At 39.8% G+C, this 57671-nt stretch carries 44 protein-coding genes and 1 tRNA gene (1 of these 45 only partly in view); 23 read left to right on the top strand and 22 right to left on the bottom strand.

Translation table 11 applies throughout. The features are described from left to right. Positions 1-1390 carry the 3' portion of an amidohydrolase gene (locus R8G66_06610; GenBank protein MDW3192014.1) on the top strand. Its footprint begins 35 nt before the window's first position, so the window shows 1390 of its 1425 coding nt (coding positions 36-1425); its start codon lies off the left edge, out of view; its stop codon occupies positions 1388-1390. 145 nt (positions 1391-1535) lie between these two features. Here the strand turns inward: R8G66_06610 and R8G66_06605 are convergent, their stop codons facing one another. After that, positions 1536-1910, bottom strand: coding sequence for a PKD domain-containing protein (locus tag R8G66_06605; GenBank protein ID MDW3192013.1), 375 nt, complete (start codon positions 1908-1910; stop codon positions 1536-1538). Between the two features lie 258 nt (positions 1911-2168). Here R8G66_06605 and R8G66_06600 point away from each other — a divergent pair, with 258 nt between their 5' ends. After that, positions 2169-2696, top strand: coding sequence for a hypothetical protein (locus R8G66_06600; GenBank protein MDW3192012.1), 528 nt, complete (start codon positions 2169-2171; stop codon positions 2694-2696). Positions 2697-2758: 62 nt separating this feature from the next. Here the strand turns inward: R8G66_06600 and R8G66_06595 are convergent, their stop codons facing one another. The 5 genes from R8G66_06595 to nagB all read right to left on the bottom strand — a co-directional run bounded on the left by R8G66_06595 (position 2759) and on the right by nagB (position 9029). After that, on the bottom strand, positions 2759-3538 hold the full coding sequence (locus R8G66_06595) for an MBL fold metallo-hydrolase (GenBank protein ID MDW3192011.1): 780 nt from the start codon (positions 3536-3538) through the stop codon (positions 2759-2761). A 44-nt stretch (positions 3539-3582) separates the two neighbouring features. Continuing rightward, positions 3583-4152 carry a Crp/Fnr family transcriptional regulator gene (locus R8G66_06590; GenBank protein ID MDW3192010.1) on the bottom strand — a complete coding sequence of 190 codons (570 nt, stop codon included), beginning with the start codon at positions 4150-4152 and terminating at the stop codon, positions 3583-3585. A gap of 124 nt (positions 4153-4276) precedes the next feature. Beyond that, on the bottom strand, positions 4277-6079 hold the full coding sequence (locus tag R8G66_06585; GenBank protein ID MDW3192009.1) for a sodium:solute symporter family protein: 1803 nt from the start codon (positions 6077-6079) through the stop codon (positions 4277-4279). Positions 6080-6122: 43 nt separating this feature from the next. Further along, complete coding sequence (locus R8G66_06580; GenBank protein MDW3192008.1) at positions 6123-7094, bottom strand: ROK family protein; 972 nt, start codon at positions 7092-7094, stop codon at positions 6123-6125. Between the two features lie 9 nt (positions 7095-7103). Beyond that, positions 7104-9029 carry a glucosamine-6-phosphate deaminase gene (gene nagB / locus R8G66_06575; protein MDW3192007.1) on the bottom strand — a complete coding sequence of 642 codons (1926 nt, stop codon included), beginning with the start codon at positions 9027-9029 and terminating at the stop codon, positions 7104-7106. 152 nt (positions 9030-9181) lie between these two features. Here nagB and R8G66_06570 point away from each other — a divergent pair, with 152 nt between their 5' ends. Next, positions 9182-10252: a LacI family DNA-binding transcriptional regulator gene (locus R8G66_06570; GenBank protein MDW3192006.1), complete on the top strand. Its 1071-nt coding sequence runs from the start codon at positions 9182-9184 to the stop codon at positions 10250-10252. Between the two features lie 57 nt (positions 10253-10309). After that, a tRNA-Met gene (locus tag R8G66_06565) sits at positions 10310-10382 on the top strand. A gap of 12 nt (positions 10383-10394) precedes the next feature. On the opposite strand, the gene R8G66_06560 is transcribed toward R8G66_06565, so the two are convergent. The 3 genes from R8G66_06560 to R8G66_06550 all read right to left on the bottom strand — a co-directional run bounded on the left by R8G66_06560 (position 10395) and on the right by R8G66_06550 (position 13280). Then, entirely contained in the window at positions 10395-12128 is a 1734-nt protein-coding gene (locus R8G66_06560) for a recombinase family protein (protein ID MDW3192005.1), read from the bottom strand. After that, a complete protein-coding gene (locus R8G66_06555) occupies positions 12106-12282 on the bottom strand; it encodes a hypothetical protein (protein ID MDW3192004.1) in 177 nt (58 codons plus the stop codon). Before R8G66_06555 ends, R8G66_06560 begins: the two co-directional genes overlap by 23 nt. Before the next feature lie 284 nt (positions 12283-12566). Then, the gene (locus R8G66_06550) at positions 12567-13280 is read right to left on the bottom strand and encodes a helix-turn-helix transcriptional regulator (GenBank protein MDW3192003.1); all 714 of its coding nucleotides are present in this window, start codon (positions 13278-13280) and stop codon (positions 12567-12569) included. Positions 13281-13865: 585 nt separating this feature from the next. Between R8G66_06550 and R8G66_06545 the strand changes: the two genes are divergently transcribed. From R8G66_06545 to R8G66_06480, 14 genes are all read left to right on the top strand, one after another. Continuing rightward, complete coding sequence (locus R8G66_06545) at positions 13866-14156, top strand: hypothetical protein (protein MDW3192002.1); 291 nt, start codon at positions 13866-13868, stop codon at positions 14154-14156. Between the two features lie 5 nt (positions 14157-14161). After that, entirely contained in the window at positions 14162-14563 is a 402-nt protein-coding gene (locus tag R8G66_06540; protein MDW3192001.1) for a hypothetical protein, read from the top strand. 170 nt (positions 14564-14733) lie between these two features. Next, the gene (locus R8G66_06535; protein MDW3192000.1) at positions 14734-16110 is read left to right on the top strand and encodes a hypothetical protein; all 1377 of its coding nucleotides are present in this window, start codon (positions 14734-14736) and stop codon (positions 16108-16110) included. Positions 16111-16123: 13 nt separating this feature from the next. Next, positions 16124-16609 (top strand): hypothetical protein, encoded by a 486-nt coding sequence (locus R8G66_06530; protein MDW3191999.1) that lies wholly within the window; start codon positions 16124-16126, stop codon positions 16607-16609. A 14-nt stretch (positions 16610-16623) separates the two neighbouring features. Beyond that, the gene (locus R8G66_06525; GenBank protein ID MDW3191998.1) at positions 16624-16914 is read left to right on the top strand and encodes a hypothetical protein; all 291 of its coding nucleotides are present in this window, start codon (positions 16624-16626) and stop codon (positions 16912-16914) included. Then, positions 16886-18127 carry a glycosyltransferase gene (locus tag R8G66_06520; GenBank protein ID MDW3191997.1) on the top strand — a complete coding sequence of 414 codons (1242 nt, stop codon included), beginning with the start codon at positions 16886-16888 and terminating at the stop codon, positions 18125-18127. The genes R8G66_06525 and R8G66_06520 overlap by 29 nt, the downstream gene beginning before the upstream one ends. A 177-nt stretch (positions 18128-18304) precedes the next feature. Continuing rightward, positions 18305-19111, top strand: coding sequence for a hypothetical protein (locus R8G66_06515; GenBank protein MDW3191996.1), 807 nt, complete (start codon positions 18305-18307; stop codon positions 19109-19111). Further along, positions 19104-22253: a DEAD/DEAH box helicase gene (locus tag R8G66_06510; GenBank protein MDW3191995.1), complete on the top strand. Its 3150-nt coding sequence runs from the start codon at positions 19104-19106 to the stop codon at positions 22251-22253. Before R8G66_06515 ends, R8G66_06510 begins: the two co-directional genes overlap by 8 nt. 375 nt (positions 22254-22628) lie before the next feature. Further along, positions 22629-25241 (top strand): N-6 DNA methylase, encoded by a 2613-nt coding sequence (locus R8G66_06505; protein ID MDW3191994.1) that lies wholly within the window; start codon positions 22629-22631, stop codon positions 25239-25241. Positions 25242-25350: 109 nt separating this feature from the next. Then, the gene (locus R8G66_06500; GenBank protein ID MDW3191993.1) at positions 25351-26046 is read left to right on the top strand and encodes a hypothetical protein; all 696 of its coding nucleotides are present in this window, start codon (positions 25351-25353) and stop codon (positions 26044-26046) included. A gap of 108 nt (positions 26047-26154) precedes the next feature. After that, positions 26155-26808: a GIY-YIG nuclease family protein gene (locus R8G66_06495; protein ID MDW3191992.1), complete on the top strand. Its 654-nt coding sequence runs from the start codon at positions 26155-26157 to the stop codon at positions 26806-26808. Between the two features lie 239 nt (positions 26809-27047). Further along, on the top strand, positions 27048-30677 hold the full coding sequence (locus R8G66_06490) for a hypothetical protein (GenBank protein MDW3191991.1): 3630 nt from the start codon (positions 27048-27050) through the stop codon (positions 30675-30677). A gap of 6 nt (positions 30678-30683) precedes the next feature. Next, positions 30684-34214 (top strand): DUF6443 domain-containing protein, encoded by a 3531-nt coding sequence (locus tag R8G66_06485; GenBank protein MDW3191990.1) that lies wholly within the window; start codon positions 30684-30686, stop codon positions 34212-34214. Beyond that, on the top strand, positions 34159-34587 hold the full coding sequence (locus tag R8G66_06480; protein ID MDW3191989.1) for a hypothetical protein: 429 nt from the start codon (positions 34159-34161) through the stop codon (positions 34585-34587). The genes R8G66_06485 and R8G66_06480 overlap by 56 nt, the downstream gene beginning before the upstream one ends. 57 nt (positions 34588-34644) lie before the next feature. On the opposite strand, the gene R8G66_06475 is transcribed toward R8G66_06480, so the two are convergent. Continuing rightward, positions 34645-35076, bottom strand: a complete 432-nt coding sequence (locus R8G66_06475) for a hypothetical protein (protein ID MDW3191988.1) — start codon at positions 35074-35076, stop codon at positions 34645-34647. A gap of 1076 nt (positions 35077-36152) precedes the next feature. Continuing rightward, positions 36153-36452 carry a hypothetical protein gene (locus R8G66_06470; protein MDW3191987.1) on the bottom strand — a complete coding sequence of 100 codons (300 nt, stop codon included), beginning with the start codon at positions 36450-36452 and terminating at the stop codon, positions 36153-36155. Positions 36453-36620: 168 nt separating this feature from the next. Here R8G66_06470 and R8G66_06465 point away from each other — a divergent pair, with 168 nt between their 5' ends. Continuing rightward, positions 36621-37049: a helix-turn-helix transcriptional regulator gene (locus R8G66_06465; protein MDW3191986.1), complete on the top strand. Its 429-nt coding sequence runs from the start codon at positions 36621-36623 to the stop codon at positions 37047-37049. Positions 37050-37296: 247 nt separating this feature from the next. Here the strand turns inward: R8G66_06465 and R8G66_06460 are convergent, their stop codons facing one another. From R8G66_06460 to R8G66_06435, 6 genes are all read right to left on the bottom strand, one after another. Beyond that, positions 37297-37773, bottom strand: coding sequence for a hypothetical protein (locus R8G66_06460; protein ID MDW3191985.1), 477 nt, complete (start codon positions 37771-37773; stop codon positions 37297-37299). Next, complete coding sequence (locus R8G66_06455) at positions 37770-38258, bottom strand: hypothetical protein (GenBank protein ID MDW3191984.1); 489 nt, start codon at positions 38256-38258, stop codon at positions 37770-37772. The genes R8G66_06460 and R8G66_06455 overlap by 4 nt, the downstream gene beginning before the upstream one ends. Before the next feature lie 223 nt (positions 38259-38481). After that, a complete protein-coding gene (locus R8G66_06450) occupies positions 38482-38982 on the bottom strand; it encodes a hypothetical protein (GenBank protein ID MDW3191983.1) in 501 nt (166 codons plus the stop codon). After that, on the bottom strand, positions 38979-40730 hold the full coding sequence (locus R8G66_06445) for a hypothetical protein (protein MDW3191982.1): 1752 nt from the start codon (positions 40728-40730) through the stop codon (positions 38979-38981). The genes R8G66_06450 and R8G66_06445 overlap by 4 nt, the downstream gene beginning before the upstream one ends. Positions 40731-40785: 55 nt before the next feature. Continuing rightward, the gene (locus R8G66_06440) at positions 40786-41943 is read right to left on the bottom strand and encodes a tetratricopeptide repeat protein (protein ID MDW3191981.1); all 1158 of its coding nucleotides are present in this window, start codon (positions 41941-41943) and stop codon (positions 40786-40788) included. Between the two features lie 206 nt (positions 41944-42149). Further along, positions 42150-42323: a hypothetical protein gene (locus R8G66_06435; GenBank protein ID MDW3191980.1), complete on the bottom strand. Its 174-nt coding sequence runs from the start codon at positions 42321-42323 to the stop codon at positions 42150-42152. A 304-nt stretch (positions 42324-42627) separates the two neighbouring features. On the opposite strand from R8G66_06435, the gene R8G66_06430 reads away from it, so the two are divergent. Both R8G66_06430 and R8G66_06425 read left to right on the top strand, forming a co-directional pair. Beyond that, positions 42628-42774 carry a hypothetical protein gene (locus R8G66_06430; protein ID MDW3191979.1) on the top strand — a complete coding sequence of 49 codons (147 nt, stop codon included), beginning with the start codon at positions 42628-42630 and terminating at the stop codon, positions 42772-42774. 618 nt (positions 42775-43392) lie between these two features. Further along, on the top strand, positions 43393-44364 hold the full coding sequence (locus R8G66_06425) for a hypothetical protein (GenBank protein MDW3191978.1): 972 nt from the start codon (positions 43393-43395) through the stop codon (positions 44362-44364). 362 nt (positions 44365-44726) lie between these two features. Here the strand turns inward: R8G66_06425 and R8G66_06420 are convergent, their stop codons facing one another. Beyond that, positions 44727-45059 (bottom strand): hypothetical protein, encoded by a 333-nt coding sequence (locus R8G66_06420; GenBank protein MDW3191977.1) that lies wholly within the window; start codon positions 45057-45059, stop codon positions 44727-44729. Positions 45060-45525: 466 nt separating this feature from the next. Between R8G66_06420 and R8G66_06415 the strand changes: the two genes are divergently transcribed. Then, entirely contained in the window at positions 45526-47982 is a 2457-nt protein-coding gene (locus R8G66_06415) for an MG2 domain-containing protein (GenBank protein ID MDW3191976.1), read from the top strand. 115 nt (positions 47983-48097) lie between these two features. Here the strand turns inward: R8G66_06415 and R8G66_06410 are convergent, their stop codons facing one another. From R8G66_06410 to R8G66_06395, 4 genes are all read right to left on the bottom strand, one after another. Next, on the bottom strand, positions 48098-49315 hold the full coding sequence (locus R8G66_06410; protein MDW3191975.1) for an FtsX-like permease family protein: 1218 nt from the start codon (positions 49313-49315) through the stop codon (positions 48098-48100). 209 nt (positions 49316-49524) lie between these two features. Next, entirely contained in the window at positions 49525-52728 is a 3204-nt protein-coding gene (locus tag R8G66_06405) for an efflux RND transporter permease subunit (GenBank protein MDW3191974.1), read from the bottom strand. A gap of 110 nt (positions 52729-52838) precedes the next feature. Next, positions 52839-55877, bottom strand: coding sequence for an efflux RND transporter permease subunit (locus R8G66_06400; GenBank protein MDW3191973.1), 3039 nt, complete (start codon positions 55875-55877; stop codon positions 52839-52841). 42 nt (positions 55878-55919) lie between these two features. Beyond that, entirely contained in the window at positions 55920-56987 is a 1068-nt protein-coding gene (locus R8G66_06395) for an efflux RND transporter periplasmic adaptor subunit (protein MDW3191972.1), read from the bottom strand. Positions 56988-57336: 349 nt separating this feature from the next. Between R8G66_06395 and R8G66_06390 the strand changes: the two genes are divergently transcribed. Beyond that, positions 57337-57585: a hypothetical protein gene (locus R8G66_06390; GenBank protein MDW3191971.1), complete on the top strand. Its 249-nt coding sequence runs from the start codon at positions 57337-57339 to the stop codon at positions 57583-57585. The last annotated feature ends 86 nt before the right edge of the window (positions 57586-57671 follow it).

Genomic DNA, 57671 nt, shown 5'->3' with positions numbered 1-57671 from the left:
CATATCCCTATCGACCTATGCCCAAAAACTAAACAAGCAGTTATTTTCCGATCTGGAAAGCAAAAAACAATCCTATGAAGAAGCCTCTATGAAGATCTGGTACCTGGCAGAGGTAGGTTATCAGGAAGAGAAGAGCAGCAAAGTCCTGCAAGAATTGCTAAAAAACGAAGGTTTTAAGATTGAAGCAGGTGTATCAGAAATCCCTACTGCCTTTGTTGCTACTTATGGCAGCGGTGAACCTGTCATAGGGATCATGGGTGAATATGATGCTTTACCCGGCATATCACAAAAGGCAGTAAGCTATAAAGAGCCTTTGACCGAAGGGGGTGCGGGTCATGCCTGTGGACATCACTTGTTCGGTGTGGCTTCAGCCGCAGCGGCCATTGCTGCCAAAAACTGGTTGGCACAAAATGGCGGTTCAGGTACAATCAAATTCTATGGTACACCGGCAGAAGAAGGTGGTTCTGGTAAAGTTTATATGGCTCGTGCGGGACTTTTCGACGATTGTGATGCGGTCCTGCACTGGCATCCAGGTGATGGCAATGGCGCCAGTCCGTCTACTACCCTGGCCAATAAAACAGGCAAGTTCCGTTTTTACGGCGTATCGGCTCATGCTTCCGGAGCCCCGGAAAGAGGTCGCTCCGCCCTGGATGCCGTAGAGGCGATGAACTTTATGGTCAATATGATGCGTGAGCACACCACCGAAGACACCAGAATCCATTATGTGATCACTTCAGGAGGAAAAGCTCCCAATGTAGTACCTGACTTTGCTGAAGTATACTACTATGTACGTCACCCTGATCCTCAGGAAGTAAAATCGCTGTGGCAAAGACTAGAAAACGCGGCGAATGGCGCTGCATTGGGTACAGATACCGAGGTTGAAATTGAAGTAACGGGAGGCGTTTACAATGTCCTTCCCAATGAAACCTTGCAACGCATTGTACACGAAAACCTAACAGAAGTTGGTGGATTCGATTACACTGCAGATGAAGCCCAATTTGCCGAAGAGATCAGCAAATCCCTTGGAAAGAGCGCGAAACCCCTAAACACAACCAATGAAGTAGCCTCCTATCAGTATTATGTGGTCAAAGCATCTACGGATGTGGGTGACGTAAGCTGGACAGTACCTACAGCCGGCATGCGTGCTGCGACCTGGGTTCCCGGAACAGCCGCACACTCCTGGCAGGCCGTAGCGGCTGGTGGAACATCCATTGGTCAAAAAGGCATGATGGTCGCAGCTAAAACCCTGGCACTGACCATTGCAGAATTGATTGATAAACCGGCTGTTTTGGCAAAAGTCCAAGAAGAATTTGAGGCCAGTCGAGGTAGTGATTTTGTGTATGAAGCACTGGTTGGAGACCGTGGCCCTGCGCTGGATTATAGGAAATAAACACATGATTAACCCTGTTAGGGGCTCAAAGCCCTAGCATAAAATGAAGAAAAAATATTTAGTTCGCAGGCTCGTACACCTTCACCGTACCATCATCCTCTGATGAAACGATTACCAAACTCTTCTGAGTTGGACTATCCTTTGCCTAGATGAATACCAGACCTTCAGGTGCATCTCCCGCTTCCAATGCACTGATGAACTCAGGTGAGGTCACATTGATCGTTGCTGTAACAATGGCTTCTGCTTTGCCTTGTACGGTTAAGGTAACATCATACGAACCAAAGTCGCTGTAAGTAATTGATGGGTTTTCATCAGTTGAAGTTTGGCCATTCCCAAAATCCCAGGAAAATCCCGATGCTTCACTATCAGATTCGTTGGTAAAGGTTACCGTAAGAAAATCTTGAGACGTACTGAATCTGGCAAATGATCCTGCAGGAGTAGTTTCACTATCCTCCTGACAATTGAAGGATATGGTTGCTAATAAACTAGCCATTACAAGGCTGTTGATAATTCTTTTCATGATATGATTAAGTGGAATTGTGTTTTGCCACAACATTAGGAGCCCGGTGTTTCTTGATGATTAAGCTGCTTTTAAACTTGTAAAAAGAGAATTGCAATGAAAAGAAGTGCAGGTTAATGGCTGGTGATCAGATCAACCAAAAAAGGCAATTTATTCCTGCTTATCGCCGTTTTAATCCCGATTATCTATTCTTCAAACCTTACACATGAGGTTTTACGTACTTTTAAGATAGTAAAGCACTGGTAACACAGTTTCGCTATGGAATTAAAGAGAGTATTCAATTTTTTGGTGTTTTTGATGATTGTCGCAAGTTTAAATGCCCAATCTACCATAGAGGTGTTTGACGACCTGACTTATCAGTGGGACCTGGAAGCTGAAAAGCTATCTACTTATGAGGGACTATTGGAATTCTGTAACAATGATGATTATCGATATTCAACCATCGATATTTTAAAAAGTATCCATCATTACGACTCCCTACTATACAAAAGTTTACAACAAGCGCGTCGCAGGGATCGACACAACCACAATATCAATAAAACCATCAAAGAGATCGAAAACTTCGAGCGGAACTACACCACGAAAAACTTCATCCATTTTCTACACGGCGATTGTAATAAGAGTACTGACCTGGAAAGTCACAGTTCTGAATTGAGAAAAGATTCGGGAGAAGGATCTTATGATAATCAAGTTTATGTGCTGGAAGTGGAATTAGGCAGATATGTGCATCATGTCACCAAAAAGGTAGATCACATCAGAAGCCTGACACATCATCTTTATGATTGATTTGGGCAGAGGTTAAATCTCAATCTTTTCCCCCTGGAAGTGAGACACTTTTCTCATTCCATTCACCATTCTAGCGTTTCTCCATCTTCCGGAATGTAAACCTGACCGAATAGTCCTTCCCCTGTTAAAAGGGTTTTCAACTCCTCACGACTCATCGGGCAATGGTTGATTGATTCCATGTGGTTGGCAATGACTTTTCCTGAAGAGTTTCGCACAAACTGAATGATATCTTCCTCATTCATGATCAGCTTCTTAAACAAATCAAATTGCGCTGCACCACACGCCAAAACACTGATATCCGGAAGGTAAGTTTTTACAACCCGATCTACCGCGTCGGTGTATATGGTATCCGAACTCAAATAGATAGACTGCTGATCAGGTAGTGTCAGGTAAAACCCCATAACATTCCCCATCAATCTTGAGACAAAGCCATAGCCATGTTTGGCCGGTATGCCTTCAATCGTCCCGCCCAAGAAAGCTTGTTTCGCCCAGTATTTTACGGTTTGCACCACGTTTAATCCTCTCTTCTTAAATGCCTTTTCATCTTTGATGCTACAAGTGACAGGAATATTGCTTTCGGTCAGAAATTTTACCGCCTTCGTGTCAATGTGATCAGGATGTTGGTGTGTAATCAGACAGTGGGTCACCTTTTCCAGTTTAGAAAGGGTATTCATTGGAAGCGGAACGGTGGGATTCTTTCTTGCCTTGTACCGAAAAAAGGTGAAACTTGGCATTACGCCCTGATTTCCCAACATAGGATCAATTAGAATGACATCCTTTCCTGTTTCCAGAATCATTGTGGCATTCCTGACATGATGTATTTTTAGTGACTTAACGCTCATCTCACAAAAGTGCGATCATTAGGAATCAATCACATTGATCCAAATCAAGAAATGCGTTTCCGAATGCGACTCAATGTTTCAGGAGTGATGTTCAGATAAGATGCCAGGTGATATTGAGGAACGAATTGGAGCCATTCCGGTTTGAATTCAAATAGATCCTTGTAAAGTTCATCGGGTGTTTTGGTGATGCGATGATACTCACGGAGCTCTTTCTGTTTCAACAATTTTCTAAATGACGATTCAATAAAGGTCTTGCCGCATTCGTATTTCTCGAGCAAATCGAAGAACGACTGACGATCAATACTCAATACCTGTATGGAGGAAAGGCTTTCCTGATTTTTTGTGGTTGTCGCGTTCTGAAAGAAGGTCAATAAATCGGAGATAAATTGAGGTTTAGCATAAAAATTAATGTTGACCTCTTTTTCACCATTGAAAAAATATTCTCTTACCACTCCCTGGTTCAAAAAACGAAGTTTCCTTTCGGCAGTTCCTGATGTTAAAAGAATGGTTCCTTTCGGGTGATGTTCAACTTTAAATAAAGCAAACAGTTCCTCCAGACCATGCTTATTTAATGGAAATTCAGTATCGAAAAATTTAGAAATTTCAGCAAACACTTCGCTAAAGTAAATGTTTAGTGAAATTGCTTACGTCATCCTTCCTCGAATGTTGAGTTCGTCCTGTTGCTTATTACTGTTTTCCAGGCCAAATACCAACCATGCTGATTCTAGTATTTGACAGCTACTCAATATTCAGTTTGTTCCACAAACGCATCAACAAGAAGATACAAACACCGAACAGTGCGGCCATCATCAGACCATATCCAGTGTTGCCGTAAACAAAGTTTCCTATGGAGAACAAGGCGCTATAGATACCCAAACAGCCCAATACCACACTCAGCAAGCCATGTGGCACATCCCAACGGGCATCATCTGCTTCAATCGGATCACCATCCGCTTTAGCAGCTTCTACCACGCGTTTCCAACCTGGTCCACCCGGGTGTGTCAGTTTATAAAATGCTTTTAAATGCTCCATGGGCTCAGGACTTGTGACGTAAGTGGTGACAATCCACACCACCGTAGTAATCAAGACCGCCATCATCAGCTTCATGGTGAAACCATCCAATACCGAATTAGCCATGGCTTCATCCGGAATCACCAGGACAAATACAAAAGCAACTACAGTAGCCCCAATCATCGCAATGATTTCCGTCCAGGCATTGATTCTCCACCAAAACCATCGCAACAAGTAGATAGCCCCAGAACCAGCTCCGGATAATAGCAAGATATTGAATGCCTGGGTAGCATTTTCAAGAATGGTTAAGGCAAAAAATCCGGCCAACACCATGAGTGTTACAGTAGATAAACGACCCACCAATACTAATTCCTTTTCAGAGGCATCGGTCTTGACGAACCGACGATAGAAATCATTGACCACATAAGATGATCCCCAGTTCAAGTGCGTACCGATGGTAGACATGTAAGCAGCAATCAATGACGCAACGACCAGCCCTAACCATCCTGGTCCTAAACGCGTCAACATGGCCGGATAAGCGACATCATGACCTAAGTATTGATCGGTAATTCCTGGAAATTCTCTTTTGATGGCTTCCAAATCAGGGAAAATGACCAAAGAGGCCAATGCCACAATGATCCATGGCCAAGGTCGCAAAGCATAGTGTGCAAAATTGAAGAACAGGGTTGCGCCGATCGCATTCTTCTCATCTTTCGCAGAAAGCATTCGCTGAGCAATGTAGCCTCCGCCACCAGGCTCAGCTCCCGGATACCATACCGCCCACCATTGTACGGCGATTGGAATGATCAACAAAGGCACAAAAACAGATGCATCGGTAAAATCAGGAAGAATGGACAATTTATCTTGAATGGCAGGATTAGCGAATAGGTTTTTCAACCCACCTACCTCAGGTTGTCTCACAGCAACAATTGCCGCATAAACTGCACCAAACATCGCGATGCCATATTGGAAAAAGTCCGCCCAAATTACTCCTTTAATTCCTCCCAGGGAAGCATAGATCACGACACCAATACTCGCAAAGATCACTGTCGTTAATGGATCAACCCCGAACATGACTGCTGCAATTTTAATGGCAGCCAGTGTCACAGTTCCCATGATCAGGCAATTGAAGAAGATCCCTAAGTACAGGGAACGAAATCCGCGCAAAAAGGAAGCGGCTTTTCCGGTATACCTCAGTTCGTAAAACTCCAGATCAGTCATGACCTGTGACCGGCGCCAAAGCTTGGCATAGATAAAAACTGTGACCATTCCAGTGATCAGGAACGCCCACCAGGCCCAGTTCTTCACAACACCATCCGTCCTTACCATACCTGTCACGAGGTTGGGAGTATCTGCTGAGAACGTACAAGCCACCATCGAAACGCCAAGGAGCCACCATGGCATGGACCTGCCCCCTAGAAAAAATTCACTTGTGTCTTTGCCGGCAGTTCGGGAAGCCGCCCATCCTATACCCAGGACAATGAGGAAAAATACTGAGATAATGACCCAGTCGATTGAGGTTAAGAGCATGTCACTAAACTATAAAATAAAAAAGATATTAGGTGCTGAAGTTTCAAAGCTCCTCGACCAATTCCAGTTCAGGGCTTGATAATTTCTCTCGTGCGTAACTAGCCGCACCCAGGACTGCTTTGTTTTTGAATTTGGAATCTGAAGTCCAAAGGTCGATCGTGCCTTTCAACGATTGAAGCAATTGATCTTCAAAAGTTTCCTTCACTGGGTCGAGCAGCAGATCGCCGGCATTCGATAACCCTCCCGCAAGAATGATCGCTTCAGGATCAAATATCGCAGATAAATCTGCCAGGGCATTCCCAAGGTGTTTACCAGTCACTTTAAAAGTTTCCTGGGCCAACGGGTCGCCTGCAGTTGCAGCTAAAGAAATACTTTCAGCATTGTCATATTTGACATGGGCATCAGAAGCATATCCCGCTTCGATCAATTCATTGGCCGTTCGTACCAGTCCCGTTGCCGAGACATACGTCTCTAAACAGCCCTTTCTTCCACAATTGCAATCCCGACCATCAGGCACTACCGTAGTGTGACCCACTTCACCAGCCGCTCCACTTCTTCCGATCAATAAGGATCCATCGCTGTAAATCCCACAACCTAATCCAGTTCCTAAAGTCAACACCAGAAAATCCTGATAGGGCTTGGCAAGACCATAATACTTCTCTCCTACTGCCGCCGCATTACTATCATTCATCAGGAAAGTAGGCACTTTAAATTGCTGTTCAAATACCTCCACAAGTGGAACATCGAGGCTCCATACTTCTTCCAGATTTACTGCTCCTGTAATCCGTCCGGTAAGTGGGCTCCCCATCGGAGAACCCACACCAATTCCTTTCAAGTGACAGGAAAAACTACTTAGACGTTTATCAATTTCCTCGGCAAAAGCGATCGTGAAATCTGCAAAATTATCAGCTTCTCTAGTGGGAATACGCCCTTGAAATAGCAGGTCACCTTCATTATCGATGGCGCCGTATTTCGTATAGGTTCCTCCTATGTCTACCCCTAATATCAACTCCATGATGGCAAACTAATAATGGTATCTAACAAAAGCCTCGATGGCCTCGTATTCTGTCAGACCTAAACTATCATAAGTCTGGGCAGTCATTTTATTTCGATCCTCTGCTCGTTGCCAAAATTCACGAGAATCAGAACCAGGAAAAACAGGTGTGTCTTTTTGTGACTGGTGTTTGAAAATGGCTTTTCGTTTCTTCATCAGATCAGACGGACTGATTGGGATGGCCATTTCAATTTCATCAATCGGCCATTCTTGCCATGCACCCCGATACAACCACAAGTAACAATCTTCAACCCATGCTGCATTTGCGTCTCTTTCCTCGCGTAGGGCCTCCAAAATCACATCCAGGCAAACTTTGTGCGTACCATGTGGATCCCTTAGATCGCCAGCCGCAAATACCTGATGTGGCTTCACCTCGTCGAGTAGTTTTTTGACGATGGTCACGTCTTCCGATCCCACTCCTCTTTTCTCCACCTTGCCAGTTTCATAAAATGGGAGGTTCAGGAAGTGGATTTTATCTTCCTCTAATCCACAGAATCTTGCGCCCGCTGCCGCTTCTCCTTTACGGATCAAGCCTTTGATGGTACGCACGATCGGAATATCTGGATCGCCCTGTTTCTTATTGGCAAGACTTTCGTGTACGGCATTCTTTAATTTGAAATGATCTTCTTTCAGGGTCCCGGTTGCCTCCAACAGGTCCATGGCGAAATCTGCGTAGCGCATGGCATCATCATCAAATACTGCAATATTTCCAGAGGTCTGATAAGCCACATGCACTTCATGTCCTTGCTCAACCAGCCGCAGGAAGGTACCCCCCATGGAAATAACATCATCATCCGGGTGAGGGCTAAACAGAATCACTCGTTTCCGAGTGGGAGTCGCTCTCTCAGGACGATGCTTATCGTCAGCATTGGGTTTACCTCCGGGCCAGCCCGTAATAGTATGCTGTAGTGCGTTGAATACTTTGATGTTCAAATCGTGCCAATTGCCATAATAGACAATCAGATCACCAAGATCATTTAGCTTATAATCATCTTCAGTAAGTTTCAGGATCGGTTTATTCAATTTCTGACTCAACCAGATCACTGCTTTCTTCGCTTTCTGATCATCCCAATCGACCAGCGACACCACCCACGGTGTTTTGATCCGGGTCAATTCCAAAGACGCATTTTCGTCGATCAACACTTCCACATCTCCATGATTTTGAAGGAACGTGGCAGGAATGTCTTTCGTCACCGGGCCCTCTACTGCCTTTCGGACAATTTCAGCCTTCTTCTCTCCCCATGCCATCAAGTAGATCTTCTTGGCTTTGAAAATGCTTTTGATCCCCATAGTGATCGCTCTTCTAGGTACCAGGTCTTCCCGAAGGAATTCTCTTGTCGCATCTGCAATGGTCACCGGATCCAGCTTAACCAACCGTGTCAAGGTATCAGCATGTGAAGGTGGTTCATTGAAGCCCACGTGACCTGTTCTACCAATACCCAGCAACTGAATATCTATGCCTCCATATTGATCAATCTTATTCTCGTAATTTCTACAGAACTCTCCAATTTGCTCAAGTTCAATGGTTCCATCAGGAATGTGCACGTTTTCAGGCATAATATCTACATGATCAAACAAATGATGATGCATAAAGTAATTGTAACTCAACAATGACTCCTTGCTCATCGGATAGTACTCATCCAAATTGAAGGTCACCACATTTTTGAAGCTCAACCCCTCTTCGTGATGCATCCGTACCAATTCCTTATAGACATGAACAGGTGACATACCTGTAGCAAGGCCTAATACCGCCATATCGTTTCGGGATTGCTTATTGCGGATCAACGTAGCTATTTCATTGGCCACTTTCACACTGGCTACCTTCTCGCTAATATGGATGCTTACTGGTAGTCGCTCCAGGGTTTTCGAAGAATCATCAATTACAGAAGTCATCATGCTATTTCAAATTGAGTTTAGAGAATAAGATGATACAAATATAGTAAAATATTTTTAAGTGTGTTCGAACACACTAACAATTTGTTCGAACACACGAACTAAAATTGGAGGATTCAAAGAATTGTTGGTACCTTCGTCAGGTCCAAGTGCCTATGTCCGAAAAAAAGATCACGATCAAAGACATTGCGAAGCTGGCTCAGGTTTCAGCAGGTACCGTAGACCGGGTTTTGCACAAGCGCGGGAAAGTCTCCGAGTCCAATCGAAAGAAAGTGGAGGCTGTGCTGAAGGAGATCAATTACGAACCGAATCTGATCGCCAAGACGCTGAAGAACAATAGAATATTCCGACTGAATGCCATCATCCCCTCCTCAGCTCAAGATGAATATTGGCAAAAAGCCAGACGAGGATTAATGGCAGGTCTCAAAGAATTCAAGTCCTTTGGGATTGACATTCAAATCATTGAGTTTGACATTGATCGATCCGATTCATTCCAATCTGCTTGTCAGCAAACGATCAATCAAAAACCGGACGGTGTATTGGCAGTGCCCATCTTTCATGATGATGCCCCGCAGCAATTCAATGCATTTGATGAAGCTGGTCTGCCCTACATGACCTTCAACACGCACCTTCAAGCCTTGAACCCCACATGTTACATTGGTCTGCATCACTTGAACAGCGGACGACTAGCTGGACAATTGTCACTGGTGCATTGTAAAAAACCAGGCGCAATGGCCATGATCCATGTAAACGAGCATCCGGATAAGGCAGATCACGCGCGTGAAAAGGAAGATGGTTTCAAGTCCTACCTGGAGGAACAAGGATTCGACCTGAAGGACTTTCACAGTATCCGCCTGAACGAAGGCCCCTCCTTCCAAAAAGCATTATCATCTGCACTCGACAGTATACCAGACCTATCAGCTGTACATGTCAGCACCTCGAAAGCCTTTTTGGTTCAAAATACACTAAAAGACATTCACCCTGCTTGTACCCTCTCTGGTTATGACCTGGTAGCTTCAAACGTCGAACTTCTCAAGAAGCATCAGATCCAATTCCTGATCGATCAAAAGCCCGTTGAGCAAGCCTATCAAGGTGTTGTCAGGTTTACGGATCTACTGATTTTCAAGAAGCCAGTCGAAAGCGAATACCTCCTCCCCCTCAACGTGGCATTTGCCGAAAACATCGATTCGATGTTATCCACGGTGCACGCCGAAAAAATCCCTTAACATTTAATTAAAATTATTTGGTAGTTCCCAATTTGGTGTTACTTTTGCCGTCCACATCGCGGGATGGAGCAGTTGGTAGCTCGTCGGGCTCATAACCCGAAGGTCGGAGGTTCGAGTCCTCCTCCCGCTACTAAGACAAAGGCTAACTTGAAAAGTTGGCCTTTTTTTGTTGTTTAAGTCTGTATTCGCAACCATCCCAAAAATTCAGATTATCAAAGCTCGTCAGGTTATGAGCCCGAAGGTCGGAGCCGGGTCGCCGGTGCGATTCGAGTCCTCCTCCCGCTACTATCATAGGACAAGTTTCAAATTTGAGACTTGTCCTTTTTGGTTTTTTGCAGTAACTCATTGATATTGAATAGTTTAATTGAAAAATTTCATTGACTCTTTGGGTTCGAGAAACCTTGTTTTTAAAGTCGAACAGTATTCCTTCAGGGAAGATCACATTTTGCAATGCCTTTTTAAGCTGAAAACCGCTTTTAAGCCACAGAATCGATATGTTTTGGGATATTCTTACACCCTTACTAATAATTTCTTGTAGGTTCGAGAACTCTGAAATTGTATTTTCAGAATCCTTCAATAATTGAGCCTTTTCTTGGTCCAATTCAGCCTTAAACAAATCATAGTCCTCTTTGCTAATTAGATCAAGAACCATGTATTTTCTCTTTAAGCTGGTTAGCCTGGAATCTATTTCAAGAACTCTCTTTTTAATCAACTCTTGTGATTCCACATCTACCTTATAGATGTCTTGAATTTTATCTCTGATGGCGAGGGCAAGAAGATCGGCATCAATGGCCTTGTCTAGCTCAATTTCCCTTAGAAGGTCAACAAAGCTTTCATGAAGCTTTTCCGCTCTAATATTCTCTCTGCTACCCGTTCTATTATTCTTGTAATAGTATAACCCTTTTTTCCTTACACAATAGCCTGAGTAGGAAGTTCCACAATCGAGGCTTCGAACGAAATTGTTAAGTGGAAGATTTTCTTCATCATTGGAACTGTCATACCCCTTTTTATTCCGCTCTAAATCTCGGTTAATTTTAAGAAAATCTTTTTGCGATACCAAAGCCTGATGATTCCCTTTCACAACTTTCTCACCAAGCATGTTATGGACAATGATTCCGCAATAAAATGGTTTTCGCCACATTCTACTTAGAGCTTGTTTGGTGAAATTGACTCCCTTCTCTCTAAGAAATATAAGTATTTCAGAATCTTTCGATCCAAGCGCCTTCTTCTTCCAGGCTTCCTTTAGTATTTTCCCTTCTCCATTTATGACAATTTTCTGTTCCCCACTAATTTTAGTAGTATCCTTCACTCTTGGGCCAAAGTGATCATATCCACGTGGGACTCGTCCAAGCCAATTACCATTTTCAACGAAGCTAGTCATTCCTGGCACGGTCATTTCTAACCTCTCAATATTCTCCTCACGAGCTTTTAGAAGTCGCTCATATATTTCAAGCTTTCCCCGCTCGGTCAAAGTACTCTTACCACTAGAAACTTCAATAAGGTGGACCCCTAATACTTCTATAAGCTCTGTTGCTAAAGAGATCGCATGCCCACCTGTTCTGGAAAACCTACTCATCTTATACAGAAGTATGGCAAATGGCCGCCTCCTAGACCTTTTCACGCTCTCTATAAGACTTTTGAACTCTCGCCTGGTGAAGTCTCCTCGTGCACTCTCATAAGTCTCTCCAAAAGTTTTTGATAAGATATATTCATTCTTTACGCAATATTCAATACCATACTTTTTCTGATTTTCAAGACTCTGGTTCACATATTGATCTTTAGAAGATACTCGTGTGTAAAGCCATACATTCTTATTTAAGTCAATCTCATCCGACTTCTTATGTATGAATTTATCAAACTCTTTCAGGTGCTTCATAAATGACATGTTTTACAATGATTTCAGCTAATCGATCCAATTGACCAATTATTACTTCTGCTTCTTCATCCGATAAATCTCTATATCTAGTCTTTTCTCTTACTTTTTCAATGGTTAATCTTCTTGTCTTTTTACTCTTTTTTGAATTAGACATTTCCACTCTGTCAATAGCACTCTCATGTGGATTACATCAAGAATACAATGACCGCAATACGCCTGATTATTTATCATAGCTATAATTTCTTTTTTAATGTCCTTTGGATAGAAACAACCTTTCCATTTTCCTGTCGAAGGTCAATGTTCTGAAAATCATCTGATTTGAGCAACAATGGATTGCTTAAGCTTTTCTTCGAAGCTGTTCATCTTTTTTTAACCCGCATGATTTTATACGGGGTATAAATAAATTATGTTTCTAAATAACGCTATTGATTGCGTTATTTACTTATTCTCCAGTGATTTGATGTATCTCAGATAAAGATCGTCTTTTGCTTCCCGTTCTTTCTTTAATTGTTCCATTAAATCGGTTTGGTTTGCCTGAGATAGTTTGATTTCTGCCAAATACTCTTTGGTTATTTTTTTTAGCTCTTCTGTCCTGTCTAAGAGTTCTCTTTCAAGCTTCATATAGCTTAATTTAATTTCCTGTAGTTGATTGGTAAGGCTCTGTTGAAATTGAGCTGGTATGGTCTTTACAAGTTGTTCCGCTTTATGGAAGTGATAATGCGTATCTCTATGGCTATGTTCCGCGCTAGAGGCTCCATTATTGTAAATGTTTCCAGAGAAATCACCAGCCCCTAATTGAAGGTTCGTGTTATCGTTTCCGGAGTTGGAGAAATCCATATTGATGGTCTGCCCCTCAATTGACCGTTTGAGGTTTTCCTCATTGAACATATCTGCCTGATAGATCAGCTGAATATTTTCATTGTAGAAAAAATTAAGATCTATCCCACAAAGTGCAGCAAGTCGTTTGACTTGCTCAGCCGATACATCCTTTGACCCTTGTCTTATCCTGGAAATCGTATTGGGATCCTTTCCGATGAATTCACTCAACGACCTGGCGGATTTAGGCTCCATACCTGCCACCTTATGTACATCAATCACGTGATCAACAGCCTGAATGAATCTTAGGTTAATGCCTTCTAGTTTGTTGTCCATTTAATTTAGCGCTTAGGGATTTCAGTGTTGTTTATTTAGTTGCTTCGATTTCGTTTGAACTCGAAAGTTATCGTTTTAACGAATAGACCGCCCAAAACGATGCTTTTTTACTTTACTTTTTATTTACAATTTCTTGTCCAGCGAATTTACACTTTAATTTGAATTAAGCATAGTCTTAATTCATAATAGTGATTTTATTTTCATAATAATTAGCTTTTTAATTCGTATTTGTTTTATGTTTGATGTAATAAAATACATCATACAATTCAACAACTACAATTAAATAGGCTTTATGTACAACAAAGAGGAAGTTCTACATCTTAAAGAACAATTGACGGCCCACTTTGATAGTTATCCTCGGCTACTTCAAGAAGTAACGGGGCTGACAAGGCCCACGATTAATAAGTTCTTCAATCATGAGGATTCTGTAAGACCTTCAAATGAGGATTTGATCTACAGTACAAGTATCAGACTGATCAAAGCGAAACAGAAAGTTCGCAATGAAATGTTCGATGAACTTCAACAGTTAACTAAATCAGGCAGTAACAGGTCCGTCAATAGTAAATCGTCTTCTAAACTTTCAAAATGATGCATGAGGTCGAGGATAGTATTAGGTCATCGGAATTATTCGTTGCTGAATTTCAGAAGTGTATTTCGAAAGTAAATCCCGGATTAATCTACAGGGCTTTGGACAAACAAAAGTCAGAGACCTGGATAGATCAGAGTGAGGTAATGGAATTGCTACAGATTTCCAGCGGCATTGAATTCAGGAAGCTACTACCTATTGCAAAAAAGCTAGGGTTGATTACTTATGAGCATCAGTATATCATTAGATATTTCAAACCAAGCGTCGTGTCTGTCAAGGAAAAAATGTAATTGAAATGATTCAACTAAAAGAAAACAAATCAAAGATCTGGTTTAAGATTTTACAGGCTGATGCCACACCTATCGATGGTTCGTCAGAGGTATGGACCATGCTCTACAGAGAGCGTAAAGGAGAGTTAACCACCTTTCCTGGAGAATCATCAAGAAACGTCAATGCTCAAGGAGAATGGTACATCAATCCCGCCCTTAAAAGTGTATCGTGGTTAGTAAGCGATCCAACAACATTGTATAAACCAAATAGTAATTTAAAGATCTATGTGGCTCAGTTAATTGATGCTCCGATTTATGAAGAACCAGGAATGATTTGGGTTCATCGGGCCTACTTGCTACGAGAAGCGACTAACCTGGACCTTAAGCCCTTTGGCTTGTTCAGGGCATTTTCACAAATACTCGGATAAGGCAGGATTAAAGGAATTTAAAGTTTGATCAGGGCTTAACTCCAGTTAAGGCCGCTGATTGCCGAAAGTGAACTGTAGTACTACACACAGTAGCTCTTTTTTAACGTAGCCCATCCCAGGATGAACCTGGAGAGTGGATGTTCAATTTATTTAAAGGTTCGACAAATAAAATGATCGTCCTTCATTACAGCATTGCATTCAAGGCGCTTGATGCATACATTAATTTGTACAATAGCCAAACAGAAGAGCTATCCGGGCAGGTAAGACAAAGTGTAACGGCAACAGCGAAAGAACTGATACGGCTTTATGGGGTATCTCTTATCAAGGCCAATGGAGTTGGAGAGGTTGACCCGGATAATCTACCTTCTTTAAAGACCAATAATGTCCAACTGGCCACATTATCCCATTCCAGTAGCCGAACCATTCAGCGGCATATCAGCAAGTTGATGGAAGCGGGTGTCATTACCCAAAAAGTATGGCATGGCAGTAATGCTAGTTATGAGTTGTGGATAAACCCTAAAATACTGTGTGTAACCAGAAAAAAGAGCCAAAATGAGCTAAAAATAGAGCGAGATGAGCAATTACGAAAACAAGCTCTGGAAGCTCAGAAAGCGCATTTTGAAAAGGAACAATCGACAAAACGTCCTCATACAGACTCTGGTAACACTGGAAACACTAATAATATAATAATGGATGTGGTTAACTCCATGAAAATACCTTCGGGTGAGGGCATCAACAGCCGAAACGTCTCAACTGGCAACACTTCAAAAAGGCGTGAGCATGCGCTCACATGTCCTCAAGCCTTTTCAGGCTACACTGGCAACACCCTTGCGGGACACACAGGGGAAAAAGTGGCAATTAAAAGCGAAAAGGCGGCGGGCCGGGCGGCGGCTGTGGATAAGTGTGAGTTATCCGAAAAAGCCCACAAAGATGCAGGGGAAAAAGGGCGGCATCGAGTTGGAGAGGAAAACGGGGATAAATCCCCTGAAAATCAGGCTCGGGCCGCCACTTCCTTTTACGCAGAAAGGCTTTGGAATCTGGCAAAAAATGTGCTTTACAAGGATGTATACCTCACTGAAAGACAGGAATTAGCCGCAAAGAGGTTACTTCGACAATGGTATGAACCAGTAAGTGACGACCGCCTGACAAGAGTCCATGAAATTTATACGGAGCGAATCATCCTGGTCCAGAAGTTCATTCAAAAAGACCCTGAGAATCGATTTGTACAGTTACCTGACCGATATTTTGATCCAACGAACCGTCATGGCTTCACAGGAACGAAGAAGTGGTGGGAAGTACAGGAAAAACGCAAACAAGAGGTGCAGCTCAAGCTGATTCTGAACGCTCAGGTTCGGCGCTATCTCAACAATGAAAAGAAAGATACAGCCAAGAGAAGGCCATCACTGGAAATGTATCGGGACTGTGAACAGCGAATTGGAAAGCTCCAAGATCCACTCTTACTGAAGCAATTCCACGCCACGATTCTATCCAATCACTCAAACCTCCAATTGCATCCAAATCAATCTAACACGATTTCAATTGAATAAAAGTCAAAAATCAATGAATAAAACAATTAGAAGCAAGCAATCAACGCCTATCAAACAAAGGTTAACGACCATCATAGATTCGATTAATGTGGACATATTCGGATATGAAAAGTTGGTCAATCAAAATGTTCAACGGTTCATAGAGGAAACGGCGAGTAACGCTGGAGTAAACCCGCAGACCATATTTGTGCGGATTGTCAAACCAGGTCAATCATTGCGGGTATTTCTTCATACGGGTGCGCAACAAATCCAGGAATTGACCATCAAAGACCTGGTACTCTTTTTTGTCGGATCAAGCTCTGTCGTAAATCCTGCCACAGTTGCTGATCGAGTGATTTCATTCATGGATGCTTACGCTCATGAAAAAACCGTAGATGTGTCCAGGCTTCAGATACACATTATGAGCCAGGATAAGCACACCCTTGTGAGGAGTTTTTGTGATCAGGAATTCGTTGAAGATATCCCTTTGAAGCAGCTGATCAATCAATTCAAATCCTAACAATCTTGAAGGAAATGGAAAGACCTACTTATGGATGGAAGCTTAATAAGCACTCCTTTAGCAAATTGATCGTCCGGTTCAAGGACGGGAACATTCGCACCTTTTACTCGATAGACTGGAAGAGCAAAAAAAGTCAATATCGTGATCGGGAGGTTGGCCTGGATCGACTAAGGAACCTGGTCAAAAAATATGGTCCCATGACCAAGAACAGTGAAATCTATGACCTGGATTCAGGTAACATAATTGCGAAGTTCCTTGAAGGAAATGAAGTGAGTATTGATCATAATCAAAGGAAAGGACAATAAAAGCATGCAGCAAATCAAAGCACTAAAAGCACAATTGAAAGCTGAAAAGTTTGAAGATAAATATCCTCTCTATGACCTCAATGACGGAAAGGTCCATGTACTATACATCTGGCCCTGCCTCAATGGAACAGGTTATTATCGGTCTATTGCACCGGCTTTGGAACTGAATAAGACTCATACGCATTGTGCCCTGATTTCCGGCATTCATTCGTGGGATTTCAACAAGCAGTTTGATGATTATGACAGTCCGGTAGATGAAAGGCTTATCCAATGGGCGCATTATATCGTGTTACCAACCATATTCACTGACGTGGAATACATCATTCGAGCATTATTGGAAATCAATGATGACCTCAAGTTTGTGATGGATCTTGATCAGAACTTCCATCAAATACCCAAAGACCATCCTGATCATGACAAGATCAGTACGGAAATGAAAAAGCAGTTACTAAAGAACATTTCCAGAATGGATCTCATGACTGGAGCATTAGAAGAATTGCTGGACTACTATGACTCATTACTTGAAAAGCACTTCCCGAATTCCACAGTCTTTTTGGAGTATCTTCCCAACCTGATCTCTACGTTGACTTACGAAGAGATTGAACCCCCCAGGAAAGGGAATCAAGGACGGAAACGGATAAACAATTCAGCCTCTTGGCGACCAACCTCTGAAACTGTAAGAATTGGGCTAATTGGAAGCTTAGCGTCTGCAGAGGACATATTAAATATCCTTGAATCTCTTAGGGCTATCCAGAATAAGTATTGCGAAAAGGTCGAATTCATCTTCTTTGGTTGGGATGGTCAATTGAAGGGAGAGAACAAACTGGTAGATCTCAAATTCAAGTATGTGAAGTCTGTGAGTTTTACCGACTACATTAATATACTTAAGGATTTATCACTGGATATCGCGTTGTTACCCCTAAGAGATATCTCATTCAATACAAAAGGCAAGTCTGCTATTAAGTATTTCGAGCTTTCGGTATTTAGGATACCCGTGATTGCTTCCAGTGTAGCTCCCTATTCAAAAGTTATCAAGCATGAGGAGACTGGACTCCTGGTTAAAGAACCAGAGCAATGGACAACAGCTATGGATTCACTCATTCAAAATGAGCGTTTTCGTAAGAGAATTGGCAAGGCTGCTTCCAGGGCTGTGTGGCGAATGAATGCTTATAATGATGCAAATATTGGATTATATCAATCAGTGTTCATTTAAAATCAATGAAATGCTCGGCTGAAAAACATGCTTAGTGAGCCTTCACCGTTTTGTTGGTCATTAAATAAATCTTAGATTCGTAGGGGTATATGAGAAATAGAAAAAACAAAATTCCTTCTCTTCTGAAATTAAGCGCTATTGAATATTATCTGTTACTGCCCATAAAATCTAATTTTTATGCCAATCTCTTTTAACGCGATTGATTGCACACCTTTAGTCATTGATAATGAATTCGAAATTACAGATGAAGGGAAGTTGGCAAGTTATGTGGCTGAAATAGTTCTTGGACGCTATGCCAACGTGAAAAGGGTTCTTAAATCACTAGCAACAACTAGCTTTCGAATAACTGAAGACGAAGTTTCCTACGCAATCGCACGTTTAGATGCAAAAGATAAATCTGACAAAGACATAGAGAAAAGAGATGGTTGGATATTTCAAATTATTTCATGGCTTGCACTATTTATTGAAAGCTCAGATCAAGATTTTTACAACCAACCGCCACACGATGCGCCGGCACAGCATGGTTTAGATGGAATTGCCGTAACAATTGGCTCAGATAAAAAAATTGAGGAAATAGTCATTACGGAAGACAAATTCACCAAAAACCCTAGAAACCTGATTCAGCGACAGATTTGGCCGGAGTTTAGCGATTTCGAAATGGGCATTCATGATAATAAAATTGTGGGAAGAATTTCAGCCTTATTAGAGCATTTAGATGGAGGGACAATTCTGGAGATCAATCAAAATGATTTGTGTTCAAAAGAACTTAGGCGTTATAGAGTTGGAATTAATCGTTTGTCTTATCATGCTGATAAAAAGGGAAAAGAAACGCTGTTCAATGAATATGACAAGAAGGTTGTAGGGTCTAATCCTCATAGAAGATTTGCTTCCACGATATATAAAGATGACATTAGAAAGTGGATGGACGATTTCATTTTATTAGTAATAGAAGAATTAAAAAAGAAGAAGCCTATCCATGTATAATTCTGTTACAGAAGAGAAAATAAGACAAGTTCCTCAAATCGGAAATATTGATATTTCTCGTCTTCCAATGGAGTTGACAAGGATTTATTCTCGAATAATTAGTATTAGAAGGTATATTAGTAATGGAACTATTGACTTAATTGATAGTGATATAATAAACGATGTGACATGGTTGCAGAATCTTGCGAGTAACCTGGAAACAATCCTCATTACCATTCCTGACCATGAAAATAAAGAGTCAATTGCTTTTGTTGCGGCAACTGCTCATAATCTTATTTTTCGAGTCAGCAGAATTTACAATTTTACTGAAACTTCTGATCTGAAAATTGATGCCATTTCCAGACTCGTTTCTGCGTCAATTTTATTTTTAATTGGCAATAGTCAGGCTGACGCGGCGGAGATTTCATCTAAAATTAATGTAACCCAAGATACGAGTCCAACCAGAAGCAAGATGGTTTTTTTTATTAAATCACTTGCAAGAGGAGAATTATCTCAAATAGTTTCTACTCAGTTCATAGAAGATGAAATCACATTTGATGATGAACTTGAGGCAGCTCAGGATTATTTATGGAGAGAACTTGGATTAGGCATTCAGTCTATCTCTAAAAAATTGACAAAAAAGCCTTCAGAAAATCAAGAGGATCATTTTCAAAAAGTTATTGATATTTCATCGATTGATATCTCAATACCAATTCAAATTGATCTTTTTACTGGCCCACTTCATCTTGCCAAACTTCTTAAGATTCTCGAATCGGATATTCTTCTACGAGGGGTAGTAAATATTCCTCCCCCAAAAGGAATCGACTCAAATAATTGGACAGAATTTCTCCAAAAAATAGCAGATGAAAGACCCTATCTATGGGAAAATCACTTTGATGCAGTAAAAACTGGTTTTATTGAACCTGGAAATTCAGCTATTCTTACTCTCCCTACAGGTGCAGGCAAATCGACTTTAGCGGAACTTAAGATTGCGTCAACACTTATAACCGAAAAGAAGATCATCTATTTAGTTCCAACTCATGCACTCGAAGATCAAGTAAAAAAAAACCTAAAGTCTGTTTTCAAAGATTATGAATCTGAGGTTTTTGAAATGGATTCTGAATATTCTGAGATCCTAGAAATAGAGTCATTCACGATTAATGTGATGACACCTGAAAAATGTCTCACTTCATATAACATCAACCCAAAGATTATTGAAGATGTAGGATTAGTAGTATTTGATGAATTCCATTTAATTCATGGAGTCGATATTAAAAGAGATAGAAGATCGCTTGATGCGATGTATTGTTTAATCACATTATTAACATATATTCCTCATGCTGATTATTTATTAGTATCGGCGATGGTTGAAAATGGTAATGAGATTGCAGATTGGATAAAGTCTATAACTGGAAGAAACTGTTTCTCATTTAATTCATCTTGGAAACCAACAAGACAATTACATGGCTCATTAATTTTTGAACAAGAAGAAATTAATTCTTTAAGAAAAAAAATAAATCTTGCTAAATCTACAGCAACAACAGTAAATCCTCCATCGCAATTGCAAAGCGAAATGACTATCGGAGCTTATTGCCTATTTAGCTTAAGAAATATCTGGGAAACTGAAAATGAAGATGATTATATTAAGATCAAACCAATTGATCAGGATGTTAGACTTGCTATAAATAAAGGCTGGCGATTAACATCTAACCGTAACGATGTAGCTTCCAGACTGGGTTCATATTTTGCTGAGCAAAATTTGAAGACTCTGATTTTTGTAGACAATCCCATAATAGCTAATTCTACAGCAAATAAGGTAAGTGATCTTCTGAAAGAAAGAGAAAATTCGTTTACATCATATATTTCTAATAATTATGAAGTGATTCAAAGTCTAAAAGAGGAGTTAGGAGATTTTAAATATTCCTATTTGTATAATCGTGAGAACGTTGGTGTTCACCATGGCCTCCTTCTTCCGATAGAACGCAGCTTAATTGAGAATTATTTCAGAGCGGAACAAGGCTCAATTGTATTAGTTGCCACTGCAACTCTAGCACAAGGGATAAATCTACCAGCGGAAATGGTAATAATAGCTGGTGATGATAGATATAACGATGACACTAATTTTAGAGAGCGAATTCCTCCCCACGAACTTCTAAATGCTGCTGGCCGTGCAGGTCGAGCAGGTCTTTCATCACAAGGTGGAGTGATCGTAATACCCGGAGAAATTGTAACTATAGATGGAAGTAACATTTCACCAAGATGGTGGGATTTAAAAAATGAAATTTTCTCAAAAAGTGATCAATGCCTTAAGGTAGAAGACCCTTTGGAGTTTTTTCTGGATTCACTTCAAGATGACTCTCATGATTTGACAACAGCAGAAATCAATTCATTATATCGTTTCAAACCTGAAAACATTTCAGAGAATGAAACAAAACAAATGTTAAAGAATTCTTTCTATTCATTCAAAGCAGTTCAGTTAAATCAGGAAGAAACATTTGATTTCCAAGTTCAAAAACTTCTCGATAGAAGAAATGAGATGGATTCGTTATCCGAAAACCTTATTTGGTCAAAAGAAATTAGCTTCAAAACCGGAATTGACCCTGATTTAATTCTTGAACTCTCAAACGCTATAGATAAAATTCAATTTGATGACTTTATCCAATACTCTGTGAGTCAATACATTGATTTTCTTATTAATTGGCTTGCTGAAGATGAATTTAGGATAAAAGGAACATTCACGAAACAAAATACTATCTCTCAAATAAACAGAGTTGTTGGACTAAAACCTCAAAATGAAGATTTTGAAAAAATCAAAAATGGTCTAGCTACATTGAAAGATTTGCTAAATGAATATATTCTTGGGGCAAACATGGAAAAGCTGGACAGTCTTATTCCCGGTAAGAGTGATCCTTTCTTGACCAAAACTCGAAATTTCATAATTCGGTTGATTCCGGAAGTTAGTTTTGCTTTTGGATTATTGTCTATGGTTATTATTGAGAAGGCTAAACAAAATGGAAAGGTAAAAGAAGATTTATCAATGAACATTAGGTTTTTGGCCAGTTGCATAAGAGAAGGTGTCGAATCTTCGACTAAATTATTTTTCAAAAGAAATTTTAAGATGATTTCTCGTGTACAAACCCATGCGGCATACGATGGAGCGTGAATTAATTCTACCAACAAAATAGTATCACCTGAATCCTTGATATGATCATTTGGATTAGAAACTTCAGTGCTCCAATCCAATTGCTCGGATTTTAATTTTGGTTTCTGCTTAATTCACACAAATCCTTTTTATTTATCCCCCCTATAAATTATCCCCTCGGCAAGAATTGTCTTAATTCCAATTCACCACCTTACCTACTGTTGGTACCACGGTACGAAAGTGTACCTTCTTCAAATCAAGAGTGTAATCTAGATTTAATCTTACAATTAGGCAGATTAATCACTTCCTAATTGCAATGTAACCCTCCAAGGTTCTCTAAAATCAATTGCGAGAACCTAAAGAGGCTCCTTAAGGGAGACCCAAGATTTGAATTCTATGATTGAAGTTACAGTTACATTTAATGAAGAAAAAGAACGAGATGAATTGTTCTTTAGTAAGGAACTCCCTAAGGAGACCGCAACTTTTCTTAAGGAAAAAATTGGATTAAGGCAGCATTTCAAAAGCCCAAAAAAATGGCTAGGTAATAATCACCCTGCTTACCAGAACTATGTGCAAGCCCTGGAGGAAGCTCTTGCTAAGGGAGCCGCCATCGAATCGGTGCCTTTGCTTCCTTCCTTTGAACCTTCCTTAGCGAACATCAATCAAAACAGGTTTAGTTACGTAACGATCTCCTTCGGTAAGGAGAATAACATTAAACAGGAAGATTATGTTGTATTTGATCCCTTTAAAAAGGTTTCCACTTTTATAGCTGAATCTTTCGGTAGGCAAAAATTCGGAAGTGCCTTTAAGAAAGTGCGTGTTTTTCCAAAGAAACAAAAGGTTAAAGCAAGAGCACTCTTTAAGGAGGGAAAGATTCTTACCGCTGTAGCCAATGGTCTCAACGGAGAGGTTTCCTTAACAAATGTTGAGATTCCAACCCCTGGAGCAGAAATTCCTAAGGAATTCTCGGATGAAGAGGGAAAGATTCTTACCGCTGAAGCAGATGATCTCAACGAAGAGATTTCCTTAGAAATTGTTGAAATCCCGACCCCTGAAGCAGAAATTCCTAAGGAATTCTCGGATGAAGGAGGAAAAACACTTGCCGCTGAAGCAAATGACCTCAACGGAGAAGTTTCCTTAACAAATGTTGAGAATTCAACACCTGGAGCAGAAATTCCTAAGGAATTTTCGGATGAAGGAGGAAAAACACTTGCCGCTGAAGCAGATGATCTCAACGGAGAGGTTTCCTTAGGAATTGTTGAGATTCCGACCCCTGGAGCAGAAATTCCTAAGGAATTTTCGGATGAAGGAGGAAAAACACTTGCCGCTGAAGCAGATGATCTCAATGGAGAGGTTTCCTTAACAATTGTTGAGATTCCGACCCCTGGAGCAGAAATTCCTAAGGAATTTTCGGATGAAGGAGGAAAAACACTTGCCGCTGAAGCCAATGATCTCAATGGAGAGGTTTCCTTAGGAATTGTTGAGATTTCGACCTCTGGAGCAGAAATTCCTAAGGAATTTTCGGGTGAAGAAGGAAAATCACTTTCCGCTGAAGCTGATGATCTCAACGGAGAGGTTTCCTTAGGAATTGTTGAGATTCCAAGCCTTGAAACAGAAAACCCTAAGGAGTTATCGAATGAAGAAAGAAAGCAACTTGTTAAGCAATTCATTGCTTTTGCCACAAAACGAGAAGAGGATTTCCCGAAAGTGCACATTGACGATCATGAATTACCGATTCTCTTTTCAGTATGGCTAAGACACAACTACCCGAACTACTATCACCTGAAGGGTGAGATTTGGCCTACCATTCAAAAGATCGGGGTACAGTCAGGACACACTGGGTCAGTAGCTGAGCGACAATTTTCACGGACTGAAGAAGGCTTGGTCAATTCCAAGGGAGCACTAGAAGAACCAAAGGATTATCCCGAACTCATTGAGGAGCATTACTCAGACTACCTTGATCGAGTCATTGCTCACATGCATGATGATTATGCAGAGAACAAGCGAGTTACTAAAGGCCAGGTCGAAAAGCTGGCAAAAGCGTTAAAGGTTTTAAACATGGGGATCATGTGGGAAGCGGTGGAGTTAAGCTGGATGCTATGGTATCGTGCGCTTTACCGGGAGCCGATCCCCTTTGAGCATCGACTGGCGAAGATGATCCATTTCTGGCATCATGTTCAACCTACATACGCCTATTCCGATAGTTCAAAGGAGATCTACAAGCAATACTCCACTCCATGCCCCATTGGTGCCATTGTAGCTGAATACACAGGCATGAAAAACGCCAGGCGCATTTTTGAGCCAAGTGCCGGAAATGGATTGCTTTTAGTCGGCGCTGATCCAGCAATGACACATGCTAACGAAATTGACAAGACAAGAATTAAATCCCTGGAGTTTGTTCAGTTTTCAACGATTACCTCTTTCAATGCCGCTGAGCCATTTGGAAAAGCACTGGATCGATCCTTTGATGTAGTCGTCACCAATCCACCCTTCTCACGATGGGAAGAAGAAAAGTATGACAAAGTGCATATCATCGAGACCTACTTTCATAATCACATAGGTCTAGCCCAAAATATTCGCTTGGAGCATGTGATGAGTGGGTTAGCGCTGCATACTATGAAGGACAATGGACGGGCGGCCATCATCATCATGGGATATATCTATTTTGGTGAAGATGGTCTGATCGCTAAATACCGTCCATTTTTTAATTGGCTGTTTCGGCATTATAAGGTGGATGATGTAATCAACCTGAACTCTTTCAAACTCTACAACAAACAAGGGGCCATTGAAAAGACGATGCTGATCCTCATTTCTGGTCGTAAACCCAAACCCGAAGGTGTCGCACCTCAATTGTGGCAACGGCCCGAATTCAATGAAATGGTCAACAGCTTTGAAGAACTCTGGCAACGGGTAAACCCACGCCTGATAAACCAAACCCAGGCCAACTCCCAATCCAAGGGCGATATAGATCAAGTAATCGAACAACTAAAAAATGAATTAGAACCATGATTTATTACAACAATCAATTAATGAGGTTAGGCAACCTTATGAGGTTATTCCTGGTAAGAAGATCCTGACTTTTGATACCAATGACCATGATTTTCCTGACTGGAAAACGGTGAGTCCCGATCATATCAAGGCAGAGGTAAAAGCTGATTATCGACGATGCGTCAGGGAATTTCATGCTTTGTTTGATCAGGAGGCCGGTTTGCATCAATTCAACCTGGTCACAGCTGACACTTGTAATATGCAGGGATTACCTATGCTGAAGGTCATTTTGTACTATAACGCCATTCGCTATATCAAGCAACTTGACTGGTCAGTTCCCAATGTCGTTCATCGCTACTGTACAGGACGATTGAAAGTAAGCACCATGAGTGATTTCTTGAAACGTAATTACGGACTGGAGCAATACACCAAGTATTTAGGTATCAGAAAGGATGAACCCAAGAGATACTTCGGAAACCTTGCTTCCAAAACGGCCAAGGTACAGGTCAAAATGCCCCTTTATGACCTGGGTTTTGAGGAAGAGGATGTGAAGGATTTTTGGGACAAACAGGCTTTTCAATTAGAGATCAGGGACAAGAAATACCTGGGGAACTGTGTCAATTGTCATCTGAAAACAAAAGCCAAGAAAGTAATGGCCAGTCGTGAATATGAACTTCCTTTTCTTCAACAGGCAATTCTTGAAAATGCCGCTGGAGATACCATGAGAAGAGTCAAAGGTCATTCGGCAGAAGAAATCCTTTTTCAAACTACAAGGCAAGAATACACTAATCAAATAGAGGAAGAGGAACTCTTTTGCTTTTGTTAGAGCTTTGAATCAACGAGGAGCAGGTGTTTGCTTTAAAGAATGGAATCAATTACTTCAGATGAAAAAGTCTTTTTTTGGAAGAATACCAGATGGTCTAATTTAACCATTGTGATAACTAGATATGTAGAAGACTTTTGTATCGATCCTGAATTCAATTCTACTGCCATTAGGCATTTGAATGGAGCATTGAAGGTCAATGTTGAATTTCACAATAGAAAAAGTGCAGACTTTACATTAGGTCATCCATTACAGCCTCTTGAATGGTTGAATCAGCGATTCAATCAACATTGGATTTCTTGTCGGTTCTATGATAATACAGGATTTTGCTTCTTACTTTTTAAAAACGAATTCAAACGGGATAAAAAGAAATCTAAAAAGCACTTCGTATATGTGCTTGAACTTGAAAACAACAAATTCTATATAGGTTCTGCGGTACGCCTGAAGAATCGATTTCGACAACATTTTACCCAGGAATCTAAAATTGAATTCATCAAACGAAATCCAATTAAGGGTGTTCACCAGGTGTTAAGCACCTATCACAGTGACATTAAATACAAAGTTCATTTTGAAAACTATGTTACCTACCAATACCTCCTGATTTATGGTCCCGAAAATGTTCATGGAGGTGACTTTCTAAATAGTACTGAAAATAAGATGGACAAGATGAAAAACTATCAGACGAGAATGGACAAACAACCATTTATCGATGAGTTTTCATACATCTGGAATAATCTTAGAAGTTCATTCTTTTATGAACCATAAACAATGCACTAAAAGTTACATCGCATAACAACGAATTTCTTTTTGTAGAAAGCATCGGATCAAAAGCCAACCATTTTCTGTGAAAACAAGATAACACAAACACCAAACCGTTTTACGTTCATTAGCAAATCCGTTACCTACATGAAGTTTTTCGGTACGTTCATGAAGTTCTTCTGGACTTTATAAAACCGTTTTTGTTCCTTAGTTGAAACTTCTTCATAACAAGTTCAACTTTCGGTATGCAAAACAAAGCCCTAACACTTTTTCTATTTAGCTACTTGCTGTGCCTGCCAAGCCTGAAGGCACAGATTGATCCCGGAGATTTTGTCACGATCCCCAAGTCTCCTGAAGCCGCTGCATTCAGCGCTTACGGTAACCAATCCATTTCCATGTTTACCGGAGCTTCTTCGGTATCGGTTCCCATTGGCTCAGTATCAGGCAGATCTCTTGCCATTCCTGTGAGTCTTACCTATAGTGGAGGTGGAATCAAGGTAGAGCAGCTTGCCACAGAAGTAGGCCTGGGTTGGAATCTCCGAGTTGGAGGTATGGTAACCAAGGAAGTGAGGGGGCTACCAGACCATTACATCACCGGTAGCCATTATACGACGTACAGCCCTGATCCTTTTCCTCAAAGACAAAGCAGCAGTGAACTACTAGGAGACTTTAGTTATCAGGCATACTTCGAATTATTCAAGTCTCTTGAAATCCAAAGAGGGGATGTTTTTCCCGCTGATGATAACCTCATTGAAGACTTCTTGCAATACAGGGATCGGGTGATCAAGCGAGAGATTGACACGCAAGTTGACCTCTATTCCATCAACGTACTGAATGTCTCTGCTAAAGTGTACATCGATTATGATTCTGATACCGGAAACCCGCTTATAAAGAAAGCCTTGGCGATTGATGATCCCACGCTGGATGTAGAAGTAACATTTGCCTCAAATGGCACCACACACAGCACAAAAATTGCCTCATGGAAAGTTCGGGATGCCAACGGGAACACTTACCTATTTAATCACGCCGAAACCACTGAATCATTTGACGACAGCTCAGACTTCATTGATCATTTGAAGCACAATTCAGCATGGTACGTCTCTCAAATCACTTCTGGAGACAAACGAGACACCTTCAACTTTTCGTACCTGTCACCGACTCCCTGGAGCGCTCAACAACCCGCATTGAAAAGAGCCATTTACACGGATTGGCATAACAATGCCCCGACGGACCCAGATTGTAAGGCCGCTGAAACTTATACGATGAATTCCCAGATTAACTATGTCATCAGTCAGCCCTTTCTGAATAAGATCAGAAGGAATAACAAAGACATGTTGGAGCTAAAAAGACAGACTAATGATCGAAAAGACCTGGCGGGAAGAAAAGCAGTAGAAGAAATCATAATCAAAGACCTGACTTCCCAGAATACGCTCCAAAGGTGTGAACTAAAGTACAGTTATGCCGGACCGGATGAAAATGGTCCAGATTGGGAAAGCAGGCTCCTTTTGGATGAAGTTCAATTGTTTGCAGCAGCTTCGGCCAATCCTCAGAAGTACACTTTTGAATATAAAGACCGCAATTCTATCCCTTCAAGAACAAGCAATGCACAGGACTATTGGGGCTTTTACAATGGATGGGGAGGGAACAACCTCTTTCCTAAGAATAGTGACTATGATGATGCGAGTCATTTAACAGGTGTCAACCGAGAATCGAGGGTAGCTTATGCTACTGTTGGCATGTTGTCAAAGGTTACCTATCCTACAGGAGGATATACCGAGTTTTCCTATCAGCTTCCCTGGGTCACGGGAAGTCAATTAGTGGAGAACAGAAAGTATCTGGGAAGGCTTACCGTTTCTGGTGGTGAAACCGCAGGCACCTATTGTGATGATGGCGTACTTGGTATTCCCAATTCTGCAACCGACAATTTCAGGTTAACTCAATCCGGGACTTACACCGTTGAGATTTCTGTTACAGGTAGCAACTTCCCAGTTCAAACAGCTCCCTTATACTTTGCTGCACTCACTGATGCGTCAGGGGTCAATGGGGATGGCAATGACTATTGCGATTTTGTAAATAACAGTGCCATTGTGACAGAATTCCGTGAAGACGGGGCTGTGGTTGCTGTTTTGGAACAAGTAACCCTTGGTCCTGGGATCTACAACATGTTGCTGGTCAACAACATCTTTGGTGTAACCATCACCATGGACATTTATGAAGAAACAACTTCAACGGTCAACCTGAATGTTGGTGCACCCAGGGTATATAAAACTCTGGACTATGAAGCGACCAATGCATTGGCTAAGACTACCTATTACTATTACGGTGATCTATCTCTAAAAAAGCCAAGTGAGATCACTAAATCATTTCTGGAGTCCAATGCGGCTTCCAGTGCGCAGCTTCATCAGCCACGATTATTTGAAAGGATCTATGAGCCTTTTGGAGACTGTCAGTACCTACAACGATACGCCAACAATCAAGCGACTCCCACACCGAATGTCATCACTTATTCGACCGTTTCACAGGTAGATTGGGACGAGATCAATGCGGATTACAATGGCGTTTCGGTTACCTATTTCGAAAACAGAAGTGAAGCGCAGAGTATAGATCCCTATATCAACTACCATCAGATGAATGGTCGAGTGACGGACCAGGCCATCTACAGAAAAAACACCACCAATGATACACATGCCAAGGTTGAAGTAGTCGCCAATGAATACAGCGTTGAGTACATCGGTGAGGGCTTTCATGGCTTTTGGTTCAAACAGATAGCCGATATTGATAACCGTGACATTATGATCGTTCAGGCCGATAACACCGGCGATCATGTGTTTTTCGATTACGTGGATTGGCTTGAAGGCGATCAGGCTCCTTGCATGTGGGTTGGGCCAGGTTGTTTTACCCGAACCTCCAAGAAATGCTGGAAGCCCTGGTGGGGCGGCACTTCTGCAATCTGCAACAAGTTCCTTGCCTCCAATCCTGCTCAGTTCTGGGTCAATGTCTTTTCGGGTGTGGGGAATACACAGTACGAAGGAGAAATATGCACCTCCAATGTCTCCTGTTTTAGAAGTGGCCCGATGCCCATCCATCAGCAACGCACTTTGGCAAGTAGCAGGTATTTCATCAAGCTCAATCGAACCTTAACCACCTCTTATGATGATGATGGCAATCCTTTGAATCAGGTTACCCAATATATGTATGATCCTTCAGTGTCCTATCAGGTCAGAAGCAAGTCGGTTTTCAACAGCCTTGGTGATGAAATCACGGAAACCTTTAAATATCCTGCTGACCTTTCTGAAACAGAGCTATTGGCCAATCACCGAATTGCTGAAGTGTTGGAAAGTAATGTAACCAATGGCCAAACATCACAGCTTAGCAGAAAAGTTGAGTTTTCGTCCTATGGTAATTATCACCTGCCTGATCGAGTATTGCTAGGCAGATCGGCTTCAGAACGAGAAGAACGGATTCAACTGGATTATGAAACGGCATCCGGCAACCTGATAGAAGTAGTCAGGGATGGATTGAAGACCATCCAGCTTTGGAGTTATGATGGCACAATGCAGGTGGCATCCATTGCTGATTACTCCTACGCTCAGCTTACCACCGACTTGAATGCCATTTCTTCTTCGATATCGAATTTGGAATCACAAACCAGTTCGGCAACCATTGAATCGATTCTATCGGATCTCAGGAATGAAATACCAGATCAGGCCTTGATGACGACTTACTTGTATGATCCGGGGATAGGCATATCCAAGCAGATAGATCCGAATGGCTTGGTTATCACCTACCATTACGATGACTTTCATCGGCTTTACCAGGTCAAGGACCAGGATCAGAACATCTTGAAAGAATACAAATACAACTACTCGAACTAAACGCTTATGAAACTCAAAGTAATCCTGCTTCTATTAGCTACGCTTACCTCTAGTGTCGTAAGCCTTGGACAAACGAGCACTAAGAACTATGTCATGAGCCTTACGGCCCGTGATACGATAAAGACCAACCTGAATGCTCAAAGGGCCAGCCAACAGCAAGTACAGAGCGATATCGTATATGTTGATGGACTAGGAAGAACCAATCAGGAAGTGATGCGCGAAGCCTCTCCCAATGGGTCAGATATGGTTAAAATGTACAGCTATGACCCTATCGGCAGAGCGGATAAGGATTATTTGCCTTTTCGAGCGAATACCACATCAGGTGCTTACTACAACAGCCCACTCACGGGCCTCGAAGGGTTTTATGACGCACCTCCAACCGGAGTTGATACCATTGACTACCCTTATTCTCAAACCCTCTTTGATGACTCTCCGCTGAATCGAGCGATTGAAATCAGTTCACCTGGAACCCCGTGGCGAAGTTCTGCTGAAGGAGGAACGCATGCGGTTAGTTATACCTATCAATTCAATGACGCCAATGAAATCAGGCAAATCACCGTCGATAACAGTGCAAATCAGATCATGACTGCTACTGGAAACTATCCAGCCAATGAACTTCGAGGCATGCTGACTACTGATGAAGATGGAAAGATGATGCTGGAGTATACCAACAAAACAGGCCAAGTGGTTTGTAAGATCAATGCGGTGGGAACTTCCGATGAAACCTATACCTATTATGTCTTTGATGATCACAACCTCTTAACCTTTGTGATTCCCCCGCAGGCAGTTGCTGAGATTGGAACCAACTGGAGTTTGTTGAATGACAACAATTTCTGCAGTAAATGGCTGTTCCGCTATCAATACGACTATCGCAATCGCATGATCGAAAAACAGGTGCCTGGATCGGAAAAAATTGAGATGGTATATGATAAAAGAGACAGGTTGGTCTTTACTCTGGACGGCAACCGGAGGAATGTTCCGGTGATTTCTGGCACCACTACTTCAGGCTCAGTACAGTACGTTGAGTCGGGTACGCTGGTGGTAGAAAGTTATCAGGGTAAAAGCTATGTAAGAGCGCCTGGAGCGAAGATCCTTTTCAAGAAACCCAACTTCAGTGCTTCCAAGGCTGATAACTTTTCGGCAACCAAATCGACCAGTCAGGCGACTTACGAACATCAGTGGCTGTACACCAAATACGATGAGCTGAACAGGCCCGTGATGACAGGAATTAAAAGCATGACTCAAAACCGGAGTGAACTGCAGGCCATCATCGATGGCAACAATAACTACGACTTTGGCGTGGCTTACATTGGTAATGTAGGTGGTAATGTACACGGTTATGATGACACGGGCTATCCTCAGGCCTCGGGTACAGAGGTACTGACAGTCACTTACTATGACAAGTATGATTTTGTTACTGACTTTAGCTGGGGATCAGATTATAGTTATGCCAATCACTATCCCTCGGTAAAAGGATTAGCTACTGGTGGGCTTACCAAATTGCTTAAGGAAAGTCCGGTCAAGCACCTAAAGTCGGTAGCCTACTATGACGACAGGTTGCGATCAAAAGCAACCATCACTGAAAACTATTTCGGTGATGCCGACCAGGTGGTTATCACCTATAGAAACAAAGTATCATCCTTAGTCAAGCGATCCTCGACGCTGCACAGAAATGGAACTTCTACTACTACCATCGAGGAGAATTTCACTTATGATCATCGAGACCGTTTACTGACCCACACCCATGAGATCGTAGGACATGGAACCAAACCTTTGGCTAATCATACCTATAATGCCATTGGTCAATTGATCGAGGAAGACCTGCATGATGATGGCTCACCTGCACAATCAGTGGATTACCGCTACAATGAAAGAGGATGGTTAACAGCCATCAACGGGGGAGCTAGCAATTTTGATGATCCTTCTACAGATCAATTTGGAATGGAACTGAAGTATAACGATGCTTCTTCAGGGAATTTCAATGGCAACATTTCTCAGATGCTCTGGAAGGCGAAAGGCGGCGGTGTAACAGAGGCTACTCAGAATTACCAATACTCCTACGACAATCTAAATAGGCTAAAGCTTGCCAATTATACTGGAGTAGGGAACTACGATGTAAGTGGCATCACTTATGACAAGAATGGGAACCTTCAAACCTTACAGCGAAATACCATTGATAACCTGGATTATGACTACATTGGAAATCAGTTGACACGTGTAGAAGATGCAACGAACAACACACAAGGGTTTATGAACGTTTCATCATCAGTGGAGACCGAAGAATACAAGTACGATAAAAATGGAAATATGACCAGTGATTCCAATAAGGGCATCACCAATATCCAGTACAACTACCTGAACCTTCCACAACGAGTCACAATGAATACAGGGCAAAGCATCAATTACACCTATGATGCAACAGGGGTCAAACACCTAAAAACATTTAATGGTAAAGAATGGACTTATGATGGCGTATTCCATTACGAAAAGGAACCCTCAGAAGGAAGTGCCCAACTTGAGTTCATTCAACATGCCGAAGGACGAGCCTTAAAGAATCAATCGAGCTGGAATTATCACTACAATGTAGCGGATCATCTTGGGAACATCCGAGTTACTGTAAGTGAAAATGGCTCTGTTATGCAGAGAGATGCTTATTATCCATTTGGAGGCACCTTCAACCACTCTGCCATAAGTCCTGAAAACTTGTATAAATACAACGGAAAGGAAGAACAGAAAGAGACCGGATGGTTAGATTATGGTTTTAGGATGTTTGACCCATGGCTAGGAAGATGGAATCATATAGATCCACTTGCCGAAGATTTTTATACTCAATCACCTTATCATTATGCGTACAATAACCCTGTCAATTTTATTGATCCGGATGGGCGATCAGGAGAAGCAGTGATAGATGAAGATGAGAAGACTATCACTGTTAATATCCACATTGTTTTTTATGGGGATGGGGTAAATCAGGAAAACGCTGATGCAGCCGAAGCGAATATCACTGATATGTGGAATGCCAATGCTGGCGATGATGGATATAGCGATGCTGGTGATGGTTGGCGGATTAAATTCAATATTAGTTCGGAAATAACTGATGAAGCAGGAGCAGAACAACTAGCAGAGGAACATGATGGAGATGCGAAGTACAACTTTATAAGAGTAGAAGATGAAAACTATGCTGATACCTTTAAGTCTGATAGTGGAGATTGGGAAGGAGTTTCAAAAATGACTAAGGCTAAAGGCTCGAACTCTGGTTTTTGGCAAACTAGAGATATGTATAATACCTCTCCAGCTCACGAAATGGGTCATGGCCTTGGCTTGGACCATAAAGCTGGGGGTGTTATGACTCCAGGGGTAGGAAATAATGGTCCTGTTAATTCTTCGAATCTTGCAGAGGTTAGAGGTTATATCTTGGATACAGGCTCCGATAAATCAAGCTTTAGAGATACATATATAAGAGGAGTAAAACGAGTGAATTTTGGCTCAACAAACACCACATTTCATATTAAAAGAGGCAATGTCAGACCCGAATAAGATATTACTAATAGCAATACTGTTCCTCATTGGCTGTACTCCTAGCAAAGAGAAGACGCAAAGTCTGTCAGTTGAAAAGATGGATTCTGTATTAATTAACTGGAAGCTTGATACTCTAGGTTGTTTAGGATTACGATATGCTGATCAGGAATCACTTAAACAAGTAGTTAAGCAGCTAGAATTAAGGGGAGAAAGCTCTTCTGTATTGATTAGTTATTTGGGGGAGCCAAACTATATTGATTATCAAGAAGACAGTTGGAAAGCTCTTATATACTTCATGGAGTGTCCTCCAGATGGATCAACAAGTATGAGTAACATGTATTGTCACTTTAATAGTGATACGCTTTATAACTGCTCCAATCCAGTATTTTAAATTACTGAACACGATAAAGAAAAGGGCCTTCTTTAATTGAGAGATAATAAGCCCTCATCAACGTGATGACCAAAGCCCACTATCTTCCAGTTGCACGAACCCTCTAAGCGTAAAATCGGCTGAACAAAGTGGCATTAAGTCGAATAAGCGATGAGAAGGCACGCTTACCAAGGTCTTACGTTGATCAAGCTTGAGTTGGTTATAAATCCAATAGTCAGTACCAAGAGCTAATGGACCTAGTATAACATAATTTTCACCTTTGATAGTATACAAGGCTCCACAGGCCAATGTCTTTTTATCACTTTCTAAATCTTTCAACAAAGAAGCATTATTAAGAAGTAAGTCAAAAGATTTTGGTGAAATGGCATCTCGGCCCTTGTGTTTGAATATGATAGCGGAAACGAGGAATTGGGCATCTTGATAGAGCATATCAGAACTTTGAGCCAATGGCATGATAATGCTTATCAAGTCTGTTAGAATGTCATTCAATTTCCGCGGACTTTTAAAATGGAGATTATTAAGTATGCTTACACATTGAGAAATTATGGTGCTATAACTGAATAATCGTGAGTCCATAGTCGTATCCATTTTTCGTACATAGTCAATAAGAGTAGTCATTTGGTTACTAAGTATGATACTTGTTGACCTTAAATCGCACATTTTCATTTCAAGTTGATTCAAAAAAATTTGAGGTGGTCAATGGACCACCTCTTTACAACCAGCATAGACAAATTCTGCGTGCGCAGAAAAGTGACGGGAACTAGCCCGTTTTCGTTTGACAATCGTTTTTGTTCCTGATTCATCAGGATTGAATATTGTCATACTCCTTGAAAAGTCGGGCAGGTACAGAGGGCTACTCCAGGCCCTGTACATACCCACCCTGACTCAAATTAACCTATAGTGTTAACCATAGAATCTCCAGGTCACATGGTCTAGCCAAACTGAAGGTTTTACACGCTGTTACGTTTCAATCATTGTGATTCTCCATATTAGTAATCTTATCCAAACCAGTCTTTAGTAGCAGTATTTTGATGTATTGATAATCTCTCGGTTCCTCTAGTAGAAGATTTCGAAGAATTTTTAAGTCATTGGTCTCTTGTAATATCCCTTCGATGAGAGCAGTTATTTCAGAGAATGGAGATAAAGAGTCAGAATTCCTGTTCGGATTTACTACGATCTCATTGAGTAAATCACAAATTCTTTGATAACGAGCATCTTTATTTACCGAGTCGCCAACTTCTTTTTTAGTACCAATCACCAGTTCTTTGGCTAAATAATTACGTGGTAGGAGGCCTTCCTAAATTTCACTATTTCCATCACTTTCCTATTTCTAATCGAATCGTTTTAAATATTATTCATCAAGGATGTATTTACCTTCTCTTTTAGAATATCGTATTTTGAGACCTTGCTTTCTTAAAGCATTGATCATATTTCTCACTGTTTTTTCGGTGCATCCAAATACATCTGCTAGTTCATTAGGAGAATGAAGCCTGCCTGCTCGAATACTTTCAAGGACGAGATTTAGTCGTTTTTGATACGTCTCATGGGTCATCATAAGAAGGTATTTATGGCAAGAGAATCTCTTGAAGAATAATTTTGCTTTGGAGCTCTAATTGTTCAGACAGTTCTTTATACGTTAACCGTCGCAACTCGTTGACTTTTTGATAGTAACTCTCTCGCCTTGTTTGAATTGGCTTGGTTAAATCAAAGACAATTTCTCCAATACCAAGAATGTCAATTTCTAGTACAATACCGAGATCGCTTAATCCGAAATGGAGGTGATTGAGTTTTATATCTTCTGCAATAAGTTTGAGTAATAAATCCGTATTTACAAGTTCTTCACTTGCACAAGCAATATCTTTCATAAGTATGCTTTATTTTCATATACGATGTAATATTATGAAATAATAGATTATTTAATGAATGAATATGAAAAAATAGCACCTATTTTATGTTTCAATTAAGTAAACGGAAACTATTTGGTGATATTTCTATCTTTAAGCCGATTCTGATTTTGCACCATTCAATAAGAGATGAAAGTAAAAAACTCTATTGGTACCAGGCTAGCTGATTTACGAAAGGAATTGGGGCTAACACAAGGTGATCTTGCTGAAAAGTTAGAGGGCTTTAATAGAGATCATATTACCAAATTAGAATCCGGAGTTGTTAAACATCCAAAGCGAGAATTGATTGCCCAATTGGTAACGATCCTGGGTACAACTTATGAATGGCTGGAGCTTGGACAAGGATTGCCACATGGAGCTGCTCCATCACAAGATGATACTGTTACTCAATACATAGATCAACTTTTGGATTCTATTCAAACCGACAGTACAGATCGACTCGACTTACTTCGAAGCGAATTTCGCAGGCTTCTTCATGAAAATTATCAGTTGAAAGTGCAAAATGAAGAACTCAAGCAAAAAGTCCTCCATGTTCTTGAAAAGATAAAGGACCGATAAGAATGAAAGGAGACCGGTTAGGAGCCGGTACTCCTTGTCACACAGCATAGGGCATCACTCACCATTTCAAGTTTCTGCGACAACAACCCTCGCTTTAACCATATTGCAAGGTTAACACAGTTGACGGAATTTCCTTTTCCGGCTACTTTTTGTAGGCAAAAAAAACTCCCACCATTTCTGATGAGAGTTCTTATTAGGATCAGTTCGATGACTATTATTCAACTAAGTCAAGTTCTTACATTATCTGCTAAATTGGCTCTGCATTTTGATAATCTTCTTCGGTAATAGTATATGTTTGGGTTACACTTCCACCTGAACGACTAGTTTGCCAACCAGCTTGAGTTCCTCCATCGACTCCTAATTGGGGCATATCGATGATATTCCTTTCTCCATCAAAGAAACAACCTGAACCTTCTACACGGCAATATTTTAATTTTCGTTCTCCGTCAAACGTTACAATTATTGAATCGGCAAAACTCCAATCGACTTCACATATGAAATTCGCTGATTCGGCAACACGACAAATTGCACGTGATCTGTCTTGCATTCCTGATTCTAAGTCTATTTCACTTGACATTGAATATGAAGGGTGAAAAATATCCAAAGTAATATTTCTAGAACATGAATTTATAATTACCCTCCGATAATCGTATTCCTCTGTTTCTTTATGACAGGCTGCTAAGAAGAGCAGCATTAGAAATGATACCCAAAGATATTTATTCACCCGCCCACAGTTTCGGCATTTTGATAATCTTCATCACTAATGATATAGGTGTGAATACTAGGATTATTTCCACTTGCTTGCAACCAAGTATAACCGTAGCAATTAGGACGAGACAAACTTGTATTTATCGCTCTTTCTTCGCACGGCTTGGATTCATTTAGTGAAATCGTTGAAGAGAGAATTCGTTCCTCGTTAAAGATAATTCTTCCTTCTTCAGCATCTTGTGGCCACCCAACATTACATTGACCTGCGTCAAATCCCGTTCCACAAGTTCCCAAGATATTCAGTGTATCTTGGGACATAAGTGATGCTGTAAAAAGGATAACTCCAAAATCCAATATTTCTAATTCCACATCATGAGGAGTGTTATTTATGATACGTCGAACTACATCTACTTCACCGCCCTTTTCACAAGACACTAACACTGAAAGTAGCAACATTAGAAAAATGCCACCAAGTACAGGCATTCTCTTCTTGTCATTCATCTTTGATGTTCTCATAAAAGTCTCGTAATCGCTCAATATTTCCTTCTGTTGAGTTTGAGTGATTATTTATTAAATACTCCCGAATCCTTCGTTTAGTCTAAAGAATATGAGAATTCTGACTCAGAAATTATAGAAGAACTCTCACTTAAATGAGTGAGAGTTTTCGAACGGTCTATTTGTTTTGCGGCTAGTAACCATTAAAAATCACTTGTTCACATATGTCTTATCCGCTAATTTGCTCAGCGTTTTGATAATCTTCTTCTGTGATAGTATATGTATAAGTCTGAACGCTTTCTATATCTGATCTTACATAACCGGACTCAGAAAAGTCTCCTTCATTATTGAGAAGTATCGTTAAGTTCATGATATTTCTTAAGCCCTCAGAACATACTCCTTCTAATTGGCAATACGTTAAACTTCTATCATTTGCAAATGTAATTACCACCGAATCTGCAAATTGATTCCATCTTAAATCAACGTTACTCATTACGTTGCAATTAGTATCTCCATTTGACCGACGGCATAGTTCCATTTTCTCATCAAGATTATTTTGAGCAATGGAAATAGTCTCAAAAACTGAATCTCCTAAATAGACATCAATCTTCAAGTCTACGGGGCTTTCATTTATTATTAAACGTCGAACATTCCACTCAATTGGGTCTTCCTTACATGCACTTAAAAAACTCAGAAGTGACATGCATAATACTATTAAGTAGTTTTTCATCGTTTATTATTCTTGATGTTTTCGTAAAATGCCCTCAATCTTTCTATTTCATTTTCAGTGCTATTGCTAAAGTTATTTCTCAGATGCTCCTGAACGCCTCGTAAAGTAGTTCGATTATCAAGAGCTCTTTGTATTTGACTTAATGAATACCCGAATACCCTGTCGTCAGCATAGTCATTTGTTGTCCCACCATTTGGCAGTCTAGATCTTTGGTTGTCATTATCAACGAGATCAATGAAGAATGGTGTGTATTGCCATCCTTTTCCTCCGTCATTATATTCGTTTTCTCGTTGATTTGGTATATTTCTTACTATGGCCGGATAATAGGGTAGTGTAAAATAATATTCTACGGCTTCTCCAAAACTTTCTACTACCATTGGATCTACGATATAGCTTGTTTGAAAATTAACACCTGACTTCCAAATATGACTTACATGACCTAGCTCATGCATCATAGTTCGGTAAATTTGAGGAGTATACTCATTGCCTTGAACAAAAAACCGAACGTCATTTCTTAGCATCAGCCAGATTCTAGTTTGTTCCGTAATGAATGCTGGATTGTGTCGAAATGATCCTTGTATTAGATTAGAACTACCACTTCTAAATTTTAGTCGTATTCTCGCATTTCTGTACCAATCTGGAGTTTTGAGGCCATGTCTTTCCGCTTGATAGTGAAAATGCCGAGCTGCAATCGCCATGGTTGCTTCAGTCCAGGCTTCGCGATTGTGAATTATTCTTGTTGTTCCACCTGATAAAGTTTCTCTATCGCGAATTGTAATGTCCCAGGCGCAACCTGTTCTTGTGTTACTTGGACGATTAAAGTGACGAGTGAACCCCCAGGGATTAGTGATCTTATATCGATTTGCAACTCGCCATTTAATTCTATAATTGACATTTTTTCGAAAGCGTCTACTTACCCTGAAATAGCCATTAGAATTCGTAGTACCACTGCTCCAGAAAAAATGCCTTCTTGCCTGGACTTCAACACCCCACAATGGTATTTGTTGACCAGTTTCTACACCGCCATTCATCTCCATTACCTTGATTGTACCATTCGGATTCCAGCGACCACTTCGACACCAGGTTTCAGTTCGCCCTCCTTCTTCATCTTCATCAAGGTCTTCATTTCCAGTAATTTTCAGGGCTTCATCTTCAAGTGCTTCCCAGCTACTTAAACTCATTCTACCAGCATCTTCCGCCTCATCTTCATGTATAAGAAATAGATCCGCCAATACTTCAAACTCTACTGCAGGAAACTCAAAATCTGGTTTTACAACAGTGTATTGCCATGTTGGCATATGATCAGGGATAGTTGGGTCATGATACCAATGACCTACCTGCTCAATTTCGAAATCCAGTGGATGATCAAACAACGTCAATGTAGAATCTGTCTCCAACAATGCCACTTCCGTTGAATCTTTTGGCAGAAACCTGATGTATAAGTCTGTTGTTTCAATTTGAATATCTTCTTCAATTCGACCAGACGCAGTAAGATTCGCTAAGGCGATTTTCATATTCTCAACAGAATATGCATTCTCTAGTTGTTTTCCAAGCACCATTTTCCCATCACTAGGATAGAATTCATTCAGGTCAATATTCTCAAAAGACGTAGATTCTTCATCTACTGGAAGAACATCAACTTCATCTACACGGCATGACCAAAATGACAGCATCATTCCTAGAATAACGCCAGTTCTTAACAGAGTTTTTTTCATTATTTGTCTTAGTTCAGATTTACTGATAGACAAAAATATTGCTAATGACGGAATATAAAGTTCCGTTTACTATTGAATGAATATTTTTTTAAGAACTATGTCGCTCGGTTGCTTTTATGGCTTCCGTTAATGTTGCTTCTATGTCATTAATTGTTCCGTTCAACGAACCAACTTTTTTGGAGAGTCCTCGTTTTTTCCATGATTGCCAACCCAGAAGTACAAGTAAGGTCGAAATAATCCCAGCCAAAAACATCCCTACTAGCCAAAACTGGGCCCTACGTTGTTGTATTTCTTTCATTTCATTCAGGTAATGACTTACCATGCTTCCCACGTATCCTCGAGCTGCTAACTCTTTAATTTCTTCACTTTCTCGCTGATAACGTTCAAGCTCCGTCGTGTATTGCTTATAATACTGTAAGTGTTTTGAAGTGGTTTCAGGAAATACCGTTGACATCAGCTTGAATAATCCGAAATTATCAGGGTGTAGTGATACTTTTGGATACAAACTTTTTGCTTTTTCCAGTACCAAAAGTGCTTCTGACCTGTCACCTACTAAAAAATACACCTCTCCCAAATCTTTGTAAGTTATGAATTGGGAATGGCCTCTTTTATACTTCAGTGCCGAATGAAAATTATCAATAGCTTCCGTGTAACGTTCTTCCAATGCAAGAACATTTGCCAGATTATGATATGCCTTGCCCAAGTAGATCGAAAGATCAGGTGAAATAGTGTTTTCCATTTCGATGATTTTCATGAAAGAAGCTTTTGCATTCTCTAAATCACCTTTGTTTTTTTGAAGCAACCCCTGCTGATTATAAATCTGGAATCGCTTCTTCTGATCATCTTGAGCTAAAGCAAACGAGCGATCATAGCAAATCATGGCTTTATCAAGACTATCCATTTTTTTGTAAGCATTCCCTTGGTTATACCATAGACTTGCTTGTTCTCTTTTACTGTATTGCTCGGCAAATGGTAATGCTTCTTTATAGAACTCTATAGCATGTTCAAAATGATGATACTCTTTAAGTAATACTCCCAGACTCTTTCTGACATTGAGTTCAAGATATAAATCCACAGTATCTAATTCAGATAACGTTTCAAGGGCGGCCAAATAGGAAACCAATGCTGATATTTTATCATTACCAATATCTTGTGTGTGTCCTAACAAATAAGATGATAACGCTTTGAAGTAAGGTCTATTAGTGGATTCCGATACGACAAGAGCCGTAGATTTGGCACTATCCATAGATAGTCTGATTTCCCCATTGTAATAATCTAGTAAGACGGATTCAGGCTTTTGACTAAAAGCAAAATTCGATAGGAAATAACAGCAAATAACAAGTAGTACCTGTTTCATAGCATGATGAACTGTCGGGTCTTAATGTGGACATAAACTTAATAAAAAATCAAAGAGGAGAGGTATGTACAACCCCTCCTTTTAATTTAGAGAGGTTATTCACCTCCCTTTGGACCACCTTTGTCATCATCTCCATCGTCGGTATTCAAAACGATTTCATTTTCCACCAAATCGGTTATTTCTTCCATAGGATCGCTAATTTCCGTACATGATGCCAAAAGAATGACTGTAAAAAGAATGCCAAAAAGAGTTGTGAAATGCTTTTTCATCACATGTAAAATTTTAAAATGAAACATGGATTAAATCTACTCATTCACAAATGGATGTTTCCGTTTACTGTGTGTCATGTGAAAGAAGAAAATACTGTCCTTGAAAGAACCAAATTTTTGAACATCACCACATGAAACAGTTCTGCTATATTTATTTACCAATTTGTGGTGAAGGCAACGAAGAATAATTAATCAACTTAAAGCAAAAGATTATGTACTTACAAGATTTTATCTAAGTCGGAGCAAATGACCATTGATAGAGTGAAATGGTGGAATCCCAGCTTATCCTATTTCATTTGCTGATGTGTTCTACGGAGCTGGTTATCTCATGGGTTATGTGACCGCTGGTGTAATGTCAGGATTCATGTGGGTGGGCGACCGATATTCTGAATTGAAAAATGGAGGTGATAGCGACGCAGATGGTTCTGGCACCAGTAGTGGTGAAGAATAAATTTGTGCTATTGGGCCGAAAGGCCCAGCCTTTATTTGTTTTAATAAGAACAGAGCCAGTTTGAAAAGAAAAAGACTCATTAAAGGAACATTGATTGCCACAGGATTGATTCTTATGGGTTTATGTTCTTTCTATTTTCAAGTAAAAACTAATGTCCCATCTATTAAGAATGTCTCAGTAATTGTTGTTTTATCTGGGATATGGGGCTACGTCACAGTAACAACTTTATTTCTTTTACAGATCCCTTTAAGAAAGTATTTGAAAAGCTTTTCAATCTTTCTAGAATTCTTCGCTGCCCTGGGTTGCTTCTACTTCGGATGGTTCATTTTTCCCCTTGCCTTGTATAAGGTTTGGAAGGAAACAATAATCAGCAACAAATACTTGAACTATGCTTTTCTATCTGGGTTTGGAGTATCGTTACTGTGGACTTTTTTCCTGGGAGCTACAGTATTTGGGTTCTTCTTTTCACAACAAGGTAATCCTCAACATATTAACAGTGTTCAGACCTATGAATTACCACTTGAATATACAAACAGTAGCCACCTTAAAGTATGGTGTGAGATAGAAGGAAAATCTTACCCTTTTATCCTAGATACAGGAGCAAGTAACATCATTTTCATGGATGCTGATGATCCCCTTCATAAACAAGCTGGCGTGGGCCTGAAATGGTTTTCTGTGGGGCTTGACGCTACATCTCACTTGTTTTTCACCTGGATATATGAAGTCGAAGAATTTAAGATGTCAGGATTAACTTTTAACAATTTCAAATTTGATGGAGTAAGGTTTAAGCCCAATCACTGCGATTCCGATATAAAGGGGATCATTGGAAAAGACTTAATGAAGCATTTCACATGGTATTTTAATTCCAGTAATAGACGTATTGTAATCGCAAACAACATTGAGTCTTTAAGCTTGGATCAGGTATTTGATACCCTAAATGTGAGTATAAACAGGAATAGCCATCACATTAGACTAAGGCTAAAAGTGGATAATAGCGTAAAAGAGCCTTTTATATTAGATACAGGTTACAATGGAGGAATTGGACTTTCCGCAAATCCAGAATCTATTCGCGGAGAAGATAAAGTAAGAGTTATTGGAAGTGCTGGAAGGAGTCTCAGCAACAAGTCAGATGAATTGCACAGATACAAGATCCCCCTGGTTAAAACCTCAGAGGAAAATTTCGTATTAGCGCGGAATGTCGCAGGGTATATCTCACCTGGTCGAGCAAATTTACTCGGAAACAAAGTTTTAAAGCGGTGGGACTATGTGTTGGATTATCAGAATAAACAAGTTCTCATCAGAAAAGACAGCAGCAGGTCCATAACCATGAATCCCAGAGGTTATGGGTTAACATATGATGTAAGTGACTCAATGGATGTGTTAATATCCAGTGTGGATGAAGATGTCTATATGTCATCAGGTATCGAACCAGGATGGAAAGTCTCAGCCCTGAATGATCATGAAATCAACGCCGATAACTATTGCGAATTAGTAAGTGCCGCATTCAGAAAAGACACAATGAAAATCACATTCCTAGAACACCCAGAAGCCATTTCCTTAAAAAAGAGATACTTGTTCAAATGCTATTAGAAATAAAATTGACGGGCTTCAAGGCCTAAATAATTAAGATGTATGCTCTGTTTGGCGGAGTAATACCGATGTTGGTTCTATGGCAAAGTCGGGACAATACGTTCCCGACTTTCTTTGAGCACTAGTTAAAAGATTACTGTTCTGATTCAAAGATAAAATATCAAACGAAATGCGCCGTGGTTAAGCTGGCGCATATTCAGATGCAGAGGACAAGGGCTGGAATCATTTGATCTCCCAAGTCATTTGATATTTAGCCCCCTCATTCAAAAGTCTTTCAGATTAAGAAGCACTCCCTAAAAGAATTTTTACGAATCTGGATGAACTAAGTGAATTGACATTGAGTAAAAGTTCGTCTATCTCATTTACTCGGAATCCGTATCACCTAAGTTTAATGAAGTCAAATGATCCTGAAATACCCCCAATGATTCTACGGGGGCTAAAGCTTCAATCAATCTATTTTCAAAGTCTATCTGGAAGACTGGATTGAGCATCGGATGGAATTCAACTTTGGATTGTCCCGCTTTAAGGAAAACCTGATATCCTCTAAACTCAACATTGCTCAAAGGGTTGATTTCAAATATTGTACAGTCCTTATTGGCTGATTCAATTTCTTCTTTTGCTTTTGGTAGGAGTTCTTTTAATAACTCATCAGTAATCAATTGATCAAGGAATTCTTTTTTTAGGTTCCTTTCCATGGTTTATGCTAGTCAAATGCAGGTTCAAGATAAATAAAGGGAAAAGGTATGAGTAATAGCTCTTTCCCTCTATCAAATAACAATATTATTTGGTTAAATTCTTAAGAAGATTCGCCGAAATTTATGACGCCTTCCCTTCAATATTATGCTACCACAATACTGAATATTTATTCCAAAGGTCGACAAGATTAATGAATAAAAATTCATGGCCATTTGACGAGCTGTCTTTGACTTAGAAAAAAGGTGGTGATCCTGAATTTGGAGGATTCAAAAGTGTTTCATTGAACCACCAATTTATAGGACTAACTTGATTGAATATCCTCAATAAATAGCAAAGTCTTCTATTCATCAAAATAGTTGGCACTTCATTTATGGAAATCCACATGGAAGTGCATCATAGTAGTAGATACTTTCCTAGACAAAGTTCATAGAGATTGCAGGATAGGAGATTTAAATTGTGTGGAGTATGAGGAATTTGCTACTTTTCTTTCTAGTCTCATTTATCACGCAGGTCGTCTGTGCACAAAATACGTTTTCATATAATCGAGCCTGGAGACAGGTGCATCACCATGAACTGCTCGATTTGCCAAGATCTGCAAACGCTGAAGTCGATACCATTTACCTAAATGCGAAAAAGGAAAAGAACAACCCTCAACTTCTTAAAGCCCTCATATACAAGTCAAAATTCCTACTGAATCTTGAAGAGAAATCTCAGGAAAAAATCGTTGCCCTATTCAAAAATGAAATAGACGCAGCAGATACTTCAACCAAACATTTCCTTGAAAGCATGCTCGCCAATATCTACTGGCAGTATTATCAGAAAAACAGATGGCAGCTGCTCAACCGATCGAGAGCGAATACGAAGAACGATACAGCTGCTTTTACCACCTGGGATGCCACTCGAATTTTTCATGAGATCCATGTCCTCTATCAAAGATCTTTGGGAGACGCAGCCATCACTCAATTGGTTCCTCTGAGTGAATACGAAGACCTGCTAATAGAACATGTAGACTCAAAGAAATTTAGACCAACGCTGTTCGATTTTCTCGCTCACAATGCATTGAACCTGTATTCGAGACCAGATTCGAACCTTCCGCAACCGTTGAATCCCTTCCAGATCAATGAAGCAAAGTCCTTTGGTCTTTTTTTTAGTGTAGAAGTTAACACACCCGATTCGTTGTCATTTTTGGCAACAGCACTTGGGATTTACAACTCCTTGCTAAAATTCCATCGAGAGGACGAAGAACCTTCTGCACTGGTAAATATTGAGCTTGATCGCCTGGATTTTCTCAAGGCAAATGCTATCCTTGAAGGCAAGGAAGAACATTATCGAGCAGCTCTCGTTTCCCTAATGGACACCTATAGCACCCTCGACGTAGCGGCGCAGGTTGGATATAAAATTGCTGCTCATGACAATGATCTATCCTCTAGCTATTCACCCGGTTCAAACGAAAACGTTCGATTTAAGCGAAGAGAAGCACTAGCAATTTGTAACGAGATTATCTCCAAGTTTGAAGGAAGCCTGGGCGCTCAGCAATGTGCTGTGCTCCGTGACATAATACTGGAAAAGGAGGCGTTGATAACTAGTGAGAAGTATCTGTCTATTGATCAACCCTCTAGAATTCTTATTCGATATAAAAATCTAGATAGCCTTTATCTATTTCTCTACAAAGCCTCACATGAAGTAATCAGCGAGATAAACCAAACGAGAAGTGATTCGCTTAAGCTGGCGAGGTTAGGGAAACTTCGTCCTGTAAAGAGCTGGAGTACAACACTCAAAAACGAACAAGATTATCACCAGCACAGCACAGAAGTTCTTATACCTTCTTTGATGCCAGGAGCATACTTCTTGGCAGTAAGTCCTGACTCTGTGCTACGGCGGGGCGTAGGCATCCACGCGTTCGGCAGTTTTCAGGTCACCGATATAGCTATAGCAGAAAATAATGCTATGGGTGGTGAAGCAAGGTTTTTTCATGTCCTAAACCGAAAGAATGGTAGCCCACTATCTGGTGCCTCCATCCATCTTAAGAATAGGAATACAAGTGACTACAACATACCACTTGATAGAATGGTGAGCAGCGATGAAGACGGCATCGCGCGACTAAACATCACAAATAATCACCAGCAGGTGATAGCAAAAGTCGCTTACGAAGGTGATACTGCAACTTTCGGAGATTATTACTTCTACAAGCGAAACGGAGGAATGAATAATCAGGAGCTAGTGAGAGTAACTGCAAAGACATTTCTTTTTACTGATCGAAGTATTTATCGTCCTGGCCAAAAAGTATACTTCAAAGGCATTCTCATTCAGAAGAAAGGAACTGATTCTAACGTCGTACCCAATGAGTTCGTCGAGGTTTATCTAGATGACGTAAATGGGGAGGAAATTGGTTTTCTACGCCTGAAAACAAATGAATTTGGCTCCTTTAGCGGCTATTTTGACTTGCCCCCAAATGGTATTACCGGTGAGTACAACTTGTATGTTGAAGAGGACTACGAAGAAGATAGCAAGTTCTATGATGACATCATAGACGAATTCGAATACAGTGATCTATATATCTCGGTGGAAGAGTACAAGCGTCCCACTTTTGAGGTCAAGTTTGACCCGATAGAAGGGACCTATCGCCTGAAGGATTCTGTTAGCGTCAGTGCCAAGGCGTTGTCCTATGCAGGGGCAAGCCTCAGCAATGCAGACGTCACCTTTCGCGTCAGAAGAACAGTTCAATATCCACGTTGGTATCCATGGGATCGACAGATTAACTCCTACAGTCCAGCTCAGGAGATTTCCTTTGGTAAGTTGAAAGCTAATGAAAAAGGTGAATTTGAAATCCAATTTTTAGCGGTAGCAGATCCTAAGGTGGGTAGAAAATCTATTTTTTTAGACTATGTTCTACTTTTCAAAATGGGTGTTCACCTAGACTAAATGATGGTAGAAACTTTGTCCATTATTCTTGAAATTGAAAAATAAGGAAGGGACAACAAATTGGCTACTTAAATGTGTACAACATAAATAATAGGACCATTTGTAGTTCTTTGTTCTAGTCAAACTTGATCGACTTTATGGGTTGAATTCTTGAAATGAAGTTAAGAGGGATAAAGAGGCTACTACTAATTAATAAAATTACCAACAAGTTGACACCAATAATTGATAGCCAATCAAAATAAATAGGAACGTGATCCATATAATAACTATCTGGATCAAGAGGAATGGCTTTGACATAAAATTGAATCAAACCAAATCCGAAAGCGATCAGGTTTCCCCATCCCAACCCTCTGACGATTAATCTAAGTCCATTATTAACGAATATATTTCGAAGTAATCTGTTGGATGCACCCATAGCCTTAAGCATTCCAACCATTTGTGTCCGCTCCATGATTAATATCAGTAAAATTGATACCATGCTGAATCCTGCGACAAGAAGTATAAGTATCAAAAATATTACCACGTTTCGATTCAATAAAGAAAGCCAATCAAAAATTTGCACATATTTGTCACTGACTTTTTCGACATAAAGATCATAACTAATAGCATCATAAATATCCGACAATCTTTGATCGATAAGATCAGTATCGTCAATTAACAATTCTATTCCTCCAATTTCGTTTGACGCCCAATTATTAATCCTTTGAACTAAACCAAGATCACCATAGATTATATTTTCGTCAAATTCCTCTAGTCCCGTTTCATAGATACCCGAAATTTGAAGTTTCCTGTAACGTGGGGGATTTTGTATAAAATAGATTAGTACTTCCTCACCAACTTTTAATTTTAGATAACGAGCGATTTTCTTACTCAAAAGAACTTCTTTTGAATATTTTTTTGAGCCTAATTTTGGTAACTGACCTTCAATCAAATGCCGTTTAAGAGCCACGGTATCTTGGCGATTACTTATCCCCTTTACAACCACACCCTGCACCTCCTCATCGGTTTTTAAAAGCCCTGCTCTAAACGCAAAAGGCTGCCAATGAATTATACCTGGAATTGTGTCAAGCTTTGTTGCTAGTGAATCATCCATAGTCATGACCTGATCCTCAAAAGAGTTTGTGAGAGAGTATTTATTGATAATCAAGTGCCCACTGAAACTATATATTTTATCCTTGATTTTCTTCTGGAATCCTAACAGTATCATAATTGATAATAAGACAGCTGCAACACCAATAGCAATAGATATAATTGCAACGCGACTGATAACAGAAGAAAAAGAGCCTTCGTCGTGCTTTGATATTCGTGAAGAAATAAAATGTGCAAGATTCAAACTAAGAATACTTTAAATACAATTCCGAAATTACTTCAATTTATAATCAATTGTGATTTTCATTAGCTACACTATCATCAGCATACGCTTTAGCGAAATCAACTTAACTCGCACATGTAGAAAATGAGTTGATCTACTTAAATATGATTAATTTCATTTACGATTAAGTGAAAATAATTTTACCGAACGGTCCACCGAAAATCCAAGTATTATTGAATATTATTTGCAACAGATTCCCATTGCTTTCTTGGAATTACGAAAGGTAATATTATAAAAACACCAAGTATGGAAAAGATTAAGCCTCCGGTTGTTCCTGCAGCTAATGCATGCCAAAAAGCCTTTTCATCTCCATTGGCGAGAAATGGAATCATACCGGCAATAGTAGAGCAAATGGTTAACATTATGGGGAAAATCTTACGTTGAAAGGCTTTTTGATACAATTTTGGGAGAGGAACGGTTGGACGTTCTAGTAAGAGATTGTTATAGTCATTGATAATGAAATAACCAGCATTCACCGCTACCCCACTTAACAAAATAAATGAAGCGTAGCCACCTTCATCAAAGTTTATCTTAAAGAAATAGAACGTTATGAATACTCCAATGAATGCCACAGGGACTAGAAAAATAATCAAAAGTGGTTGCCAGATGGATTCAAATAAAATAGCTCCGATAAGAAAGATAATGGCACATATAAGTAATAGTATCCAATATTGATTTCTTTGGTTCTGTCCACTCAATCCACTCTGTTCCTTCAATTGATAACCAAGGGGCAAAGAACGATTACCTTCAGCAATGAAGCGATCCGTATACCGCTCCTTTAGTTGTTCGGGCCCAATGAAATCAAAAGCTAGTACAATGCGATATTGTTGATTTTCTCTGATTATATGATTTCCTACTTTTCTCCTAGATAAGTCTGCAAAACTCGATAGTTTAATGTGCGAATTATCGTTCTTTATGATGGGATAATTTTTGACATTCCAGACATCCAACTGGCCGGATTCTTCTGGTAAAATATGTATGTCAACTAACCTACTACCTATTTGACCGCGCCATAGGCTTTGGTCATGAAAATTAACTTGCTGTAGAAACTGATGTAAGGTAGTATATTCCAACTCTTGTCTTGCTAACTCTTCTTTGTCTACTTTCATGTAGTATTCGAAGTTCGGAGACACGAAAAAACTTGGTTTTCCTAACAAGTCTACTTCTACGATACGTTCACTTTCAAGTAACCTATTTTTAAAAGAATCGGCAAATGACATCAATTGATCATAGTTATAGCCAAAAAGGTAAAGATTGGTGTTTTTAAAGTTGGTGTTTAAAGAATTGCTAAATCCACGTCCTACACCATGTATGTCAGAATCCATTCCCCCGATATAGATTGCTTTTTCAGTAAGTTTGGCTTTAAGGAAATAAGGAAAACTCGTGAATTCATATGCTGGCTTGAAATAAATTTTAATGGTGGCTTGCTGAGCATTTTGTATATTGGTTTCAAATTGTTCAATTTCATCGAATTGACTTAGGAAATTTTCAATCTGAAGGAATGCAGCGTTCATTTGCTGTATAGAGGACCCCAGTGGCATTTTACCATTAAAAAGCAATAAAGTACGATCTAGCTGACCCTGATAAGAAGAGGAGAAGACATTTTCGTAAAATAAATGCAAGGTTCCTCCGAGCCAGAGTTCAATAGTTGACTTAATATTTCCTCTATACCATTCACTTCCAAAAGTCGAATTGTATAAATTTTCGTACCAAGAAGTTTCTACGTTTATCGTATCACTCTGATGTTTGTATTTTTCACTTTCAGTATCTGAACCAAGTTTTTCTGGTAGCAAATGAAATGGCAAACCAAATAACAGGACAAACATTAGATAAACGGCAAGTCGGAAACGAGATAAAAATTTATTGATTCTAAAATAAAAATTATTAAGCTTAACGACCCTTCGCTTATTTCTGAGTGAGTAGTTATTGATGCTCTTTCCCAAGTGAGCACTTCGAATTAGGGCTGGAATAAAAAAAAGTGAGACTAAAAGAGAAATAGTCAAGTTGATAATAAGTACATAGACAAAGTCCAGTAAATTTAATGCCTGGTCTTCTTCGAGAAAGAAAATAATCGAAAGTGCGCCGATAGTTGTAATAGTAGCTGCCAATAGGGCCAGAAAGACTTTCTTATTTTGATTCTTTCTCCAGTGATCGACCATAATAATTGTATTATCAATTATTATCCCTAGTGAAATCGTGAAGCCTGCAAGTGAATACAATTGAATTTCGATCTGAAAGAGGAAATAGCAGATAAAAGCCAGGGTGATATTGCAGAATATACTTGAAACGATAATAAACAAATACACTAAGCTTCTGTTCGCTAGCCAGACAAAAAATAATAGGATTATCAATGACAATCCAACGCGCCAGAGAATGTTATGCAATTCTTTTTCTAAGAACTCAGAGTTGTCGTAGCTGAGGGTTAAGGATATCTGTTCAGGTAGAGTTTTCCTCAACTCGCGCATCTTGTCCTTCAATACTCTGGCCACTATTAAATCATTGGCTTTGTGACCCACATAAACTACCATAGTCACGGAGTTAAGTCCGTTGATACGGTAATACTTGTCAGGCAATCTGTAAGTTTCCATGATTGAACAAACAGAATTTAAGAAAATAATACGATCACCCACTTTTTTAACTGGAATCCTGTCCCAAGCAATTTCTTCTCTTGCAGCAGTTTTTAAGTAAACAGCGATTTTATTCTCCTCTGCAAATGATTCACCGAATTCTACTAGGCCCAATGGGCGATCTTCAAAGTAGTTACTAATGGCAGATCTGATTTCTGTCGTCGTGATATCAAGACTGGCCAGTTGCCTTGGACTATAACTGAGATGCCATAATGGAGATTGTACCCCATAAATTTTTATTTCCTTTACACCAGATGCATTCTCTAGAGAAGGTACAAGATGAGTTACTCCGAACTGTTGTAACTCCTGATTGCTTAGTTTGCCGTTCAGGGTATAAGTAAGCAAAATCTTTGATGAGGTTTCGTGACCTTGACTTATTTTGGGATAAGAAACCCCTTCCGGTAAAGTGGAAGCAATCTGTCGAATAAGCGTAGCAATCTCGAATCTGGTGGTTTGTAGGTCATCAACATCATCAAACTCCAGTGTGATATATCCTTGATTACGAGAGGACTCAGAAAAAATAGAAGAAACTCCTCTCAAGGTTGCTAAAACTCCTTCTAGGGGTGCTGTCACTTGTCGTTCTACAATCTCAGGTGACACGCCATTCCAACTATAAGTCAAGGTGATTTTCGAACCTTTAAGGGCGGGACGATAGTTGAAATTCAAAAATGGAATCACAATTACCCCTATAATTATAAGCAGAATGAAAATAACAATGATCCGAAACGGAGAGATGTCAGATTTCATAAAGCAGCTGTTATTTGGTCGTCAACATAAATAAACGGAGAAAATAGTAAGCAGCAAAATCCCACTAGTTTCTCTATAAATTCCAAGTATTTTCAATTGACAACGGGAGATTAAATATTGTAGAGTTTAATCCCTCCTAGCACCCATCGATATAATAGCGGGATGTAATACAAACTAATAAAGGTTCCCATGAACATGCCAAATATCACTGTGATGGCAAGTGGCTGTTGTAATTCTGAACCCAAATCCTGTGAGAAGAAAAACGGGACTAGCGCCAATATTGTAGTGAGGCTCGTCATCAGGATTGGTTTAAGTCTTCTTTCACCACCTATGGAAATAGCTTCGTCGATAGTATATCCAGACTTACGAAGTTTATTGATTGTATCCAGTTTCAGAATAGAGTCATTGACTATAATACCACTCATGACTACAATACCAATCAAAGACATAATGTTTAAAGAAGTGCAGGTAAGATAAAGACCTAGAAAGCAAGCCATTAAAGTCATTGGAACTTCCGTCAAGATAATTAATGGAAGCCATGTAGATTCGAATTGCACTGTGAGGATAAAATAAAGAAACACAAGAGCTATAATCAGTACTATTGTAAATTCTTTTATCAAAACTCGGTTTTTCAGAAGAGAACCAGTAAAGAACAAGTTCACTGAATTATATGGAGCCACTAACTGAGAAAATTCATTCATGTGAAAAGCCAATTCTCGTTCAGAAATATGAAAAGAATAAGGGTAGTAAATACGGTCTCTATTAGCATAAATATGCTTAAAAGTCTTCGCTGAAGTTACACTTATAACCTGAGTAAGTGGAAATTCATGACCATCTACATTTTGGACTTTCGCACTTTTAAGCATCTTGCCAAATTCATTCTTTTCCATTGAAGTCTTGATTTTGACTAGTCGTTGTGAAGACTTGAGTTCACCGAGTTGATAATCATTCAAAATGGTTTGTAATACATTTATTACCGTCTTTGACTCTATGTTATAACGCAGCAAATTCTCGTGTACAAGTGAAATATTAACAATAGATTCAGTAGGCTGGGGCAACATTTCAGGGAAGGTTCTTCTAAGGAATTGCTCTAAGGAATCCACTACATTCAATGAATTCCGAGGAGAAGAATTAAGTGATAGTTGAACTGTTAAGGGCGGCTCGCTTGTAGTAAATAAACGCTCGTAAGCATTTTCAGGATTGGAAAATTTAATTGAAGCCCTTGGATAATTACATTGCACGTGTTCTAGTATCACTTTCCTAGCGAAACCTAGCTCAGCTTCCGTGGCGGCTTTAATGTAAATTATTGCTTCATTGGTGGACTGGGCAGATTTGCTATTGGATAGAATAAATTGTTGTTTCCCCAACAAACTGTTGCTTTCTTGAATCCAATCTTGCGCAACTTTAAGAAGTCTTTTTGTGCGCTCCTGGTTTTCATCTATATGAATATTCTCATTCCAATCGACAATTAACTCTGTGTCCAGTTCAGTAAGCTCCGGAAAAATTCTTTTTTCAAGCAGGAAGTACAGAGGAAGTGTGCCAATGAGATTGAAGATCATGATCAGTAGCATTATTCTTGGGTGCCGACTTGCCCAATTAAATCCTGACTTATAGAGTCTTGATAAATCAAATGGTCTAAGTGAAATTGTAGCATTCAATTGATTTAATAGTTGGCTACTAAACAGCCAATTAAAATAAACGGGAATTATTGAAATAGATACTAACAGTGATGAAGAGAGTCCTATAGTTACTGCTAGGGCTTGATCCTTAAAAAGGGCTCCTGATATGCCACTCAAAAATACTAATGGTAGAAAAACTGCACAGGTTGTTAGTACAGAACTCAGTAGAGGACGAAATATCTCAGTAGAACCTTTCTCACAAGCATCCATCAAAGAATCGCCTCGATTTAAACGTTGACTAATATTATCAATCACGATGATTGAATTGTCTATCATCATACCCACGCCTAGAAGAAGTCCCGAGAGCGAAATGATATTAACTGAAAGATTGACCAATTGAAAAATTAATAAGCTTACAATGACGGATAAAGGTATTGACAAACCTACAAGTAAAGGAGCCCGAACATCACTAAGAAATAAGAACATGACGACAAAAGCCAGCATTGCTCCGACGAATAAGCTTTGTTTAAGCGCAGCGATGGTCACCAAAAGTAATCGTGACTGATCACGTGTGTAATCAAAATTAAGTTTGGGGTACTCAAATTCCAGTTGGCTGATTACCTGCTTTACCCCTTTAGCCATTTTCTCTACCTGGGCATCGGACTTCTTAATAATGTTTAAAGCTATTGCTCTCTTTCCATTGGAAAAATATTGACCCATCTCCTTTTCAGGGGTAATAGACAGGCTTGCAAGTTCATCAAGTTGGAATATCCTATCCTGAATTTTTATTTTGATATCCGCTAAATCATCAATACTTCTTAAACCAGTCCCAATTTTCACGTGATACTGGTAATGACCTTCGCGCATAAGAATGTTCCCTATTTCCCTATTGTTGGCTTTAATTATTTGCGCCACATACTCCATTTCTAGCTTTAATTGTGAAACCTTGGCGGAATCAAATGTTACATGAATCTCCGGAATGTTAAAACCAGAAATATCTACAAAAGCTACTTCGGGAATCTGTTCTATACGACGTTTCAGCACCATTTCAGTAAATTCACTTAATTCAAGAAATTCCTGTGGTGTAAACGCAATTGATTTTCTTGAAACATTTAGTGTAAATACTGGAATGTCTAAGGCGCTGGCTTTGATTACTTTAGGACGTTGAAGCTCCTCTGGCAGAAACCTCATCGCGAGATCTACCTTTTCATTTATCTCGATTGACGCCTGAGAAATATTACTACCATAAAGAAAGCGTAGGGTAATTGTACCTTGCCCATTTTGAGATACAGAACTAATTTCATCCAAGTTTAGTGTTTGTTGCAATTCATGTCTAAGCGGATGAAGAACTAGCTGTTCCATCTGTTCAGCAGTGTAATTTTCATGATTCGATTGCACAATAATTTCCGGGATATCGACATCTGGCATCAAGGATACTGGTAATTGTTGACTTGCCAATATCCCTATAACTATAACCATGATGCATACCATCGAGGTCCCTATTGGCCGCTTAATTAAGAATGCCACCATCCTTAGATAGATAAAATAACAAAGTTGGCTAACCTATGGGAATTAGTCATTTGAAATATTTTTCACTTTCGATTCGTGAGCTAAATTCAGGCTACCTGCAACAATCACCAATTCTCCCTCTGAGAGTCCACTTTTAATCGTATGCTGCTTTACATTTTCGAAGCCTGTTTCAACATAATTCCAGTAAGCAATACTATCTTCTCTCAGCGTAAAAACTACTTTACGTCCCTCACGCAGGACTAGTGCATCTTTGGGAATAACTAGCTGATCTGGTACTTGATGCTGAACTAACACAGTGACATGTAAACCTTGCATTAGTAGTTCATTTCGGTCATCGATGGTGGCCTTTACTTTAATCAAACCATTATTATCAACTATAGGATTGATCTCAGAAAGTGTGCCATAATATCTTCCGTTTACTGCAAAAGGTTTCACCTGAATCTTCATCCCTATTTCCAGAAGGGCCAACTCAGCCTCTGTAACTGAAAAGACAACTTCAAATTTACTATCATCTATTAACAGGCATAAATCTTCACCCGCACGTAATTGATCGTAACGTTTAGTTGATAGATTCGCAATTTTTCCTGAAAATGGTGCAGTTATACGAGTCTTCCTGAGTTCATGGTATGATTCTTCAACATTGACCAATGCATCACTGTAACCACTTTTCACTTTGAAATTTCTAAGTAGGTGTGGATCCATATCAATTGTATCGATCAAGGGGACTCCGTAATTAACTAATTGATCTTCGAGTTCGATAGAAGCTTGTGCCAATGCCAGTTGATTCTTTTTGAGCTTTAGAAGAATCTCTTCATCTTCCAGAATAGCAATTGTACTTCCCTGTTTCACATGTAGACCATTATGTACATTTAGCTTCTTCAATTGACCATCTATTGTGGGTTTGATAAGCGACTTTCGAGATGCTTCAAGAAATCCATTACTTATTACTTCCCGGTAAAAATTCCTTCTCACTAAAGTATCAACTTTAACTTCTGGCAAATAGGCCAGATAGTTACGTTTCATGACTTTAGTTTCCTGATTAAGTACAGGCCCATTACAGGAAAGTAAGATATTAGTCATTGCCAATAAGAATAACAGTTTCTTTTTCATTTTCTAAACCTTCGGTCTTGATTAGTTCTCTGCAACCGTCCATTTCCAATGGAAATATTTTAATAACACGATTGAAATTTATAAGATTGATGAGTATATGTGTTTTCCAGAGTCATTTTGTCGTATCGTTTAAAGAGTCTATTACTACATATACCGATTATTAAGTGTTTAAATCGAAGTTGATAAAAATCGAACATACAATAAACCTGATATTACACTTAAGCCATTTTTTGTATGCTTCGCTATTTTATCTTTAGTAAATATCAATTAATGTAACTATCTTTCGCACACCTTAATTGACAACTTTGACAAGGTTAGGTAAAACAATTATTCAATTAAAATTATAATTATGAAAAAGAAAATTCTTTTCGGATTTGCCACATTAACCATGGTGGCGATTATGTCATTAAATTACAACATGGGGGCGCAATCTAAAGATCAATTTAACACAGTTAACTTGTTTCAACTGAAAGAAGCCTCTGCCGCTATCTGTCAAGAGATGGCGACTGGCATGGATGTGTGTTGCGAATTTGGTGCAGGAGGTTGCAACAATGGACTTAGTTCTAGATATCAAGATGGTCCTTATTATTATAATTGATAAAATATCTACCCATTTTTGATTTCTTTTTAGCATCCAAGATTGAACTTCATGAAAAAACAGTCTTGGATGTTTAACATTCAACA

The sequence above is a fragment of the Cytophagales bacterium genome (assembly GCA_033344775.1).
GTDB lineage: Bacteria > Bacteroidota > Bacteroidia > Cytophagales > Cyclobacteriaceae > JAWPMT01.
This window is presented reverse-complemented; position numbering and strand designations above follow the sequence as displayed.

Bases quoted from the DNA above. Each gene is read 5' to 3' on its own strand.
- R8G66_06605 (MDW3192013.1), bottom strand. From the start codon at position 1,910: ATGAAAAGAATTATCAACAGCCTTGTAATGGCTAGTTTATTAGCAACC.
- R8G66_06600 (MDW3192012.1), top strand. From the start codon at position 2,169: ATGGAATTAAAGAGAGTATTCAATTTTTTGGTGTTTTTGATGATTGTC.
- R8G66_06595 (MDW3192011.1), bottom strand. From the start codon at position 3,538: ATGAGCGTTAAGTCACTAAAAATACATCATGTCAGGAATGCCACAATG.
- R8G66_06585 (MDW3192009.1), bottom strand. From the start codon at position 6,079: ATGCTCTTAACCTCAATCGACTGGGTCATTATCTCAGTATTTTTCCTC.
- R8G66_06580 (MDW3192008.1), bottom strand. From the start codon at position 7,094: ATGGAGTTGATATTAGGGGTAGACATAGGAGGAACCTATACGAAATAC.
- nagB (MDW3192007.1), bottom strand. From the start codon at position 9,029: ATGATGACTTCTGTAATTGATGATTCTTCGAAAACCCTGGAGCGACTA.
- R8G66_06570 (MDW3192006.1), top strand. From the start codon at position 9,182: ATGTCCGAAAAAAAGATCACGATCAAAGACATTGCGAAGCTGGCTCAG.
- R8G66_06560 (MDW3192005.1), bottom strand. From the start codon at position 12,128: ATGAAGCACCTGAAAGAGTTTGATAAATTCATACATAAGAAGTCGGAT.
- R8G66_06555 (MDW3192004.1), bottom strand. From the start codon at position 12,282: ATGTCTAATTCAAAAAAGAGTAAAAAGACAAGAAGATTAACCATTGAA.
- R8G66_06550 (MDW3192003.1), bottom strand. From the start codon at position 13,280: ATGGACAACAAACTAGAAGGCATTAACCTAAGATTCATTCAGGCTGTT.
- R8G66_06545 (MDW3192002.1), top strand. From the start codon at position 13,866: ATGATGCATGAGGTCGAGGATAGTATTAGGTCATCGGAATTATTCGTT.
- R8G66_06540 (MDW3192001.1), top strand. From the start codon at position 14,162: ATGATTCAACTAAAAGAAAACAAATCAAAGATCTGGTTTAAGATTTTA.
- R8G66_06535 (MDW3192000.1), top strand. From the start codon at position 14,734: ATGATCGTCCTTCATTACAGCATTGCATTCAAGGCGCTTGATGCATAC.
- R8G66_06530 (MDW3191999.1), top strand. From the start codon at position 16,124: ATGAATAAAACAATTAGAAGCAAGCAATCAACGCCTATCAAACAAAGG.
- R8G66_06525 (MDW3191998.1), top strand. From the start codon at position 16,624: ATGGAAAGACCTACTTATGGATGGAAGCTTAATAAGCACTCCTTTAGC.
- R8G66_06515 (MDW3191996.1), top strand. From the start codon at position 18,305: ATGCCAATCTCTTTTAACGCGATTGATTGCACACCTTTAGTCATTGAT.
- R8G66_06510 (MDW3191995.1), top strand. From the start codon at position 19,104: ATGTATAATTCTGTTACAGAAGAGAAAATAAGACAAGTTCCTCAAATC.
- R8G66_06505 (MDW3191994.1), top strand. From the start codon at position 22,629: ATGATTGAAGTTACAGTTACATTTAATGAAGAAAAAGAACGAGATGAA.
- R8G66_06490 (MDW3191991.1), top strand. From the start codon at position 27,048: ATGCAAAACAAAGCCCTAACACTTTTTCTATTTAGCTACTTGCTGTGC.
- R8G66_06485 (MDW3191990.1), top strand. From the start codon at position 30,684: ATGAAACTCAAAGTAATCCTGCTTCTATTAGCTACGCTTACCTCTAGT.
- R8G66_06470 (MDW3191987.1), bottom strand. From the start codon at position 36,452: ATGAAAGATATTGCTTGTGCAAGTGAAGAACTTGTAAATACGGATTTA.
- R8G66_06465 (MDW3191986.1), top strand. From the start codon at position 36,621: ATGAAAGTAAAAAACTCTATTGGTACCAGGCTAGCTGATTTACGAAAG.
- R8G66_06455 (MDW3191984.1), bottom strand. From the start codon at position 38,258: ATGAATGACAAGAAGAGAATGCCTGTACTTGGTGGCATTTTTCTAATG.
- R8G66_06450 (MDW3191983.1), bottom strand. From the start codon at position 38,982: ATGAAAAACTACTTAATAGTATTATGCATGTCACTTCTGAGTTTTTTA.
- R8G66_06440 (MDW3191981.1), bottom strand. From the start codon at position 41,943: ATGGATAGTGCCAAATCTACGGCTCTTGTCGTATCGGAATCCACTAAT.
- R8G66_06435 (MDW3191980.1), bottom strand. From the start codon at position 42,323: ATGAAAAAGCATTTCACAACTCTTTTTGGCATTCTTTTTACAGTCATT.
- R8G66_06425 (MDW3191978.1), top strand. From the start codon at position 43,393: ATGGATGCTGATGATCCCCTTCATAAACAAGCTGGCGTGGGCCTGAAA.
- R8G66_06420 (MDW3191977.1), bottom strand. From the start codon at position 45,059: ATGGAAAGGAACCTAAAAAAAGAATTCCTTGATCAATTGATTACTGAT.
- R8G66_06415 (MDW3191976.1), top strand. From the start codon at position 45,526: ATGAGGAATTTGCTACTTTTCTTTCTAGTCTCATTTATCACGCAGGTC.
- R8G66_06405 (MDW3191974.1), bottom strand. From the start codon at position 52,728: ATGAAATCTGACATCTCTCCGTTTCGGATCATTGTTATTTTCATTCTG.
- R8G66_06400 (MDW3191973.1), bottom strand. From the start codon at position 55,877: ATGGTGGCATTCTTAATTAAGCGGCCAATAGGGACCTCGATGGTATGC.
- R8G66_06395 (MDW3191972.1), bottom strand. From the start codon at position 56,987: ATGAAAAAGAAACTGTTATTCTTATTGGCAATGACTAATATCTTACTT.
- R8G66_06390 (MDW3191971.1), top strand. From the start codon at position 57,337: ATGAAAAAGAAAATTCTTTTCGGATTTGCCACATTAACCATGGTGGCG.